At 74.2% G+C, this 55004-nt stretch carries 55 protein-coding genes (2 of these 55 only partly in view); 27 read left to right on the plus strand and 28 right to left on the minus strand.

What is annotated here, in order from left to right; genetic code table 11:
• Positions 1-625, minus strand: partial view of a PucR family transcriptional regulator gene (locus ACLWS4_RS13505; protein WP_241852794.1) — the 5' portion only. Its footprint begins 977 nt before the window's first position; the window shows 625 of its 1602 coding nt (coding positions 1-625); its start codon is at positions 623-625; the stop codon falls past the left edge of the window.
• A 388-nt stretch (positions 626-1013) separates the two neighbouring features.
• Between ACLWS4_RS13505 and pruA the strand changes: the two genes are divergently transcribed.
• Together pruA and ACLWS4_RS13515 are read left to right on the plus strand one after the other, a co-directional pair.
• The gene (gene pruA / locus ACLWS4_RS13510; RefSeq protein WP_049654997.1) at positions 1014-2642 is read left to right on the plus strand and encodes an L-glutamate gamma-semialdehyde dehydrogenase; all 1629 of its coding nucleotides are present in this window, start codon (positions 1014-1016) and stop codon (positions 2640-2642) included.
• Between the two features lie 160 nt (positions 2643-2802).
• The gene (locus ACLWS4_RS13515) at positions 2803-3732 is read left to right on the plus strand and encodes a proline dehydrogenase family protein (protein WP_049654995.1); all 930 of its coding nucleotides are present in this window, start codon (positions 2803-2805) and stop codon (positions 3730-3732) included.
• Positions 3733-3797: 65 nt separating this feature from the next.
• Here the strand turns inward: ACLWS4_RS13515 and ACLWS4_RS13520 are convergent, their stop codons facing one another.
• A complete protein-coding gene (locus ACLWS4_RS13520; protein ID WP_049654993.1) occupies positions 3798-4391 on the minus strand; it encodes a Uma2 family endonuclease in 594 nt (197 codons plus the stop codon).
• A gap of 149 nt (positions 4392-4540) precedes the next feature.
• Here ACLWS4_RS13520 and ACLWS4_RS13525 point away from each other — a divergent pair, with 149 nt between their 5' ends.
• Positions 4541-5233 carry an RraA family protein gene (locus ACLWS4_RS13525; RefSeq protein WP_049654991.1) on the plus strand — a complete coding sequence of 231 codons (693 nt, stop codon included), beginning with the start codon at positions 4541-4543 and terminating at the stop codon, positions 5231-5233.
• Positions 5234-5250: 17 nt separating this feature from the next.
• On the opposite strand, the gene ACLWS4_RS13530 is transcribed toward ACLWS4_RS13525, so the two are convergent.
• From ACLWS4_RS13530 to ACLWS4_RS13545, 4 genes are all read right to left on the minus strand, one after another.
• Complete coding sequence (locus ACLWS4_RS13530; protein WP_416874222.1) at positions 5251-5775, minus strand: GNAT family N-acetyltransferase; 525 nt, start codon at positions 5773-5775, stop codon at positions 5251-5253.
• Positions 5776-5834: 59 nt separating this feature from the next.
• Complete coding sequence (locus ACLWS4_RS13535; protein WP_049654985.1) at positions 5835-6800, minus strand: SGNH/GDSL hydrolase family protein; 966 nt, start codon at positions 6798-6800, stop codon at positions 5835-5837.
• A 124-nt stretch (positions 6801-6924) separates the two neighbouring features.
• On the minus strand, positions 6925-8253 hold the full coding sequence (locus ACLWS4_RS13540) for a TerD family protein (protein WP_416874223.1): 1329 nt from the start codon (positions 8251-8253) through the stop codon (positions 6925-6927).
• 160 nt (positions 8254-8413) lie between these two features.
• Positions 8414-9628, minus strand: a complete 1215-nt coding sequence (locus tag ACLWS4_RS13545; protein ID WP_416874224.1) for a hypothetical protein — start codon at positions 9626-9628, stop codon at positions 8414-8416.
• A gap of 329 nt (positions 9629-9957) precedes the next feature.
• On the opposite strand from ACLWS4_RS13545, the gene ACLWS4_RS13550 reads away from it, so the two are divergent.
• Positions 9958-10458: an SsgA family sporulation/cell division regulator gene (locus ACLWS4_RS13550; protein WP_074001657.1), complete on the plus strand. Its 501-nt coding sequence runs from the start codon at positions 9958-9960 to the stop codon at positions 10456-10458.
• Between the two features lie 53 nt (positions 10459-10511).
• Here the strand turns inward: ACLWS4_RS13550 and ACLWS4_RS13555 are convergent, their stop codons facing one another.
• The 3 genes from ACLWS4_RS13555 to ACLWS4_RS13565 form a co-directional block, all read right to left on the minus strand.
• Positions 10512-11948 carry a helix-turn-helix domain-containing protein gene (locus ACLWS4_RS13555; protein ID WP_220450064.1) on the minus strand — a complete coding sequence of 479 codons (1437 nt, stop codon included), beginning with the start codon at positions 11946-11948 and terminating at the stop codon, positions 10512-10514.
• 169 nt (positions 11949-12117) lie between these two features.
• Positions 12118-13242 (minus strand): M56 family metallopeptidase, encoded by a 1125-nt coding sequence (locus tag ACLWS4_RS13560; protein ID WP_416874225.1) that lies wholly within the window; start codon positions 13240-13242, stop codon positions 12118-12120.
• Positions 13239-13643, minus strand: a complete 405-nt coding sequence (locus tag ACLWS4_RS13565) for a BlaI/MecI/CopY family transcriptional regulator (RefSeq protein WP_049654255.1) — start codon at positions 13641-13643, stop codon at positions 13239-13241. The genes ACLWS4_RS13560 and ACLWS4_RS13565 overlap by 4 nt, the downstream gene beginning before the upstream one ends.
• Positions 13644-13757: 114 nt before the next feature.
• Between ACLWS4_RS13565 and ACLWS4_RS13570 the strand changes: the two genes are divergently transcribed.
• The 5 genes from ACLWS4_RS13570 (at position 13758) to ACLWS4_RS13590 (ending at position 17711) form a co-directional block, all read left to right on the plus strand.
• Positions 13758-14426 carry a DedA family protein gene (locus tag ACLWS4_RS13570; protein ID WP_049654256.1) on the plus strand — a complete coding sequence of 223 codons (669 nt, stop codon included), beginning with the start codon at positions 13758-13760 and terminating at the stop codon, positions 14424-14426.
• Entirely contained in the window at positions 14423-15094 is a 672-nt protein-coding gene (locus ACLWS4_RS13575) for a phosphatase PAP2 family protein (RefSeq protein WP_117490001.1), read from the plus strand. Before ACLWS4_RS13570 ends, ACLWS4_RS13575 begins: the two co-directional genes overlap by 4 nt.
• A gap of 148 nt (positions 15095-15242) precedes the next feature.
• Complete coding sequence (locus ACLWS4_RS13580; protein WP_049654261.1) at positions 15243-15758, plus strand: pyridoxamine 5'-phosphate oxidase family protein; 516 nt, start codon at positions 15243-15245, stop codon at positions 15756-15758.
• Between the two features lie 115 nt (positions 15759-15873).
• Entirely contained in the window at positions 15874-16995 is a 1122-nt protein-coding gene (locus tag ACLWS4_RS13585) for a TIGR03364 family FAD-dependent oxidoreductase (protein WP_049654265.1), read from the plus strand.
• An 11-nt stretch (positions 16996-17006) separates the two neighbouring features.
• Positions 17007-17711: a phosphonatase-like hydrolase gene (locus ACLWS4_RS13590; RefSeq protein ID WP_416874226.1), complete on the plus strand. Its 705-nt coding sequence runs from the start codon at positions 17007-17009 to the stop codon at positions 17709-17711.
• 62 nt (positions 17712-17773) lie between these two features.
• On the opposite strand, the gene ACLWS4_RS13595 is transcribed toward ACLWS4_RS13590, so the two are convergent.
• The 11 genes from ACLWS4_RS13595 to ACLWS4_RS13645 form a co-directional block, all read right to left on the minus strand.
• Positions 17774-18406: a hypothetical protein gene (locus ACLWS4_RS13595; RefSeq protein WP_387825809.1), complete on the minus strand. Its 633-nt coding sequence runs from the start codon at positions 18404-18406 to the stop codon at positions 17774-17776.
• Positions 18403-19074 (minus strand): hypothetical protein, encoded by a 672-nt coding sequence (locus ACLWS4_RS13600; protein ID WP_416874227.1) that lies wholly within the window; start codon positions 19072-19074, stop codon positions 18403-18405. The genes ACLWS4_RS13595 and ACLWS4_RS13600 overlap by 4 nt, the downstream gene beginning before the upstream one ends.
• Positions 19067-20386 (minus strand): putative T7SS-secreted protein, encoded by a 1320-nt coding sequence (locus ACLWS4_RS13605; protein ID WP_074001652.1) that lies wholly within the window; start codon positions 20384-20386, stop codon positions 19067-19069. Before ACLWS4_RS13605 ends, ACLWS4_RS13600 begins: the two co-directional genes overlap by 8 nt.
• Positions 20383-20679: a hypothetical protein gene (locus ACLWS4_RS13610; protein WP_049654274.1), complete on the minus strand. Its 297-nt coding sequence runs from the start codon at positions 20677-20679 to the stop codon at positions 20383-20385. Before ACLWS4_RS13610 ends, ACLWS4_RS13605 begins: the two co-directional genes overlap by 4 nt.
• Positions 20680-20848: 169 nt before the next feature.
• Entirely contained in the window at positions 20849-21340 is a 492-nt protein-coding gene (locus tag ACLWS4_RS13615) for a hypothetical protein (protein ID WP_074001651.1), read from the minus strand.
• 125 nt (positions 21341-21465) lie between these two features.
• Positions 21466-21789, minus strand: coding sequence for a DMT family transporter (locus ACLWS4_RS13620; RefSeq protein ID WP_117490004.1), 324 nt, complete (start codon positions 21787-21789; stop codon positions 21466-21468).
• A gap of 1 nt (position 21790) precedes the next feature.
• Positions 21791-22489 carry an HAD family hydrolase gene (locus tag ACLWS4_RS13625; protein WP_416874228.1) on the minus strand — a complete coding sequence of 233 codons (699 nt, stop codon included), beginning with the start codon at positions 22487-22489 and terminating at the stop codon, positions 21791-21793.
• 93 nt (positions 22490-22582) lie between these two features.
• Complete coding sequence (locus tag ACLWS4_RS13630; protein WP_074001650.1) at positions 22583-23668, minus strand: ABC transporter ATP-binding protein; 1086 nt, start codon at positions 23666-23668, stop codon at positions 22583-22585.
• Between the two features lie 21 nt (positions 23669-23689).
• Positions 23690-24535 carry an ABC transporter permease gene (locus ACLWS4_RS13635; RefSeq protein ID WP_049654281.1) on the minus strand — a complete coding sequence of 282 codons (846 nt, stop codon included), beginning with the start codon at positions 24533-24535 and terminating at the stop codon, positions 23690-23692.
• Positions 24523-25503, minus strand: coding sequence for an ABC transporter permease (locus ACLWS4_RS13640; protein ID WP_074001649.1), 981 nt, complete (start codon positions 25501-25503; stop codon positions 24523-24525). The genes ACLWS4_RS13635 and ACLWS4_RS13640 overlap by 13 nt, the downstream gene beginning before the upstream one ends.
• A 43-nt stretch (positions 25504-25546) precedes the next feature.
• Complete coding sequence (locus ACLWS4_RS13645; protein ID WP_074001648.1) at positions 25547-26716, minus strand: ABC transporter substrate-binding protein; 1170 nt, start codon at positions 26714-26716, stop codon at positions 25547-25549.
• Positions 26717-27127: 411 nt separating this feature from the next.
• Between ACLWS4_RS13645 and ACLWS4_RS13650 the strand changes: the two genes are divergently transcribed.
• The gene (locus tag ACLWS4_RS13650; protein ID WP_234348617.1) at positions 27128-27970 is read left to right on the plus strand and encodes a GntR family transcriptional regulator; all 843 of its coding nucleotides are present in this window, start codon (positions 27128-27130) and stop codon (positions 27968-27970) included.
• Between the two features lie 10 nt (positions 27971-27980).
• Here the strand turns inward: ACLWS4_RS13650 and ACLWS4_RS13655 are convergent, their stop codons facing one another.
• Positions 27981-29555, minus strand: a complete 1575-nt coding sequence (locus ACLWS4_RS13655; protein WP_416874229.1) for a phosphonate degradation HD-domain oxygenase — start codon at positions 29553-29555, stop codon at positions 27981-27983.
• Positions 29556-29814: 259 nt separating this feature from the next.
• On the opposite strand from ACLWS4_RS13655, the gene ACLWS4_RS13660 reads away from it, so the two are divergent.
• On the plus strand, positions 29815-31452 hold the full coding sequence (locus ACLWS4_RS13660) for an APC family permease (RefSeq protein ID WP_049657940.1): 1638 nt from the start codon (positions 29815-29817) through the stop codon (positions 31450-31452).
• Between the two features lie 113 nt (positions 31453-31565).
• Here the strand turns inward: ACLWS4_RS13660 and ACLWS4_RS13665 are convergent, their stop codons facing one another.
• Positions 31566-32651, minus strand: a complete 1086-nt coding sequence (locus tag ACLWS4_RS13665) for a pyridoxal-phosphate-dependent aminotransferase family protein (protein ID WP_416874230.1) — start codon at positions 32649-32651, stop codon at positions 31566-31568.
• Positions 32652-32777: 126 nt separating this feature from the next.
• On the opposite strand from ACLWS4_RS13665, the gene ACLWS4_RS13670 reads away from it, so the two are divergent.
• From ACLWS4_RS13670 to ACLWS4_RS13705, 8 genes are all read left to right on the plus strand, one after another.
• Positions 32778-33869 carry an amidohydrolase family protein gene (locus ACLWS4_RS13670; RefSeq protein ID WP_416874231.1) on the plus strand — a complete coding sequence of 364 codons (1092 nt, stop codon included), beginning with the start codon at positions 32778-32780 and terminating at the stop codon, positions 33867-33869.
• Between the two features lie 92 nt (positions 33870-33961).
• Positions 33962-34639, plus strand: coding sequence for a uracil-DNA glycosylase (locus ACLWS4_RS13675; RefSeq protein ID WP_049659571.1), 678 nt, complete (start codon positions 33962-33964; stop codon positions 34637-34639).
• Between the two features lie 362 nt (positions 34640-35001).
• Positions 35002-36027, plus strand: a complete 1026-nt coding sequence (locus ACLWS4_RS13680) for an SCO1860 family LAETG-anchored protein (RefSeq protein WP_416874232.1) — start codon at positions 35002-35004, stop codon at positions 36025-36027.
• A 287-nt stretch (positions 36028-36314) separates the two neighbouring features.
• Positions 36315-37337: a glutamine synthetase gene (gene glnII / locus ACLWS4_RS13685; protein ID WP_074001642.1), complete on the plus strand. Its 1023-nt coding sequence runs from the start codon at positions 36315-36317 to the stop codon at positions 37335-37337.
• 220 nt (positions 37338-37557) lie between these two features.
• A complete protein-coding gene (locus ACLWS4_RS13690; protein WP_416874233.1) occupies positions 37558-38166 on the plus strand; it encodes a hypothetical protein in 609 nt (202 codons plus the stop codon).
• 193 nt (positions 38167-38359) lie between these two features.
• Complete coding sequence (locus ACLWS4_RS13695) at positions 38360-39457, plus strand: LLM class flavin-dependent oxidoreductase (RefSeq protein WP_117490022.1); 1098 nt, start codon at positions 38360-38362, stop codon at positions 39455-39457.
• A 71-nt stretch (positions 39458-39528) separates the two neighbouring features.
• Positions 39529-40122 carry a hypothetical protein gene (locus tag ACLWS4_RS13700; protein ID WP_049656658.1) on the plus strand — a complete coding sequence of 198 codons (594 nt, stop codon included), beginning with the start codon at positions 39529-39531 and terminating at the stop codon, positions 40120-40122.
• A gap of 96 nt (positions 40123-40218) precedes the next feature.
• Positions 40219-41286, plus strand: coding sequence for a cobalamin-independent methionine synthase II family protein (locus ACLWS4_RS13705; protein ID WP_049656656.1), 1068 nt, complete (start codon positions 40219-40221; stop codon positions 41284-41286).
• 114 nt (positions 41287-41400) lie between these two features.
• Here ACLWS4_RS13705 and cobC read toward each other — a convergent pair whose 3' ends face one another.
• Together cobC and ACLWS4_RS13715 are read right to left on the minus strand one after the other, a co-directional pair.
• Positions 41401-42447 (minus strand): Rv2231c family pyridoxal phosphate-dependent protein CobC, encoded by a 1047-nt coding sequence (gene cobC, locus ACLWS4_RS13710; RefSeq protein WP_416874234.1) that lies wholly within the window; start codon positions 42445-42447, stop codon positions 41401-41403.
• 69 nt (positions 42448-42516) lie between these two features.
• Entirely contained in the window at positions 42517-42984 is a 468-nt protein-coding gene (locus ACLWS4_RS13715) for a cobalamin biosynthesis protein (protein ID WP_388045963.1), read from the minus strand.
• A gap of 272 nt (positions 42985-43256) precedes the next feature.
• On the opposite strand from ACLWS4_RS13715, the gene ACLWS4_RS13720 reads away from it, so the two are divergent.
• The 4 genes from ACLWS4_RS13720 to ACLWS4_RS13735 all read left to right on the plus strand — a co-directional run bounded on the left by ACLWS4_RS13720 (position 43257) and on the right by ACLWS4_RS13735 (position 47561).
• Positions 43257-44222, plus strand: a complete 966-nt coding sequence (locus tag ACLWS4_RS13720; RefSeq protein ID WP_380737306.1) for an alkaline phosphatase family protein — start codon at positions 43257-43259, stop codon at positions 44220-44222.
• A gap of 5 nt (positions 44223-44227) precedes the next feature.
• Positions 44228-45622, plus strand: coding sequence for an MFS transporter (locus ACLWS4_RS13725; protein WP_416874235.1), 1395 nt, complete (start codon positions 44228-44230; stop codon positions 45620-45622).
• Complete coding sequence (locus tag ACLWS4_RS13730; RefSeq protein ID WP_387969837.1) at positions 45619-46650, plus strand: TolB family protein; 1032 nt, start codon at positions 45619-45621, stop codon at positions 46648-46650. Before ACLWS4_RS13725 ends, ACLWS4_RS13730 begins: the two co-directional genes overlap by 4 nt.
• Before the next feature lie 122 nt (positions 46651-46772).
• Complete coding sequence (locus tag ACLWS4_RS13735) at positions 46773-47561, plus strand: hypothetical protein (RefSeq protein ID WP_416874236.1); 789 nt, start codon at positions 46773-46775, stop codon at positions 47559-47561.
• 109 nt (positions 47562-47670) lie between these two features.
• Here ACLWS4_RS13735 and ACLWS4_RS13740 read toward each other — a convergent pair whose 3' ends face one another.
• Positions 47671-48633 (minus strand): EamA family transporter, encoded by a 963-nt coding sequence (locus ACLWS4_RS13740; RefSeq protein WP_416874237.1) that lies wholly within the window; start codon positions 48631-48633, stop codon positions 47671-47673.
• A 153-nt stretch (positions 48634-48786) separates the two neighbouring features.
• Between ACLWS4_RS13740 and ACLWS4_RS13745 the strand changes: the two genes are divergently transcribed.
• Together ACLWS4_RS13745 and ACLWS4_RS13750 are read left to right on the plus strand one after the other, a co-directional pair.
• Positions 48787-49296, plus strand: a complete 510-nt coding sequence (locus tag ACLWS4_RS13745) for a MarR family winged helix-turn-helix transcriptional regulator (protein ID WP_375873277.1) — start codon at positions 48787-48789, stop codon at positions 49294-49296.
• Positions 49297-49393: 97 nt separating this feature from the next.
• A complete protein-coding gene (locus ACLWS4_RS13750; protein WP_049655346.1) occupies positions 49394-49846 on the plus strand; it encodes a hypothetical protein in 453 nt (150 codons plus the stop codon).
• Between the two features lie 48 nt (positions 49847-49894).
• On the opposite strand, the gene ACLWS4_RS13755 is transcribed toward ACLWS4_RS13750, so the two are convergent.
• The 3 genes from ACLWS4_RS13755 to ACLWS4_RS13765 all read right to left on the minus strand — a co-directional run bounded on the left by ACLWS4_RS13755 (position 49895) and on the right by ACLWS4_RS13765 (position 52565).
• Positions 49895-50566, minus strand: coding sequence for a class I SAM-dependent methyltransferase (locus tag ACLWS4_RS13755; protein WP_416874238.1), 672 nt, complete (start codon positions 50564-50566; stop codon positions 49895-49897).
• A gap of 27 nt (positions 50567-50593) precedes the next feature.
• Complete coding sequence (locus tag ACLWS4_RS13760; protein WP_416874239.1) at positions 50594-51070, minus strand: hypothetical protein; 477 nt, start codon at positions 51068-51070, stop codon at positions 50594-50596.
• A 313-nt stretch (positions 51071-51383) separates the two neighbouring features.
• The gene (locus tag ACLWS4_RS13765) at positions 51384-52565 is read right to left on the minus strand and encodes an FAD-dependent monooxygenase (protein ID WP_416874240.1); all 1182 of its coding nucleotides are present in this window, start codon (positions 52563-52565) and stop codon (positions 51384-51386) included.
• 141 nt (positions 52566-52706) lie between these two features.
• Here ACLWS4_RS13765 and ACLWS4_RS13770 point away from each other — a divergent pair, with 141 nt between their 5' ends.
• Together ACLWS4_RS13770 and ACLWS4_RS13775 are read left to right on the plus strand one after the other, a co-directional pair.
• Positions 52707-53294: a TetR/AcrR family transcriptional regulator gene (locus tag ACLWS4_RS13770; RefSeq protein ID WP_416874241.1), complete on the plus strand. Its 588-nt coding sequence runs from the start codon at positions 52707-52709 to the stop codon at positions 53292-53294.
• Between the two features lie 88 nt (positions 53295-53382).
• Positions 53383-55004: the 5' portion of a serine/threonine-protein kinase gene (locus ACLWS4_RS13775; protein WP_416874242.1), read on the plus strand. Its footprint extends 106 nt past the window's final position; 1622 of the gene's 1728 nt are visible here — the first part of the coding sequence; its start codon is at positions 53383-53385; its stop codon lies off the right edge, out of view.

A 55004-nucleotide genomic window follows, 5' to 3' on the forward strand; every position in this document is an offset into this window, starting at 1 on the left:
TGCGCAGGTGCTGGAAGATGCCCCACTCGCGGAGCTTGGACAGGTACGGCTCCGGGCCCTGCCAGCCGAGGATGGACAGCCGGCGCAGGTCGTCGACCTCGTCGGAGTCGGAGGAGCGGGAGTAGGCCAGCACCCGGCTGGAGGTGTCCTCGATCGAGACGATGCCGTTGGTGAGGACGGCGACGGTCTGGGCGAGGGAGAAGAGGTCGCCCGCGTTGGGCTCGGGGGCGCCGGGGGCGTCCGGGGCGTCAGGGCCGGCGATGATCGCCCGGGCCAGCGAGTCGAGGTGCTCCCAGCGGGTCTCGCGGCGCACCGAGAGCAGGGCGACGCCCGCGTCGGTGGCGGCCTCGCGCAGCGCGTCGGCCTGGCCGGGGCCGTCCAGCTTCACCGCGACGGCGGCGGCCCCGGCCCGGCCGGCCGCGCGCAGGGCGGGCAGGGCGGCGCGGCCGCGGGCGCCGATCGCGAGCACCAGCTCGCCGGGGGCGGCGGTCGGCGGGTCCTCCGGGTCGAGGATCGCGACGTCGCGCACCGGGACGTCCAGGCCCAGCGGGGCGGCCTGCAGCTCGACCAGCGGTTCGCCGAGGGACATCAGGAGTTGACGGAGCGGCAGGCCGGGGGTGGTCACGCCGGTCCTCCTTCATCCGCTCGGACAACGTTTCGCGGTCGATTTTAGCCGGACGGACAGAGATTCGGCGTGGCCGCCGGACCGCGGCCCGGCGCGCGGGCGCGCCGGGGCCTGCCGACGGGCACCGGCGTGCGAGCCGCCTTCGCGGGCCGGGGGCGTGAGCCTGGAGGCGCGAGGTGGCGCGGGGTGGTGTGAAAGGTGGGGCGATCGGGGACGGTTCGTGACCGCGGCGTGACCGACTTCGTCGGGCCGGACAACGCCGTACGGGGGAATTTAGCCGCGCGGCCAATCAAGTCGCCCGGTGGCCAGGAATAGCGTTCGTGCTGTGGTCGGCGTGCAACCCGCGCCGGCAATCCCCCCGCACTGAACGAAGGAGAGCGTGCGCTCTATGGACGCTGTGACCCAGGTCCCCGCGCCGGTGAACGAGCCGGTCCACAGCTACGCCCCCGGGAGCCCGGAACGGGCCCGTCTGGAGGCCAAGCTGAAGGAGCTGGGCGGCCAGGAGCCGGTCCAGCTGACCATGACGATCAACGGTGAGCGCCGGATGGGCGGCGGCACCGAGATCCACGTCGTCCAGCCGCACAACCACGCGGCTCGGCTCGGCACCCTGCGCAACGCCACCCAGGCCGACGCGCAGGAGGCCATCGACACTGCCCTGGCCGCAGCCGAGGCCTGGCAGGCGCTCTCCTTCGACTCCCGCGCCGCGATCTTCCTCAAGGCCGCCGACCTGCTGGCCGGCCCCTGGCGCGAGACCCTGGCCGCCGCCACCATGCTCGGCCAGTCCAAGACCGCGCAGCAGGCCGAGATCGACACCCCCTGCGAGCTGGTCGACTTCCTGCGCTTCAACGTGCACTTCGCCCGCCAGATCATGGCCGAGCAGCCGATCTCCTCGGACGGCGTGTGGAACCGCAGCGACCACCGCCCGCTCGAGGGCTTCGTCTACGCGATCACCCCGTTCAACTTCACCGCGATCGCCGGCAACCTGCCGACCGCGCCCGCGCTGATGGGCAACGTGGTGCTGTGGAAGCCGTCCCCGACCCAGCAGTTCTCCGCGCACCTGCTGATGCAGCTGCTGGAGGAGGCCGGCCTGCCCAAGGGCGTCATCAACATGGTGACCGGCGACGGCCTGGCCGTCTCCGAGGTCGCGCTCAAGCACCCGGCGCTGGCCGGCATCCACTTCACCGGCTCCACCGCCACCTTCCAGCACCTGTGGCGCGAGGTCGGCACCAACATCTCCGGCTACCGCACCTACCCGCGGATCGTCGGCGAGACCGGCGGCAAGGACTTCCTGGTCGCCCACCCGTCCGCCGACCCGAAGGTCCTGAAGACCGCGATGACCCGCGGCGCCTTCGAGTTCCAGGGCCAGAAGTGCTCGGCGCTGTCGCGGGCCTACGTCCCGGCCTCGCTCTGGGCCGGCCTCAAGGACGAGTTCGCCGCCGAGGTCGACGGCCTCACCATGGGCGACGTCAGCGACCTGTCCAACTTCATGTCGGCCGTCATCGACGAGCGCTCCTTCGCCAAGAACAAGGCCGCGATCGACCGGGCCCAGGCCGACCCGCAGGTCGAGGTCCTCGCCGGCGGCACCTACGACGACTCGGTCGGCTACTTCGTCCGCCCGACCGTCCTGGTCTGCCAGGACCCGGCCGCCGAGTACTTCAAGGACGAGTACTTCGGCCCGATCCTGGCCGTGTACGTCTACGAGGACGAGAAGTACGAGGAGATGCTGACCCAGATGGAGTCGGTGTCCCCGTACGGCCTGACCGGCTCGATCATCTCCCAGGACCGCGCCGCGGCCCAGGACGCGATGCACAAGCTGCGCTTCGCCGCCGGCAACTTCTACATCAACGACAAGCCGACCGGCGCCGTCGTCGGCCAGCAGCCCTTCGGCGGCGGCCGGGCCTCGGGCACCAACGACAAGGCCGGCGCCAAGCAGAACCTGGCGCGCTGGACCTCGACCCGCTCGGTCAAGGAGACCTTCGTCCCGCCGACGGACTACCGCTACCCGCACATGGGCTGACCAGCCCCCTGACCAGCCGGCTCGTCCCGTAGCCACCGGTCACCCGCGACGCCCGGTCCCGCAGCCGGGCGCCGCCTCCCGGGGCGGCGGTGCCCCATCCCCGCACCGCCGCCCCGGCCCTTTCTGCCATCCTTAAGAAGCACCAGCTCCAGGAGTCACGATGCTCCGTTCCGCCCTTCTCGCGGCCTCCCGGTCCCCGCAGGTCCGCACCGTGGTCGAGAAGTTCCCGCCGACCCACGCGATAGTCGAGCGCTTCGTCGCCGGTGACGTCCTCGACGACGCCGTCACCGCCACCGACGACCTGATCGCCACCGGTCGCAAGGTCACCCTCGACCACCTCGGCGAGGACACCCAGGACGCCGCCCAGGCCGCCGGCACCGCCGAGGCCTACGAGCACCTGCTCAAGGCCCTCAAGGACACCGGCCTCGCGGCCGGCGCCGAGGTGTCGGTCAAGCTGTCGGCCGTCGGCCAGTTCCTCCCGGTGGACGGCGAGAAGATCGCGCTGGAGAACGCCCGCCGCATCTGCGAGGCCGCCGCCGAGGCCGGCACCACGGTGACCCTCGACATGGAGGACCACACCACCACCGACTCCACCCTCGCCATCGCGCGGGAGCTGCGGGCGGACTTCCCGTGGCTGGGCGTCGTGCTCCAGGCCTACCTGCGCCGCACCGAGGCCGACTGCCGCGACTTCTCCGGCGCCGGCTCGCGCGTGCGCCTGTGCAAGGGCGCCTACAAGGAGCCCGAGTCGGTCGCCTTCCAGGGCAAGCACGAGGTCGACCTCGCGTACGTCCGGGCCCTGAAGGTCCTGATGGCGGGCGAGGGCTACCCGATGATCGCCTCGCACGACCCCAACATGATCAAGATCGCCGGCCAGCTGGCCCAGTGGAACGGCCGCAAGCGGGACTCCTTCGAGTACCAGATGCTGTTCGGCATCCGCCCCGAGGAGCAGCTGCGCCTCGCCGCCGAGGGCAACACCATGCGGGTCTACCTCCCGTACGGCCAGGAGTGGTACGGCTACTTCATGCGCCGCCTCGCCGAGCGCCCCGCCAACCTGACCTTCTTCCTGCGCGCCATGGCCACCCGCGGCTGACCCGGCGCCCCAGGCCACGGCCCGCACCCCTGACGGGGGGTGCGGGCCGTCGCGCGTTGTCGACGTCAGAGGAACGGCTTCGTGTCGAGGTCGAAGTCGAACGGGGCAGGGAGCGCGAGCGGTTCGCCGAAGGCGGCGAGGTGCACCTCGGTGTACTCGTCGCGGTGCGGCTTGGCGAACAGACTGACCTGGGACTTCTCGCGGTCGATGAGGAGGTAGAGCGGGATGCCGGCCCGGGCGTAGCAGTGGCGCTTGGCGATGCGGTCCTGGTCGGGCTTGGCGGAGGTCACTTCCGCGACCATGGCGACGCCGTCCGGTTCCATCCAGGACGGTGCGCCCCGGAAGAGGCGGAGTTCCTCGGGAGCGAATGTGACGTCCGGGATGACGTGGTTCTTCGGACAGAGACCGCCGCTCACGAGGCGGAGGCCCTTGCCTCCGGAAACGCTCATATCGGTCTTGGAGCGCCGGATCACCTGCTTGAGCAGGTGGTTGATGTAGTCCTCGTGATCGCCGTCCGGCGGTGGTGCCACGATGATCTCTCCCTCGACGAGCTCGGCCCGGAAGCCTTCGGGGGAGTGCAGGCTCAGGAAGCTCTCCAGCAGGATGTCCGCCTGCGATGGGGAGCCCGTGATCGGTTGCTCATGCGCCACAGCACTCATGATGCCCCTCCTTCAGGTGGCCGTCACGCTACTGCGGTCCCGGAACGGGTTATGCCGCATATGGCATGGTTTCACCCGATGGTGTGAGTTTAAGTAGGACCTAGGATCTTCCTGCTGGTGAACTGGCTTTTCGAGTGGAGGAGTTGGGGATGCTGAAGGCTTTCGCGGAGCTGTCCACGCCGTTGGTGGCGGATGCCTGTGTGCGGCTCGGGGTGGGGGTGCGGGTGGCGCCGGCGGGGGTGGGGGCGGTGGTGGCCGGGGCCCGGGTGGCGGGGCGGGTGCTGCCGGTGCGGCACTACGGGAGCGTGGACGTGTTCCTGGAGGCGTACGGGGCGGCCCGGGACGGGGACGTGCTGGTGGTCGACAACGGCGGGCGGACCGACGAGGCCTGCATCGGGGACCTCGCGGTGCTGGAGGCGCGGGCCGCCGGGGTGGCCGGGATCGTGGTGTGGGGGCTGCACCGGGACACCCCCGAGCTGCGGGAGATCGGGCTGCCGGTGTTCAGTTACGGGGCGCTGCCGCTCGGCCCGGTGCGGTTGGACGACCGGGAGCCGGCGGCGCTGCTGACGGCCAAGTTCGGGCCGCACCCGGTGAGCGCGGAGGACGTGGTGTTCGCCGACCCGGACGGGGTGCTGTTCGTGCCCGGCGACCGGGTCGCGGAGGTGCTGGAGACGGCCGGCGGGATCGCCCGGACCGAGCGCGCGCAGGCCGCCCGGATCGCCTCCGGGGACACGCTGCGCCGGCAGACCTCCTTCGAGGAGTACCTGGAGCGGCGCGCCGCCGACCCGGCGTACAGCTTCCGGCGGCACCTACGGCGGATCGGCGGGGCGATCGAGGAGTAGGAGCAGGGGTAACGGCGTTACAGCTTCCGGTACATGACGTGCAGGCCGACGTAGCCGTCCACGGGGTGGTCGAAGGCCTCGGGGACGGTGCCGACGACCTCGAAGCCGAGCGACTCGTAGAGCCGCACGGCGTGATGGTTGGTGGCGACCACGGCGTTGAACTGCATGGCGCGGAAGCCGGAGCGGCGGGCCCAGTCGAGGGTGTACTCGACCAGGGCCCGCCCGATCCCCCGGCCGTGGTGGGCCGGGTCGACCAGGTAGCTGGCGCTGGCCACGTGCGAGCCGTTGCCGGGGCGGTTGCGGCTCATGGTGGCGGTGCCGAGGATCCGCCCGTCCCCGTCCACCGCGACCACCGTGCGGTTCGGGGCGGCGAGCATCCACCACTCCCGGCCCAGCTCGGAGGACATGTCCAGGGGGTAGGGGAAGGTCTCGCCGGCGGCGACGACGGTGTGGAAGAACGGCCAGATGTCCGGCCAGTCCTCGGGGACGGCTTCGCGGATGCGGACGGGAGCGGGCACGGGCGCGGGCGTGGGCAGGGGCATCGGACCAGGATGATGCTCGAGGGGTGGGCGGGCCAGCGGTTTTCGGTCGGAGCGGCCGGTCAGCCGCCGAGGACGGCCTTCTCGACCAGGGCGGCGGTGTGCGCCTGGCCGGTGGCGTTGGGGTGCACCACGGCGTACTCGAGGGGGAGGACGCTGGTCAGCACGCCGTCCAGCCAGTGGTCGGCGTCGCAGACGCTGTGGCCGGCGCTGGCGGGGTAGAGGTCCACGAAGGTGTCGCCGTGGGCGGCGGTGCTCCGGGCGACGAGCGCGTTGAGCGGTTCCACGATCGCGGTGCGGGCCCAGACGAGGTCGCCGCCGGTGAAGGTGCCGAACTGCAGGAGGTTTCCGAACTGGCAGAGCCCGGCGTTCTCGGGGACGAGGTGCGGGTAGCCGACGGTGAGGATCCTGGCGGACGGGGCCTTGGCGTGCAGAGCGGTCAGCATCCGGTCGTAGCCGTTGCGCAGCCGGGCGAAGCGGTCGGGCAGGCCCGCGTCGAACTTGTCCTTGCAGGGCGTGCCCCGGCCGAGCTGGACGGCGCCGAGTTCGATGCAGCTCTTGAGGATCTCGGCGAAGCCGAGGTCGTTGCCGCCGATCCCGACGGTGACCAGCCCGGTGGCCGGGTCGACGGCGTCGATCTGCGGCGGGACGGGCGGGTAGGGGCCGTTCGGGTCGGTGCCGAGCGGCGGGAGCGGGCGGCCGAGCGGGGCCTGCGCGGTCACGTCGACGCCGTCGGTGGTGGCGCCGCTGCAGCTGACGTTCCGCAGGTCGGCCAGGGAGCCGAGGTCGCGGCGGATGATCTCGGGGTAGGAGTCGACGGTCCGGGCGCAGCCGTCGCGGGGCGCGGTCTCGTCGCCGGTGGCCTCGATGACCCCGGCGGTGTAGGAGTCGCCGAGGGCCGTCCAGCTCAGTGCGCCGGCGCGGGTGCCCGGCCGGGCGGCGGCCTGGGAGGTGGTCGGGGTGATCAGCCCGGCGGCGAGCACGGTGGCGGTGCCGGCGACGGCGAGGCGGGACAGGAAGCGTGGCACGGCTCTCCTCCTGGGGATAGGGGGAGAGTGCGGTTTCACCCTCCTGAGAGTCAATCGAGTCGCTCTGTGGACGACTTGATGCCTCGGGAGGGTGAAACCACGGGCAGGACGGTGACGCCGGGTGTCAGAGCGTCGCGGCGGCGGGCTCGATCATCGCCCGCGCGGTCTTGCCGTCGACGTACTCGCCGAGTGCCGTCATCTCCCACTCGCCGCCCGGGCGGCGGACCAGCTTGCACATCATCACACCGGTGTGGGGCTCGGAGTTGGTGAGGTCGAAGCGGACCAGCTCCTCCTCCGTCCGGGCGTCCAGCAGGCGGCAGTAGGCGTCGCGCACCTCGGTGAACCGCTGGCCGGAGAAGGAGTTCACGACGAAGACCAGCGCGTGGACCTCGGCCGGCAGGCCCTCCAGGTGGACGGTGATCGCCTCGTCGTCGCCGCCCTCGCCGCCGACCAGGTTGTCGCCGGAGTGGGAGATCGCGCCGTTGAAGATGCTCAGCTTCATGAACCAGGCCGTCTCCAGTCGCTTGTGGCGGGCGTCGAAGGCGAGGCAGGAGGCGTCCAGGTCGATGTCGCGGCCGCGGGCGGCGGACTTCCAGCCGAGGGCCATCCGGACGGAGGAGAGGAAGGGGCGGCCGTTCTTGACCAGGGAGACCGAGCTGCCCTTGACCAGGTTGACCCGGCCCTTGTCCAGGGTGACCTTGCCGGGGGCGGCCGGGGCCGGGGGCGCGGCGGGCGCCGGGGGAGCCGCGGGCGGGGCCGGGACGGCGGTCTGGCCGGTGGCGAGGGCGATCCGCGGGTCGATCGGGGAGGCCGCCGGTGCGGGCGGCACGGGCGGGGCGGCCGGCGGAGCGGTCGGCGGGGTCGGGAGCTGGATGGTCCGGTCCATCGGGGCCGGTGGGGCCGGTGGTGCGGCCGCTGCCACCGGGTCGGCGGGCGCGGGGGCCGGGGAGTCGTCGACGGTGACGCCGAAGTCGGTGGCGATGCCCGCGAGGCCGTCGGCGTAGCCCTGGCCGACCGCGCGCACCTTCCAGGCGCCGCCCCGCTGGTAGACCTCGACCACGATGAGCGCGGTCTCCAGGCCCAGCCGGGGCGGGGTGAAGGTGACCAGCACCTCGCCGGTGTCGGTGTCGCGGACGGTGGCGGTGGGCTCCGTCCCGGCGAAGGTGGAGACCTGGTCGGCGGGGCTCGCGGTGACCACGATCTTGGTGATGCCGGCCGGGACGGCCCGGGTGTCGACGGTGATCGCGTCGGGGGTGCCGGCGGAGGCCGGGCGGTGGCTGACGCCGGGGCCGTTCGGGGCGTTGAAGAAGACGAAGTCGTCGTCCGAGCGGACCTTTCCGGCATCGGTCAGCAGCAGGCCGGAGACGTCCAGCGCCTTGGGCGCGGTGACCTCGACGGTCACTCGCGCGGCGGTCAGCGGTGCGTTGCCGCCTTGGGTCAGGACGGTGGGCACGGACTCCTCCTCGGGTGCGGAACGGCGGCCCGGCCGGGGCCGTTGGGGGCGCCGGGCCGGGTGCTGCCCACAGTAACGAACGAGGGTGCGGGGATGCGCCCGTCCGGCGGGCCCGGCTGTCGGATCGTCGGACGATCGTCCGCTGCGGGCCGTCGGCGGCTCAGCGGGCCGCGGCGGTCGGGGTCGCGGCCGGGGTGGGCGCCGGAGCGGCGAGCGGCGTGGCGGCCGGGGTGCCGGGCGCGTACGGCTCGGCGTACGGCGGCGGCGGCGGAGGCGGGCCGAAGGAACCGAGCGCCGTGACCGCGCGGGGGCGGTCGAGGGCGAAGGCGGAGACGCTCCAGCTCTCCGCCGGGGCCGACTTGCGCACCACGGCGGACGGGTCGGCCGCCGGACGGGCGCCGCGGACGCCGAAGGTGTAGCGGCCGGGCCGGACGTCGGTGCCGGGCGGCGTGGTGAAGCGGTAGACGAGGGTGCCGCGCTCCTGCTGGACGGTCACCACGGCGCCCGGCAGGTCGGTCCAGGCGGAGCCGGGGCCGGGGGCCGACTCGCCCGGGACGAGCCGGAACTCGGCCTGGAACGCGGTGACCGGCTCGGTGGCCGCGAGGGTGAGCTGGTGGCGCAGGCCGTCGCGGCCCAGCGGGGAGACCCGGGCGGCGCCGGTCAGCGCGTGGTCGGTGTCCGCGCTGTCGTCGGTGCCATCGGTGCCGTCGGTGTCCGGGGTGCCGCCGGTGTCCGCCGCGTCGTCGGTGTCGGGGACGGGCAGAGCGGGCGGCGGCGCCGGGCGGCCGGGGGTGGGCGGGCCGAAGCCGGGCTGCTTGGCGCCCGGGGCCGGGACGGAGACGGAAGGGGAGGGCGAGGGGCCGGCCGGGGCCGTGGCGCCGAGCAGCCCGGCCTCGGTGCCCGCGAGCTGGGTGCCTGAGGCGGGTGCGTCCTGCCCGGCCGAGGCCTGGCCGCCGGTCTGGGGTGCGCCCGGGACCGTCGCGCGGGGCGCGGGCGGGGAGGCGGCGACCGGGGGGTCCACCGAGCGGTGCGTGGACGGGTGCGTCGAGGGCCGGTTCGCGGCGGGGGAGGACGACGGGCCGTCGGTCGGGGTCTGCGCCGAGACCGCCTCGGCCTCCTCGGTGGCGCCCGGCGTGGGCGGCGGGGTGCTGCCGACCCGGGCGACGCCGGCCCGGCGGCCGATCCCCTGCTGTTCGTTGAGCAGCAGGGTGGTCGCGATGCTGATGCCGACCACGGTGGACATCGCCATCGCGGCGCCGGAGAAGCGCAGGGTGGGCAGCCGGAACAGGCCGCCGAACGGGCGCGGCCGCCCGTGCCGGCCCTGCCGTGCGGGCTCGTGCTGCACGTCCCGCGCGGTGTCCTCGCGCACAGCCACCGGACCCCTCCCTCCCCGAAGCCGCCGTCGCGTCGCCGTATTCTCCCACGCGCCGCCGCCGGGCCCGGCTCCGGCCGCGGAGGGCCGGTTCCACGCGGGCCCGCGTGGGGAGAGGGGAGAGCGTACCAGCGGACGGCCGCGGCCCGGTCGCACCCCCTCCACTTCGCGGACATCCGTGCGCCACACGGAAGTTGACGCTCCGTCTGATAAGCGCCGGCAAGGGAAGGAAGGCCCGGCCGGGGGTTATTGCAACCCCCTTGCAACCCTTGCCCGCCGTACCGGGCGTGACGCAGGCTGAGGGCATCCCACGCCGTCCCGGAGAGACCGTCATGCCGTCCGACCCGCTGTCCGCAGCCTCCAGTGCACCCCTCGCCGCCACCCCCACGGGCGGCGATGGGGAGGTCTCCACCGCCGCTCCGGCGGCGGTGGAGGAGGTGCTGATCCTGCGGATCTCGCTGGGCGAGGAGGTGGTCGGCGAGGTGCGCACCCGGTTCCGGTTCACCGCCGCGCGCCCGTACGAGGTGCTGCTGACCTTCCACCTGGGGCGGCCGGACGAGGCGGACTGGGTGTTCTCGCGCGAACTGCTGCGCGACGGCCTGCGCGCGCTGAGCGGCCAGGGCGACGTCAAACTGTGGCCGGCGTACTGCCCGTGCCACGGCTCGACGCTGCACCTGGCGCTCGAATCCCCGCACGGCAGCGCGCTGCTGGAGGCCTCCAAGCCCCGGGTGCAGGCCTGGCTGGACCGCACCTACGCGCTGGTCTCCGAGCACCAGGAGCGCCACTGCGGCCCCACCGACGCCGAGCTGGCCGCGCTGCTCGCCGAGGGCTGAGGCCGGCCGCCGACGCCAGGCCGCCGAGAACAGGCCGCCGGGCAACAGGGCCGTCAGCGGCGCTCCGGCGGCCCGGCGGCGCACGGCGGCGCGAGGGGCGGCGCGCCGGGCAACCGGGCCGTCCCCGCCGCCAGCGCGGCCCGCAGCCGCCGGACGGCCGGGGCCGAGGAGGCGGGCAGCAGGTCGTACGGGTCGTCCGGCCCGTCCACGCTGACCAGCACCGACTCGGCGATCCGGTACGGCCGGTGGGCCAGCAGCCCGCCCAGGTAGCGGCGCAGCCGGGACAGCTCGGCGCGGACCGTCACCGTCCGGCCCGCGTCGCCGAACAGCGCCTCGGCGAGCTGGGCGGCGGTGCTGCCCTCGCGTCCGGTGGCGAGCAGGAGCAGCAGTTCGGCGTGGCGCGGGCTGAGCGGGTGCGACCAGCTGTCGGCCGCGCCCCGGACGGACAGCTCGGGGCGGTCCGGGCGGCGCAGGTCGAGCCGCAGGTGGGCGCCCTCGGCCTGTTCGGCGGTCACCGTGCCGGAGCCGTCCTCCTCGGGCGGCCGGACCGGGCGCACCAGCCAGCCGTCGGCGAGCGGCTCCAGCGCGCACTCGCCGAGGCCGGGCACCCAGTGCACGGTGGCCGGGGTCCAGCCCTCGCTGGGCACCCGCAGCCGGCTGGGCGGCGGCAGCCCGGCCGCGGCGGCGGTCCAGCCGGCCGCGTCGACCACCAGCGCCGGGCCGCCGACCCGGGCGAGCAGCGGGGCGGCCAGGGCGCGCAGCTGGTGCAGCGCCTCCAGCCGGTGGGCGCGCAGCTCGGCCTCGGCGAGCCGGGCGGCGGTGGCGGTGAGCTGGATCAGGAACGGGCGGACGCTGTGCGCCGGGCCGCTCAGGTTGATGGCGCCGACCAGCCGCCCGGTCCCGGGGTCGCGCACCGGCGCGGCCACGCAGGTCCAGGCGTGGTGGCTGCGCAGGTAGTGCTCGGCGGAGTGGACGTGCATCGGGCGCCGGGCGCGCAGCGCGACCGCGATGCCGTTGGTGCCGACGCTCTCCTCGATCCAGCGGGCGCCGGTGATGAAGCCGATCCGGTCGGCGCTGCGGCGCAGGCCGCGCTCGCCCTCCTGCCAGAGCACGTGGCCCTCGGCGTCGGCGACGGCCAGCAGCAGCGGGGCCGCCCCGCCCACCTCCAGCAGGGTCTCGCGCAGCACCGGCAGGACGGCGTCGAGTCCGCTGGTGCGGCGGCGCTGTTCGATTTCGCCGGGGCCCAGCAGGACGGCGGCGGCGCCGGTGTCGGGGTCGAGGCCGAGGCGGCGCAGCCGGGCCCAGGAGTCGCCGATCTCGGGGCGGGGTTCGAGCAGGCCGGGGCCGCCGGTCTCCTCGGTGAGGGCGGGAACGGCCAGTTCCCGGGCGGCGGCGTCGGCGAGGGTGCGGTCGTGGACCTTGGCCAGCTCCGACGCGGTCGGCGGGGTGCGGCGCTCGGGTCGTCGGGACTGCCGTCCGGTCTGCCGCACTCGCTTCGCTCCTCGCCGCCGTTCGAGGACGCGTCGGGGCCGACGCGCTGACGAAAGCGTACGGGGGCGGTGGGCCGCTGGGGACGGGGTCGGGCAAGTCGGCATACCGGGCGGTACGGAACGCGGGCCCGCGCTCCGTACCGCCGTACCGCCTGACGGCCGGACGGGGTCAGCGCTGCGCGCCGGAGCCCTGCTGGGCCGCCTCCACGGTGTGGTGCAGGTCGGCGCCGGCCTCCAGGGCGGCGCCGGTGCTCAGCGCCAGGCAGGCGGCCAGGGCCACGGCGGCGGCCCGCAGCCAGGTGCCGGGGGCGGTGGCCGGGCGGGGCTGGAGCAGTGCGGCGACCCGGCGCGGGACCGGGCCGGAGTGGGCGGCGGCGACCAGCCGGGGGCGGGCCGGCCAGGGGGAGCGGCTCGCGGCCAGGGCGGCCCGGCCGACCGCGCGGGCGGTGACGGCGCGGTCGCCGACCCGGGCGGCGGCCACCTCGTCGGCCCAGCGCTCCAGGTGGTAGCCGAGGGGCGCGCGCAGCGGGCGGAGAGCCGGGTGGACGTCGGCGGCGTGCTCGGCGAGGGCGAGGAAGAGGTGGTGGCGGGCGGTCAGGTGGGCCCGTTCGTGGGCGAGCAGGGCGGAGCGCTCGGGGCCGCTGAGGGCGCGCAGCATGCCGGAGGTGACCACGATCCGGCCGGGCTCGCCCGGTCGGCCGGGGCGGCCCAGGCGGCCGGGCAGGGCGAAGGCGTCGGCGCACTCGTCGTCGAGGACGGTGAGCGGGTGGTCGGCGGGCCGCAGCAGGGCGGCGGGCCGGAGGAGCGCGGCCGGCCATGCCGGGGGGCGTGACCGGCGCACGGAGGCGCGCGGGGGGCGCGTGTCCGGATGCTGGGCGGGGGAAGGTCCACGGTCCGGACGGGGGCTGTCGGAGGGCTCCGCGCGGTGCGCGTCGGCCGGGAGCGCGGCCCGGGCGGCGCGCAGCTCCCGCAGCCGTCGGCGGGCGGTGCGCACCGCGAGGGCGCCGAGCGCGAGGAGGGCCAGGGCGGCCAGCGCGGCCGGGAACGGCGCGTCGGGCGCGGCCGCGGTGAGCCAGGGCAGCGAGAGGTGGCCGAGGGCGGCGACCGGCGGGAGCTGGAGCAGTCCGGCGGCGGCCAGCAGGCCGAGCGAGCAGAGGGTGCCGCCGGCCAGGACGGCGGCGCTGCCGGCCAGCATCCAGGCGGCGGCCCGCGGCGGCAGCGCATCGGCGAGGCGGCGGGCCAGCGGGGCGGCCAGGAAGGGCAGCAGCAGGGGGACCCAGACGGCGAGCATCATCGGCCCGCCGTTCCCGGTGTCTGAGCCCCGGGGTTGCCGTCGCCGAGGAGGTCGCGCAGCAGCTGCTCGTCCTCGGCGGAGAGGTCGGAGACGAAGCGGGCCAGCACGGTGGAGCGGTCGGTCTCGCGGCCGAGCTCGGTGTGCATCCGGCGGGCGGCGAGCCCGGCGGTGTCCTGGACGGTCGGGGTGTAGGCGTAGGCGCGGCCGGCCCGGGTGCGCTCGACCGTCCCCTTGTCGAACAGCCGGGCCAGGATCGTCGCGATGGTGGTGCGGGCGAGGTCCCCGCCGAGCGCGGCCTGGACGTCCTGCGGCGTCATCGGCTGCCGGGCGGACCAGAGGGCGGCCAGCACCTCGGCCTCCAGCTCCCCGGCGGGCCGGCGGGCGGACGGTACGTCGGGCATGGCGGCGCTTCCTCCAAGTATCGTCTACAGTCGTGTAGACCGTCTACGCAACTGTAGACGGTCCGGGCGGGTTCGGTGCGAACCGCCCTCCAACGTACGGGAGGTCCGTCGGCCTTGCTCCAGTTCCTCGCCGATCCGGCCGTTCACCTCGCGGTGAACCCGCTGGACGCGTCCTCACTGCTCGCCGCCTTCGGCGCGCTCGGCATCGCCGTCGTGCTGTTCGCCGAGACCGGGCTGCTGGTGGGCTTCTTCCTGCCCGGCGACTCGCTGCTGTTCACCGCGGGGCTGCTCTGCGTGCCCGGCGCCACCAAGGGCCCGCAGCTGCACCTGTGGCAGGTGCTGCCCGCCGCCCTGGTCGGCGCGCTCGTCGGCGCCCAGGTCGGCTACCTGATCGGCCGGCGCGGCGGCCGGGCGCTGCTCGGCCGGACCAGGCGCAAGAGCCTGCTGGAGGGCGTGGCGCGGGCCGAGGAGCTGCTCGCCAAGTACGGCCACGGCAAGGCGATCGTGCTCGCCCGGTTCATTCCGGTGGTCCGAACGGTGCTGAATCCGCTCTGCGGCGTGCTCGACGTGCCGGTCCGCTCGTTCACCCTGTGGCAGGTGGCCGGAGGCGTGGTCTGGACGGTCGGCGTGGTGTTCGCCGGGTACGGGCTGGGCTCGTCCATCCCCGGTATCGACCAGTACCTGCTGCCGATCATCGGTCTGGTAGTAGTTGTCTCCGTGCTCCCTATTGTTCTCGAACTGTTCCGCGCCCGTAAGGCGCGACGTCACGGAGGTGACATGTGACGCCCTCCAGGGCGCTCGCCGTGTACGACGGCAGCGGAATCGACGGCGGCCTGTACACCCGGGTCAACGGCTGGGCGCAGTCGGCGCCGCACTGGCTGGACGAGCTGATCAAGGTCTGGTCGGCGCTCGGCCTCGGGCTGTTCGCGGTCTTCATGCTCTACGCCTGGTGGCGGGCGCGCGGCGCGGACTCGGCCGTGATGGCCAGGGTGCTCGCCTCGCCGGTGATCGTGGTCGTCGCCTACGGCGTCAACTCGGTGTTCAAGGGCGCGGTCGAGGAACTCCGGCCGTGCGCGCAGATCCCCGGCAGCGTCTCGCTGGAGACCTGCCCGGGCACCGGGGACTGGTCCTTCCCGAGCAACCACTCGGTGATCGCCTTCGCCGCCGCGACCGCGCTCTGGTTCGTCAACCGGCGGCTCGGCCTGGTGGCCGGCCTGTTCGCGGTGCTGATGGCCGCCTCCCGGGTCTGGGTCGGCGTGCACTACCCGCACGACGTGGCGGTGGGCGCGCTGGTCGGGCTGCTGGCCGCGGCGGTGCTGGCGCCGCTCGCCGGGCGCTGCGGTCCGCTGGTGGACCGGATGCGGGCGGGCGCGCTGCGGCCGCTGCTCGGACCGGGGCAGCCGCCGGTCGTGGCCCGCGGGTACGCGTCGTACGGGTCCCGGCAGCGCTGAGCCGGACTTCCGCCCCTGCCCCTTGTCCGGTCTCGGACGGCGGGTGGAGCATGTGAGCCGGGCGTGGAGCCTCCTTCGGGGGCGCCCGCCCGGCTCAGTCGTGCTCGGGCGCGCGGGCGCCGGGGCGTGCCAGCGGAGGGAGTGCCGAATGCCGTACCGACTCGACATCACGCAGGGGGACTGGCCGGGCGACCTGCTGCACAAGGGCGTCGAGGGGCTGTTGGCCGAGGCCATGGTGCTCACCCTCGCCACCGCGGGCCACGAGCACGGCCCGCACGCCAACCTGGCCTTCTTCGCGTACGACGACGACCTCGTCCTCTACTTCGTCAGCGAGCGCTCCACCCGGCACAGCCACCACCTGGCCGAGGAGGCCCGGGCCGCCGCCACCGTCTTCCTGCCGCCGCCGGTCTTCGGCGAGCAGCTGCGCGGCCTCCAGCTGACCGGCAGCGCGAGCGAGGCCTGGGGGCGGCAGGCCGAGGCGGCGCTGGCCGCCTACCAGGGGCGCTACCCGGTCTTCGCGCGGGACGAGGAGGTCCGGCGGCAGTTCCTGACCGGGGGCGGGGCGGCGGCGCTGTACCGGTTCCAGGTGGAGGAGCTGACAGCGGTGGACGAGCCGAACTTCGGGCGGCGCAACTACCTGCGGGCCCGGGTGGTGCGGTCGTAGCCGCCGCGGCAGCCTCGGGGTGGCCGACGGGTTGTCTGTACAACTTCCCAGGTGGTTCATCTGCGGGACGGCGTCCCGACGCCCCTCGGACACCCGGGCGCACCAGCCTGGACGCATGAGAGTCATCGTCGTAGGAGCAGGCGTCCTGGGCAGCATGCACGCCTGGCAGGCCGTCGAACGCGGCCACGAGGTCGTCCACCTGGAGCGCGAGACCGAGGCGCGCGGCGCCTCGGTGCGCAACTTCGGCCTGGTCTGGGTCAGCGGCCGCGCGCAGGGCGAGGAACTGGACACCGCGCTGCGCGCCCGCGAACTGTGGGAGTCCATCGGCGCCCGCGTCCCGGACCTCGGCTTCCGGGCCAACGGATCGCTCACCGCGATCCGCACCGAGGCCGAACTCGCCGTCGCCGAACAGGCCCTGGCCCTGCCGGACGCCGCCGCCCGCGGCTACCGGCTGCTCGACCCGGACGAGACCCGCGCCGCCAACCCGGCCCTGCGCGGCAAGCTGCTCGGCGCCCTGTGGTGCGGGCGCGACGCCGCCGTCGAACCCCGCACCGCCCAGCCCGCGCTGCGCGCCGCCCTGGAGGCCACCGGCCGGTACACCTTCCTGCCCGGGCGCGAGGTGCGCGAGGTGGTCGGCGAGAACGCCGTCCGCGACGACCACGGCGACGTCCACACCGGCGACCTGGTGGTCCTCTGCACCGGCGCCTGGCTCGGCGGCCTGGTCCGCGAACTCGCCCCCGCCCTGCCGGTCCGCCGGGTGCGGCTCCAGATGATGCAGACCGACCCGCTCGGCGAGACCCTCACCACCTCCGTCGCCGACGGCGACAGCTTCCGCTACTACCCCGCCTTCGCCGGCACCGCCCTGGACCGGCTGCGCGAGACCCAGCCGCAGCCGCCCGTCGCCGCCGAGCACCGGATGCAGCTGCTGATGGTCCAGCGCCGCGACGGCGGCCTGACCATCGGCGACACCCACGAGTACGACCAGCCGTTCGGCTTCGACGTCGTCGAGGACCCGTACGACCACCTGGTCGGCGTCGTCGAGGACCTGCTCGGCCGCCCGATGCCGCGGATCCGCCGCCGCTGGGCCGGGGTGTACGCGCAGTGCGTCGACACCACCCGGGTCGTCCACCGCGAGCGCGTGCGCGACGGCGTCTGGCTGGTCACCGGCCCCGGCGGCCGCGGCATGACCTGCTCGCCCGCCATCGCCGAGACCACCGCCGACCTCGCCAACCTGTAAGGAGCGCCGCTGTGAGCAACACCGCTGTGACCGATACCGCTGTGACCGCAGACATCCGCCTGGTCGTGCTCGACATGGCCGGCACCACCGTGGCCGACGACGGCCTCGTCGAGCAGGCCTTCACCGCGGCCGCCGCGGCGCTCGGCGTCGAAGCCGGCAGCCCGGAGTTCGACCCGATGCTGGCCCACGTCCGGGCCACCATGGGCGAGTCCAAGATCTCCGTCTTCCGGCACCTGTTCGGCGCGGAGGAGAAGGCCCAGCGGGCCAACACCGCCTTCGAGGCCGCCTACCACGACCTGGTCGACGCCGGGCACTGCGCCGCCCTGCCCGGCGCCGCCGAGGCCATCGCCGAACTGCGCGGCCAGGGCCGCAAGGTGGTCCTCACCACCGGCTTCTCCCGGGCCACCCAGGACCGCATCCTGGACGCCCTCGGCTGGCGGTCCGTCGCCGACCTGACCCTCTGCCCCGCCGAGGCCGGCCGCGGCCGCCCGTACCCCGACCTCGCGCTCACCGCCCTGCTGCGCACCGGCACCGACTCGGTCCGCCAGATCGCCGTCGCCGGCGACACCGGCTACGACATGCTGACCGGCACCCGGGCCGGCGCCCCGGTCGTCGCGGGCGTCCTCACCGGCGCCCACAACGAGGCCCGGCTGCGGGCCGACGGCGCCACCCACGTCCTCGGCTCGATCGCCGAACTGCCCGCGCTGCTGGGCTGATGCGGCGTTCCGCCCCGGGCGGCGGCCCGGGGCGGAACGGTGGGCTCAGGCGACCGGCCGGCTCAGGCGGACGACTCCTTCGGCCGGCGCACCGACCAGAGCAGGGTGCCGTCGATCAGGACGTTGCAGCCGAGGAACGCCAGCAGGTAGGCGGAGGAGTCGGCCTCGCCGGGGAGCTTGGGGGCGACCCGCCCGGCCGGGTCCATCCGGACGGTGATCACCTGGCCGCGCTTGAACCGGGGGGAGCTCTCCGTGAGCGGGCCGCCCGGCACGTCGTCGTTCAGCTCCGTGGAGGCCAGGCTGTAGGCGCGCCCGGTGCCGTGGAGCGCGTCGGTGACCTTCTCGTCGACGACCACGGCCTGCACGGTCCGCCCCGAACCCAGGATCAGGTTCGCCCAGGCCTCGGTACCGGCCAGGTAGGCGACGAAGCCGACGACGGAGATGCCCAGGCCCCAGGCGACCATGTTCTTCTGGAACCGGGGGTTGCTGTCGGCGTCGCGGCGCACGGCGAACGCGTACAGCACGATCAGCGGGTAGGCGAGCCCCACCACCGCGGCGAGGAACGAGTTGACGTAGACGTCCAGCGCGATGACGCCGACGAGCACCGCCGTGGTGACGGCGATGAGGGCCAGGGCCCCGCCGAGTCGGCGGGGCCCGCTCCGGGTGGTGCCCTGGTCGGGCTGGGTGATCGTCACCCGAAGGCCTTCCGGATGTTGTCCTGCCGCTCGGGCGGCAGGGCGTTCGACGTCTCGTTCAGCGGGGGGTAGAAGGAGATCCCGCTGATGGCGGCGCCCACCAGGACCGACCAGCCGTCCCAGTAGTCCAGGTGCTGGGTGGAGAAGACGACGGCGAGCACGTGGGGGCTCCACGGGTGCGCGAACAGGGCCTCCAGCTGGCGGACGGTGGTGACGCCCGACCCCGGCAGGCCGTAGGCCGTCCCGGAGACGGGCACGGCCAGGTCGCGGACGGTCACGGCGGCCCGGCCGAGCGGGAAGTCGAGGACCTCGATGTCGGCGTCCGGCCAGGCGGTCGCGAGCTCCCGGGCGACGCGCTGGGGGTAGCCGCCCGGGGCGCCCTGCTCCTGCTCGCGCAGGTACAGACTGAACACGCCCTGGACGATCTCGCCCTCCTCGGTCTGCACCAGGCAGTTGGAGACGTGCACCGCACCCTCGCGCAGCTGCGCCTGGAGGGCGAGCTCGGCGGAGACGGCGATGCCGAGCTTCTGCTCCGGACCGGCGTCGGTGAGCCCGTCGAGCCCGTCCACGATCCGGCTCATCCGGTCGCCCGCGTCCTCGGCCAGGTCGATGTCCGTGAACCCCTCGGGCAGGGAGAGCCAGAAGGACGGCATGGTCGTATCAGTCATGTCCCACTCCCCAGACACCGGTGACGATCGCGCTGCCGCCGCCGAGCAGGGCGGGCAGGATCCGGCCCTTGCCGCTGCCGCCGATGGCGCCGCCGGCGCCGTTGAGCGCGGTGCCGCCGCCGGTGGTGTAGTTGATCGCGGCGCCCAGCCCCGGGCTCGGGCTGTCGGTGAAGAGGCCGGCCGCGGTGGGGGCCGTCAGCGCGACCCCGCTGGCCGCCTGCACGCCGTCGGAGACGTTCATCGCGGCGGCCTTGGAGAGCCCGAGCTTCATGGCGGGCTTCTCGATCGCGGTGGTGAAGATCGGGCTGGCCGGGTCCATCGCCCGGGCGGCGACGCGGATCTCCTTGGCGCCGGCGCTCACGGCCTTGGCCCCGCCCTCGGCGGCGCGGGCGCCCCGGAACGCGGTGACCCCGCCCTTGAGGAGGGCGCCTCCGGGCAGGGCCCCGAGGAGGTCGCCGGCCAGGGTGAGGTCGTTGCCGAGGTTGTCCCAGCTGGTCGGCATCAGGCCCTTGATGCCGTACTGCTTGGCGTGCAGGCCCGCCGCGCCGACGCTCAGCAGGATGGCGGGCAGGGCGAACGCGGGGCAGAAGATGGCCGCGACGCCGCAGATGCCGGAGGCCACCGTCAGCAGGTCCCCGCCGTGCTTGCTGAACCAGTCGCCGATCTTGCTGAGCATGCCCGGCTCCGGCGGGGCCTTGCTGTCGGCGGCCTTGCGGACGGCCTCGGCCGTCTTCTGGGCGTCCGACTTGTGGGTCCCGGCGAGCTCGTGGGCCTGCTTCTGGAGGCCGGCCAGCTCGTTGGAGGCGCTGGTGAGCAGACCGGCGGCGGAGTCCAGGTGGTTCTTCGCCGTGTTGTAGCGCTGCTCCGCGGCGGCGAGGCTGGCGTCGTCGGGGTAGGAGCGGCCGGCCAGTTGGAGGTCGGGGGCGGCGGCCGCGGCGCTGTGGGCCTTGTCCGCCTCCTCCTTCTTCTTCTTGGCGGCGACCGCGGAGGCGGCCAACTCGGCGGCCTTGGGCTGGTGTTCGGTCAGCGCCTTGTACCAGACGTCGAGCGCCGTGTAGGCCGAGGTGATCGAGTCGGCGGCGTCCTGGAGGTAGCCGGGGAGCTTGCCGAACTGCTCGGAGAACTTCTTGGCGGCCTCACCCGTCCACTGGCCCTCGTTGTTGGAGATCTGGGAGAGCGTGGTGTGCACACCGCTCAGGTGCTGGCCGACCCGGCGCAGGCTGGTGCTGAGCGCGGTGACGGCGGCGGAGTCGCCGGGCGTGGGGTTGAAGCCGAGGCCGGACCAGTCGGGCGCCGGCGTGGGGGCGCTCACGACTGCCCCGCCGGGGCGAGGACCTTGACGATGCTCTGCTCGGTGCCGTCGTAGTTCTTCTGCACCTGCTCAAGGCCCTCGTCCAGGGCCTTGACGCACTCGCGGACCTTCTTCAGGCCGAACTGCCACTTGTCCTTGAAGTGCCCGCAGGCCTCGTCCAGGAAGTCGAAGCCGGTGCCGGTGTGGCCGGCCGCCTCGAAGGCCTTGAGGCCCTGGTCGAGTTCGTCGGCACAGCCTTTGAGGTCTTGGGCCAGTTTTGCGAGGAATTCGGTACTGACTTTGAAGTCGGACACTTTCGCCCCCCGATGCGTCGATTGTCGGACCGGGCGAGCATAGCTCCAGCCGACCGGGGAGAGATCGTCACGGTCGTAACCGGAGGCGGTCGTTACGGGACCTTTACGGGCCGTCGACGCCTTCTTGACGTCGGCGGCCCAGCTTCGAGGTGTATACGTACGGTCGGTCTCAGCGGCGCCAGAAGCCGCGCTTCTTCGGGGTGACGAGCCGCACCACGGCCGTGACGAACAGCTCGGCGACGGGGGAGGGCCCCGGGCCGTGGTTGAGGTGGCTCTCGGCGGTCCACTCGCCGAGGACGGTGCCGGGGCTGCCGTCGAAGGGGCTGAACGCGTGCTCCAGGGTCACGTAGCGGACGGTCCTGGCGCCGCCCGGCTGGACGGCGGCGACGAAGTGGGCCTCGGTGGCGCCGACCGGGGCGGGCAGGGTGACCAGCAGCATGTGGTGGCCGTCGACCGACAGGTGGCGGCAGTCGAGGCCGTGGTCGGGCAGGCGGTCCTCGGGCGGCAGGGTGCTGCCGAGGTCGTCCCAGATCTGGGTGACGACGGGCAGCAGGCTGCCGCCGTCCGGGGTCGGGGTGGCCACGCGCGGGCCGAACTCCAGCACCTGGCGGGCCAGCTCGCGGTGGACGAAGCGGTAGTGGTGTGGGCGGGGGTCCGTCATGGGGGACACCGTAGCGAAGCGTCCGGGGCGGGTCGTCGGCACGTCCGACGTCCCGCCCCGGCAGGGGAGTTGACCAGCGAATTCAGAGTTGACGGAGCGTCAGAAAGAGCTTTGGAAACGGGGCGTCAGGAGTGCCCGCCCCTGAGGTTGAGCACGACCACCCCGACGATCACCAGCGCGATCCCCAGCCACTGGAGCCGCCCGAGCGACTCGCCGAAGGCGACCACCCCGATCCCGGCGACCGCCGCGGTGCCGGCCCCGGACCAGACCGCGTAGGCGACCGAGACCGGTATGTGCTTGAGCGCGCGGCCGAGCAGCAGGAAGGAGAGCGCGTAGCCGACACCGACGCCGAGGCTCGGCCAGAGCCGGGTGAACCCCTCGGTGAGCTTGAGGCAGCTGGTGGCGCAGACCTCGCTGATGATGGCCAGGGCGAGCAGGAGATAGGGCATGTCAGGGTCGAACCGCGCCGGCGCCGGCGAGCTTCCCGAGCAGGGCGAGGTCGGCCTGCTCCAGGCTGGCGAGCAGGGTGATCCGCTCGCCCCGCGGCATCGGCACCGGGGTGGACGGCACGGCGAGCACGGCGCAGCCGGCCGCGGTGGCGGAGGCGACCCCGGTCGGGGTGTCCTCGACGGCGAGGCAGTCGGCCGGGTCCAGGCCGAGCCGTTCGGCGGCGGCGAGGTACGGGTCGGGCGCGGGCTTGGTGCGCGCGGTGTCCTCGGCGGCCAGGGTGACGGCGAACCAGTCCCGGCCGATGGCGGACAGCACCAGGTCCACCACCCGGCGCGGGGAGGCGGAGACCAGCGCGGTCGGCACCCCCGCGTCGCGCAGCGCGGCCAGCAGGGCGAGCGCGCCGGGGCGCGGCACCGTCTCGGCGGCGACCTTGGCGGCGAAGGACTCGCCGAGCCGGGCGGCGAGTTCGGCCTCGCTCAGGGCGGTGCCGCTGACCGCGTGCAGGTGGGCGGCGGTGTGCTCGACGGCCTGGCCGAGCACCTCGGGGGCGTCCTGGTCGGTGAGCGGGTGGCGCAGCTCCTCGGCGATCTCGGCGGCGGTCTGCCACCACAGCTGCTCGGTGTCGACCAGGGTGCCGTCCATGTCGAACAGGACGGCGGCGGGCAGCGCGTTGGACGCGGGCATGGCGGTGTCAGGCATGGCGGTACCTTCGGTGGTTCTCCGGCGCTTCGTCGGCGCTTCTTCGGTGCTCCGCCGGTACGTCGTCGGGCGGAGCGGGGAGGTACGAGGCTCTCAGGCGGCGCGGCGGTCCACCAGCACCGGGCGCTCCGGCAGGGTGAGCGCGGCCCGGGCGCCGGCCGGCAGTGCGGCGGCGGCCTCGGTGGGCAGGTCGGCCTTGACCTCGGTGCCGTCGTCCAGGCGGACGGTGAGCCGGGTGACGGCGCCCAGGAAGGAGGCGGTGACCACCAGCGCGGGGCCGTCCTCGGCCGGGGTCAGGGCGACGTTCTCCGGGCGGACCAGCACCTGGAGCTCGCCGTCGGCCGGGACCTCGCCGTCCACCGCGTGCCGGCGGCCGAGCACCTCGACGCCGTCCGAGGTACGGGTGCACGGGATGCGGCTCATGGTGCCGACGAACTCGGCGACGAAGGCGGTGGCCGGCCGGCCGTACAGCTCGGACGGGGCGGCGCACTGCTCCAGCCGTCCGGCCCGCAGCACCGCGACCCGGTCGGCCATCGACAGCGCCTCCTCCTGGTCGTGGGTGACGAACAGGGTGGTGATGCCCAGCTCCTGCTGGAGGCGGCGGATCTCCTCGCGCAGCTGGAGGCGGACCTTGGCGTCCAGCGCGGACAGCGGCTCGTCCAGCAGCAGGACGCGCGGCTGGAGGGCGAGCGCGCGGGCGAGCGCGATGCGCTGCTGCTGGCCGCCGGACATCTGGTGCGGGTAGTGGTCGGCGCGGTGCGGCAGGCCGACCAGCTCCAGCAGCTCCAGGGCCCGCTTGCGGCGCTCGGCCTTGCCGGTGCCGCGCATCCGCAGCCCGAAGGCGACGTTGTCCAGCGCGGTCAGGTGCGGGAAGAGGCTGTAGGACTGGAACACCATGCCCGCGTCGCGCTTGTGCGCGGGGATCGCGGTGATGTCCTGGCCGTCGACCAGCACCTCGCCGGAGTCGTGCTGCTCGAAGCCGGCCAGGATGCGCAGCGCGGTGGTCTTGCCGCAGCCGGACGGGCCGAGCAGGGCGAGCAGCTCGCCCGGGCGGACGGTCAGGTCCAGGCCGTCGAGGGCGGTGGTGGCGCCGAACGCGCGGCGCAGGGAACGGAATTCGACGGTGGCGCTGCCGGAGGCGAGCGGGGCGTCGGCGGCGATGGCGGTGGCCGTGGTCATGACTGGTGACTCCGGGGGGTTTCAGGAGGTGGCGGTCTTGGCGCGGCGCTCGCGCCCGGCGGTGGCCAGCAGGAGCAGCAGCAGCCAGGTGAGCAGCAGGCTCAGGATGGAGACCGCGACCGACATGTGGGCCTGGCTGTTGCCGACCGAGTAGATCCAGACCGGGAAGGGCTGGAAGCCGAGGATCGAGGCGGTGGTGAACTCGCCGAGCACCAGGGCCAGGGTGAGGAAGGAGGCGTTCAGCAGCGCCCCGCGCAGGTTGGGCAGGACGACGGTGAACACCGCGCGCGGCCAGCTCGCGCCGCAGTTGCGGGCGGCCTCGACCAGGGTGCGCACGTCCATCGAGCGCAGGCCGGCGTCCAGGGCGCGGTAGGCGAGCGGCAGGGCCATCAGCACGTAGGCGATGACCAGCACCAGCGGGAAGTCCGGGTCCTGGATGAACACGAAGGTCTGGAAGAACGGGGTGTCCATCAGGTAGTCCGGGCCCCAGCGGAGCACGCCGATCAGGCCGGCGGTCAGCGCGACCGGCGGGACGACCAGCGGCAGGGTGCAGAGCACGTCGAGCACCGGGCGCAGCTTCGGCGAGCCGAGCCGCACGGAGATCAGCGCCGGGACGAGTAGGAGCAGCAGCACCACGACGGTGACGACGGCGAGGCCGAGGGTCAGCCAGAGGCTGTCCAGGAAGCCGGGGGCGGAGAGCAGCCCGGTGTAGGCCGCGAAGGAGATGCCCTGGGGGTCGTCGATCGAGAACCAGAAGGAGGCCGCGAGCGGGACGACGAAGTAGACGCCGGCGAGCAGCAGCACGGCTCCGCGCCACCAGCGGACGGTGCGTCGGCCGGGGCGGGCGGGGGTGGTCAGCTGAGCCATCGGGCGCTCCGGCGCTGGAGGGGGAGGTACACGGCCATCACCAGGACGGCCACGAAGATCATGTTGAGGCTGAGGGCGAGGGCGAGGTTGCCCTGGCCGACCAGCACGTTGCCGGAGAGCGCGTCCGCGATCGAGCGGCTGACCAGCGGGACGGTCGCGCCGACCATGGCGGCGGCCGTCGCGTAGGCGGCGAAGGCGCTGCCGAAGAGCAGCACGAAGCCGCCGAGCAGGGAGGGCAGCAGGATCGGCAGGGCGACGTGGAGCCAGTACTGGACGGTGGTGGCCCGGTTGTTCTGGGCCGCCTCGCGCCACTGGGTCCGCAGGCCGTCCAGGGCCGGGGTGATGGTGAGCACCATCAGCGGGACGAGGAAGTACAGGTAGACGACGGTCAGGCCGGTGAACGAGTACAGCGACCAGCCGTGGTCGGTGAGGTGCAGCAGCTTGGTGATCTCGCCGGCGTTGCCGAGGGTGGCGACGAACGCGAAGGCGAGCGGCAGGCCGCCGAAGTTGGCGAGCACGCCGGAGGCGGTGAGCACCGCCTGGCGCAGCCAGCCGCGCCGGGAGGTGACGACGGCCTGGGCGAGCGGCAGGCCGAGGACGGTGGCGAGCAGCGCGGTCAGCGCGGAGAGCTTGAGGCTGCTCAGCATGGCCGTCTGGTAGCCGCCCTGGACGGAGGCCGTCAGGTTGTCGAAGGTGAACTGCCCGGCACCGGACTCCGCGTCGCTGGAGGTGGTGAACGCGCCGATCACGATGGCGACGGCGGGAAGGCCGAAGCCGATCAGGAAGAACAGCAGCAGCGGCACGGCCGCCAGCCAGGACGCGCCGCCGAGGCGGGCGAGCGGCCGGCGCCGCGGGCCGGGCGCGGTGGTGGTGGGGGAGGTGGTCGTGGCGGTGGCGGACGCCCCCGCGCCGCCACCGGGGGAGGTGGCGGCGGGGGTGGTCGGCACCGGGGTGGGAGCCGTGGTCATGAGTGCCTTTTCTCAGCCCGAAGTGCGGTACGTGGCCTGGGTGTCAGCCCGCGATCGCCTTGGTCCAGTTCTCGGTGACGACCTTCTTGGCCGCGTTGATCTGGTCGACGGTCGGGAAGGTGGTGAACGGCTTCTCGACGGCGGGCAGCTTGGCGGCGCCGGCGGCGTCCAGGGTGCCGTCCTTCTTCAGGGCCTCGAAGGTGGACGGGGTGGCGTAGCCGCCGAGGAAGAGGTTCTGGCCCTCGGTGCTGAACAGGTACTCCTGCCACAGGCGGGCGGCCGCCGGGTGCGGGGCCCACTTGTTGACGGCCTGGTTGTAGAACTGGGCGTAGGAGCCGTCGGTCGGGATGGAGACCTTCCAGTCGACGCCCTTGTCCTTGAACTCGTCGGTGTAGCCGGCGTTCAGGTAGGACCAGTCGATCGAGATCGGGGTCTCGCCCTTCTCGACGGTGGCCGGGGTCGACTCGACCGGGTTGAAGTTGCCGGACTGCTTCAGCTTGCCGAAGAAGTCGATGCCGGGCTGGATGTTGTCCAGCGAACCGCCGTTGGCGAGCGCGGCCGCGTAGACGCCGCCGAAGGCGGAGCCGGACTTGGTCGGGTTGCCGTTGAGGGCGACCTGGCCCTTGTACTCCGGCTTGAGCAGGTCGGCGAAGGTCTTCGGGCAGTTGGCGATCTTCTTGGCGTCGCAGCCGATGGAGACGTAGCCGCCGTAGTCGTTGACGGCGGCGCCGTTCGCGTCCTTCATGGTGTCCGGCACCTTGTCGAAGGTGGCGACCTTGTAGGGGGCGAGGATGCCGTCCTTGACCGCTTGGAGGGCGAAGGCGCTGCCCAGGTCGACCACGTCGGGGGCGCGGTCCTGGCCCTTGCGGGAGTTGATCGCGTTGATCTCGTCCTGGCTGGAGCCGTCCGGGTTCTCCTCCTCGACCTCGATGCCGTACTTGGCCTTGAAGCTGTCGATGATCTTGCCGTAGTTCGCCCAGTCCCGGGGCAGCGTGATGACGTGCAGCTTGCCCTCCTTCTTGGCGGCGGCGATCAGGCCGTCCATGCCGCCGAAGTCGGCGGCGGAGGTGGCCGTCTTGGCGTCCTTGGCGCCGCCCTGGGCGGTGTCGCCGGACTTGGCGCTCGAACCGGCGGAGCCGCAGGCGGTGAGGGAGAGCGCGGCGGCGGTCAGGACGGCCGCGAAGGCGGCGGCGCGGGCGCGGTGCACGGTCACGGGGAAGTCTCCTGTTAAGGGGGCGTACTGCGAGGGCGCTCGCGGGGGGTTCCGCGGGCTGGCGTCTCGCGAAGGATCGCGAAGGCCTGGGACGGCCTGCGAAGGTTCGTGAAGCCTTGCGAAGGTTCGCGAGGCCTTGCGGAGGGCGGCGGGCCGACCGGGGTGAGCGATCGATCGACGTCGTCCGAGTTGACTAGCCAACTTCGCTGACGGCAGTAAGTACGCCGGAGTCCGGTGACGGGAAGGTGAACGGACGGCCCAGCGCCGGGGTCGGGTGCGGGAACGGTGGAATCCGGCCATCGGAGCGTGATCCGTTCGGTGCGATGCTTCGAAGGCGCAGCGGAGTAAGGTCGGGCTGTCCGCGCCGGTACGGCTGCGCAGGACACCGCCCCAGGAGGGACATTGACTGACGTGGCAACTGAGCCCCAGCGCCCCGAGGGCCCCCCGGCCGCGGACGGGAGCCCGGCGGCCGGAGCCCCCTCGGCGGCCGGGGAACCCCCGGCGGAGCGCCCCGGCGCGCTGTACCGGAAGGTGGCCGCCGACCTGCGCGAGGCGATCACCACCGGCGCGTACGGCGAGGCCGGCCGGCTGCCCGCCGAGGGCGCGCTGGCCGAGCAGTACGGCGTCTCCCGCGGCACCGTCCGCCAGGCGCTCGCGGTGCTGCGCTCCGACGGACTGGTCACCTCCCGCCGCGGCACCCGCCGGGTGGTCCTCGGCGGCGCCCGGGTGCAGAGCTTCTCCGAACTGCTCAGCTTCACGCACTGGGCGTACTCGATGGGCGAGGAGCCCGGCGGCATCCTCGACTCGCTGGTGCGCCGCCCGGCCGACGCCGCCGAACGCGAGCAACTGCGCCTGGAGCAGGGCGCCGAGGTGTACGTCATCGTCCGGCTGCGGACGCTGTCCGGCACGCCGGTGATGGTCGAGCGCACCGTCTACCCGCCGCGGGTCGGCGAGATCGTCGCCGAGCTGCCGCCGGACGTCGTCTCGCACACCGAAGTGCTGCGCGAGCACGGCATCCTGTTCACCGACGCCGACCACACCATCGACATCGTCCCGGCCAACGGTGAGGACGCCCGGCTGCTCGGCTGCCGCCGGGGCGGTCCGCTGCTGCGCGAGCGGCGCCGCACGACCGACCCGACGGGCACGCCGGTGGAGTGGTCCCAGGACCGCTACCTGCCCGGGACGGTGGCGTTCAGCGTGCACAACTCCCTGGCCACGTCGGCGCTTTCGCGACACGCGCGGGAGCTGGACTGAGCCCCGCCGGCTACCGCATGAGCGCGGCGAGCAGCGGGCGGTAGTGCGCGAAGCCGGGCGTCGGGGCGCCGGCCTCCTTCGCCTGCTCGTCCCAGCGCCGCACCGCCACCGCGTCCCGCGCGCCCGGGAGTTCGGCGAAGGCGGCGGCCTGCTGCTCGTCCATCGGGCCGCCCTGGACGGTCAGGGTGTACTCGGAGGCCGCGGAGAGCTTTTCCCGGTAGCCGGGCTCGACCGCGCACAGGTAGCGCTTGGCGGCCACGTGCAGCCGGACCGGCTCGGTGACCTCCGGGCCGAACCAGCCCGCCAGCCAGTCGGCCCCGGAGTCGCTGTGGCGGTTGTCCTGACCCTGCATCAGATCCGTTCCGTGCAGGGCCCCGTGGAAGTGGCCGACGTCGTGCAGCAGCGCGGCGGCGACCAGGTGGTCGGGTGCCCCGGCCGCCTCGGCGGCAGCGGCGGCCTGGAGCATGTGCTCGGCCATGGTGACCTCCTCGCCCAGGTACTCCGCGGCGCCCTCGCCGGCGAACAGCGCGGCGATCGTGTCCAGGGCGGCGGCCCGGCGGCGCAGCACGGCGAGGGTGGAGGAGAGCGAGTCGAGGTCGGCGTAGCAGCCCTGGAGGTGCCGGTGGCCGTCCTGCTGGAAGGCCGTCCGGGCGTGCAGCAGGCGGGTGTTGTCGAAGACCAGGCAGTCGCCGGGGCCGAGGCGGAAGGTGAGCTGGAGCTCGGGGCGCAGGGTGATCTCGGCGAAGCGGCGGTAGGCGGCGTAGAAGGCGTCCAGGCCCGATCCGCGCAGGGTGCCGGTCGAGCGGTTGTTGAACCGGACCTCGCGGATCCGCCCCTTCGGGTCCAGGTCGATCAGCGGGCGGTCGGCCCGGAGCTCGGTGCGGCGGTCGCGGAAGACGAACGGGACGGGCGTGCGGGTGAGGACCTCGAAGGCCTCCGGCGCCTCGTCCCGGAGGACCGCCGCGGCCTTGAAGCCGTCCACCAGTCCGGAGTCGCCGCCGGTCGCCGAGTTCTCCAGGCAGTGCAGCAGCTGGAGGGTCGGCACCGGGTCCCGGTACGGGTTGTCGGTGTGCGGGGCGATGGCGACGCTGGTGAAGGCGAGGTTGTTGGGAGACGGTTCGACCCGGACGTCGAACAGCTCCCCGTAGTTGGTGACCCGCACGTACCCGAAGCTCTCCGCCACCCGCAGCACCTGCCGCTCGACGGTCGGCACCCCGCGCAGCACGGCGAAGCCGCTGTCCCGTACGGCGGCCAGCACCGCGGCCTGCTCGGCCGGGTCGGTCAGGTAGGCCTCCCACGACGCCCCGGGGAGGCCGGGCGCGAAGTCCGCCGCCGTCCAGAGCTGCTTGCCCCGCTCGGTGCGCCCGTCGCCCTCGTCCGTCCCGTCCAGCCACTCCCGCGGGTACCGCGACCGGTGCCCGTCCGACCAGAGCACCTCCAGGTGCCCGTCGGCCTCCGTGCTCGCGGCGACCGCCAGGTCCGGCGGCAGCTCGTGGATCTGGAACAGCTTCTGTCCGTTGCGCGGGTCCCGGCACTCGGCGCACGGGCAGTTGTCGCGCAGCCAGTACGGCGGCAGCTCGGTCATCGGTCTTCTCCTCGGCGGCACTACGGCTGTCGTGTCGGCCAAAGTTGTATAGCCAACTTCAGCCCTGCCGGGAGCCTGCCCGCCCTCGGTGAGTTCCACGTGCCCGGCGGGTGAACGCCACGGGAACTGTGCCCGGTGGGCCGTCCCGGCGGGCTGTTCGGGTGAGGGGGTGCGGGGCGCCGCGCGTTTCGGTGGGGGAGGGGTGGGGGCTGCGGCACTGTCGGGGTGGATTTGTCCCGATATATGAGAGGTGCGAGCAATGGCCCATTCCTCCTCCAATCCGCCCGGCTCGGGGCACACCGCGCTGCGGCGCGAGGTCGGCGTCATCGGACTGCTCTGGGCCTCGGTCGGGGCGATCATCGGCTCCGGCTGGCTGTTCGGGGCGCAGAAGGCGGCGGTGGCGGCCGGGCCGGCGGCGCTGGTGTCCTGGGGCGTCGGCGCGGTGGCGATCATCCTGCTGGCGCTGGTGCACGCCGAACTGGGCGGGCTGTTCCCGGTGGCGGGCGGCACGGCGCGCTACCCGCACTACGCCTTCGGCGGGTTCGCCGGGATGTCCTTCGGCTGGTTCACCTGGCTGCAGGCCGCGACCATCGCGCCGATCGAGGTGCAGGCGATGATCAACTACGCCCAGCACTGGAGCTGGGCGGACGGCCTGCTGAACAAGGACCTGACGCTGACCGGCTGGGGGTTCGTCGTCGCGGCCCTGCTGCTCGGGGTCTTCGTCGCGGTCAACTTCCTCGGCGTGCGGCTGCTCGCGCACACCAACAGCGCGGCGACCGTGTGGAAGGTCGCCATCCCGGTGCTGACCATCATCACGCTCGGCCTCACCGAGTTCCACGGCTCCAACTTCACCGTCCACGGCTTCGCCCCGGACGGGGCCAAGGGCGTGCTCGCCGCGATCAGCAGCAGCGGGGTGATCTTCGCGCTGCTCGGCTTCGAGCAGGCCATCCAGTGGGCGGGCGAGAGCCGCAACCCGCGCCGGGACATCCCGCGCGCCGTGCTCGGCTCGGTGGTGATCGGCACGGTCGTCTACGTGATGCTCCAGGTGGTGTTCATCGGCGCGCTGCCGCCGGAGACCTTCGCCAAGGGCTGGACCACGCTCGACTACCCCGGGATCAGCGGACCGTTCGCCGGCCTGGCGACCCTGATCGGCCTGGGCTGGCTGGCCACCGTGCTGTTCATCGACGCGGTCGTCTCACCGGCCGGCACCGGGCTGGTCTACATCACCTCCAGCTCGCGGGTCACCTACGGCCTGAGCCGCAACGGCTACGCCCCGCAGGCGCTGCAGTCCACCGACAAGCGTGCGGTGCCCTGGCTCGGCCTGCTCATCGCCTGGGTGGCCGGGGTGATCTGCTTCCTGCCCTTCCCGAGCTGGCAGCGGCTGGTCGGCTTCATCACCTCGGCGGTGGTGCTGATGTACGCGGGCGCCCCGCTGGCCTTCGGGGTGCTGCGCAAGCGGCTGCCGGGGATGGAGCGCTCGTACCACCTGCCCGGCGGCTCGGTGGTCTCGCCGCTGGCCTTCGTGGTGGCGAGCCTGGTCATCTACTGGTCCGGCTGGGACACCCTGTGGCGGCTCGGCCTGGCGATCGTGATCGGCTACCTGCTGCTCGGCGGGTACTCCTGGTACGCGCGCTCGAAGGGGATGCCGAACGCGCCCCGGATGGACTTCCGGGCCGGGCAGTGGCTGCCGGTCTACCTGCTCGGCATGGGCGTGGTCTCCTGGCAGGGCACCTTCGGCGCGGGCGCGCAGGGGAACCTGCCGCTGTGGTGGGACATCGCCGTCGTGGTGGTGTTCTCGCTGGTCGTCTACTACTGGGCGCTGGCGATCGCGCTGCCGGCGGAGGAGATCGAGCGGAACATCCGCGGCGTCGAGGTGGTGGACGTCAACGGGCACTGACGGCCGGGTACGGCGGCGGCCCCGGGAGCTGTTCCCGGGGCCGCCGCCGTGCGTGCGTCGGGCCGCGACGGTCGCCGTGCGCGGGTCGGGCGGTGACGGTCGCCGTGCGCGCGTCAGCCCGCGACGGTCGCGTTCCAGGCGGCCTCGGCGGCGGCCAGGGCGGGCGCCGGGTCGGCCGAGGTGGCGGCGGCGAGGCCGGTGAGGCAGGCGCGGACGGTGTCCAGCGAGGCGGCCCGCCCGTAGTGGTTGACCCGCAGCATCGAACCGGCCAGCGCGCCGCCGCCCGGCTGGACCGGCAGGGCCGGGTCGAGGCGGGCGGCGAGGGCGGTCGCGTCGACGCCGTCCGGGGTGCGCAGGGTGGTGGCGACCGGGGCCGCGTGGGCGTCCTCGACGACGTACGGGGCCAGGGTGCCGAGCGCGCGGACGCCGGCCCGGGTGGCGGCCGAGGCGGCGCGGTGCCGGGCGATCACGGCGGGCAGGCCGTCGGCGGCGATCCGGTCCAGGCAGGCGCCGAGCGCGAGCATCTCCAACTGGGCCGGGGCGTGCGGTAGTACGGCGCGGCCGGCGTCGGTCCAGCGCTCCTTCCAGTCCAGCAGCGAGAGGTAGGAGCGGCGCGGGGCGGCCGGGTTGGCGGCGATCCGCGCCCAGGCGCGCTCGGAGACGGACACGGCGGAGACGCCGGCCGGGCCGCCCATCGCCTTCTGGCCGCCGATGACGCACAGGTCGACGCCCCACTCGTCGGTGAGCACGGGCTCGGCGGCGACGGAGGCCACCGCGTCGAGCATCAGCAGCGCACCGTGCTCGCGGACCACGGCGCCGATCTCGGCGACCGGGTTGGTGTTGCCGGTGGCGGCCTCGGCGTGCACCAGGGAGACGAAGTCGATCTCCGGGTTCGCCTCCAGGGCCGCGGCGACCTGCTCGGCGCTCACCGCGCTGTCGAAGGGCACGGCCAGGTCGACGACCTTCGCCCCGCAGGAGCGCAGCCAGTTGCCGAAGGTCTGCCCGTACGGGCCGGTGACGACGTTGAGGGCGGTCGAGCCGGGGTGCGCGGCGCCGCGGATCGCGGCCTCCAGGGGCAGCAGCGCCTCGCCCTGGGTGACGATCACGTCGGCCCCGGTGTGCAGCAGGGCGGCCACCTGGTCCTCGATCGCCGCGAACTCGGCGGCGCTGAGCGGGGGCAGGTCGAGGAAGGGGCTCACGTCGGTATCGCCTTTCGCGGGAGTCGCGCGGGGGCCGCACGGGGGTCGTACGGGGTGGGGGTGCGGAAACGAGTCTGCCGCATTGTGACTGCTTACACGGAACCCGCCCGTCGGTAGAGTGCGGCCATGAGCGATGGCGCGGTGCTGCACGTGCGGGGTCGGGTGCTGGTCGGTCCGCAGGACGTCCGGGACGAACTCTGGGTGGTGGACGGCCGGGTGAGCTTCACCCGCCCGCCGACCGCCGGGGACGTCCGGACGGTGACCGGCTGGGTGCTGCCCGGCCTGGTGGACGCGCACTGCCACGTCGGCCTGGACGCGCACGGCGCGGTGGACGCCGAGACCAGCGAGAAGCAGGCGCTCACCGACCGGGACGCCGGCACCCTGCTGATCCGCGACGCCGGCTCGGCCGCCGACACCCGGTGGATCGACGACCGCGAGGACCTGCCCCAGATCATCCGGGCCGGGCGGCACATCGCCCGCACCCGCCGCTACATCCGCAACTACGCGCACGAGATCGAGCCCGGCGACCTGGCCGCCTACGTCCGGGCCGAGGCCCGGCGCGGGGACGGCTGGGTGAAGCTGGTCGGCGACTGGATCGACCGCGACCGCGGCGACCTCGCCGCCTGCTGGCCCGGCGACGCGCTGGCCGAGGCGATCGCGGCGGCGCACGAGGAGGGCGCCCGGGTCACCGCGCACTGCTTCTCCGCCGAGTCGCTGCCGGACCTGCTGGCGGCCGGGATCGACTGCGTCGAGCACGCCACCGGCCTGACCGAGGAGCTGATCCCGGTCTTCGCCGAGCGCGGGGTGGCGATCGTGCCGACCCTGGTCAACATCGCGACCTTCCCGGACCTCGCGGCCGGCGGCGAGGCCAAGTTCCCGGCCTGGTCGGCGCACATGCGGCGGCTGCACGAGCGCCGGTACGCCACGGTGGGCGCCGCGCACGACGCGGGCATCCCGGTGTTCGTCGGCACCGACGCGGGCGGCTCGCTGGCGCACGGGCTGGTCGCGGAGGAGGTGGCGGAGCTGGTGAAGGCGGGGCTGAGCCCGGCCGAGGCGCTGTCGGCGGCGAGCTGGGGAGCGCGCGCGTGGCTGGGGCGGCCGGGGCTGGAGGAGGGCGCGCCGGCGGACTTCGTGGTGTACGCGCAGGACCCGCGGGCGGACGTCCGGGTGCTCGCGGACCCGCGGCTGGTGGTGCTGCGGGGGCGGCCGGTCGGGTAGCCGCGCCGGGGTTCCGCCGGCCCGCCTGGCCCTCTCGATCACATGATCATCCGCTGAAAGCCGTGTCGGTGTAGGCCGATAGGGTGGCGACCATGGCACCGCGTCCACTGAACGAGATCGTCGAGCCCGGCTGGGCCACCGCCCTGGAACCCGTCGCCGGACGGGTCGCCGCGATGGGCGACTTCCTGCGCTCCGAGCTGACCGCAGGCCGTACCTACCTGCCCTCCGGCCCGAACGTGCTGCGCGCCTTCCAGCAGCCCTTCGCCGACGTGCGGGTGCTGATCGTCGGGCAGGACCCGTACCCGACCCCCGGCCACGCCGTCGGGCTCAGCTTCTCGGTGGCGCCGGAGGTGCGGCCGATCCCGGCCAGCCTGATCAACATCTACCGGGAGTACGGCACCGACCTGGGCCTGCCGGAGCCGTCCAACGGGGACCTCACCCCGTGGACGAACCAGGGCGTGCTGCTGCTCAACCGGGTGCTCACCGTCCAGCCGCGCAAGAGCGGCGGGCACCGGGGCAAGGGCTGGGAGGCGGTCACCGAGCAGGCGATCCGGGCGCTGGTGGCGCGCGGCGGCCCGCTGGTGGCGATCCTGTGGGGGAGCGACGCCCGCAACCTGCGGCCGCTGCTGGGCAACGTCCCGTCGGTGGAGTCGGTCCACCCCAGCCCGATGTCGGCCGACCGCGGCTTCTTCGGCTCGCGGCCGTTCAGCCGGGCCAACGAGCTGCTGGTGCGGCAGGGGGCGCAGCCGGTGGACTGGCGGCTGCCCTAGGGCCTGTCGTCGAACTCGCGTCTGCGGGGCGCCGCTCCCCCAGCCTTCGGCCGGGAGGTACCCCCAGGGCACAAGCGCACCTCGCCGCGTTGTCGTCGGTCGCCAATGGCCCCCAGCCTTCGGCCGGGAGGTGCCCCCACCGCAGTGGCTCCCTCCTCCGCCTTGCGATGCACGCACCCCAACGCCGCCCCGCCCGCCCTCCGGGCGGACGACGGGAGTTCGACGACAGGCCCTAGCAGAGATGGGTCAGCGCAGAACGCCAATCTCACTCCAACGGGTGAAATGACGTTCTGTGTTACTCATGTGACGGATTGTTCGAGAAGACTGGCGGCTCATCGTTTCATCTGTGTGGGGGTACCGCCTTGTCTTCTCGCCCGTCTTCGGCCTCGTCTTCGCGCCCGTCCGCTTGCCCGTCCGCTCGCCGAATCGTTTCCGCCGCCGCGGCCACCGCCGTGGTGGCGAGCTCACTGCTCACCGCCGCGCCCGTCCAGGCGGCCGAGCCCGCCCCGTCGTCGCCCGGTAAGGCGCGCGCCGTCACCGCCGAACTCGACCTGGACGTCAGCCTGTTGAACAAGGCGGTGGACGTCCCGGTGAACATCGCGCTGAACAAGGTGGAGTCGCCGGCGCAGCGCGACGGCTCGATCCTGACCGCCACGGTGGCCGGGGTGGACCAGACGGGCCCCGTCACCCTGGTCAAGGCGGACGTCGGCAAGTCGGTCACCCGCGTCGACGCCAAGGGCGCCACCGCCTCCGTCAAGCTGGTCAACGCCGACGTGCACGCCCCCGGCCTGCCCGCCACCGCGCTGCTCGGCCTGGAGGCGATGAGCGCCGAGGCCAGCTGTCCGGTGGACGGGCAGCCCACCGCCGACGTGGTCGCGCCGCTCAAGCTCAGCGTGCTCGGCAAGCCGATCACCGTCGGCCTGTACGGGCCGACCAAGGTGGACGTGCCGCTGGTCGGCAGCGTCTCGGTGGAGTTCTCCAAGAAGACCGTCACCACGACCACCGCCGCCGCCTCCGCCCTGGAGGTGCAGGTGGAGGTGAACCCGCTCAACCTGAACGTCGCAAAGGTCACCGGGAAGGTCACCGTCGCCTCGGTGAGCTGTGAGAAGCCCTCCGGGCCGGCGGCCACCCCGTCCGGCCCGGCCACCCAGAGCGCCGCGCCCACCAGCGCGCCCGCCGTCGAGCCGGTCGCCGACACCACCGCCTCGCGCACCCCCGTTCCGCAGGCCGCGGTGGAGAAGCCGGAGAAGTCGGAGAAGCTGGCCGCCACCGGCGGCAGCAGCGCCACCGGCCCGCTGGCCGCGGGGGCCGCCGCCCTGGTCGCGGGCGGGGCGGCCGCGCTGTGGGCCACCCGGCGCCGTCGCGCCGCGCACGCCCGCCGGCACTGACCGGGCGGCGGTACTGACCGCCCGCCGGTACTGACCGTCCGCCGGTACTGACCGTGTGGCTCCGCTGACCACGGGGTGGCGCTGATCATGCGTCGTCACTGAAAGTACCGGCATCGTCACTCATGGCACCCGGGATGGCGGGAGTGTCGCCCCCGGCACTCCCGCACCGTGACCGTGCCAATGCGGACGGTTGGTTCACCTGCGCGTTACACAAGAGGAACAACCGGGAAACGGCGGCTTGCGACGCTACGCGGGCACCCACCACCCAGCAATGCGAGGGACACGCAGTGGCAATCAAGGCCGAGTACATCTGGATCGACGGCACCAAGCCGACCGCGAAGCTCCGTTCCAAGACTCGCGTCCTGCCCAACGCCGACAAGATCCCGACCTGGGGCTTCGACGGTTCCTCGACCAGCCAGGCCGAGGGCCACGCCTCGGACCGCGTGCTGGACCCGGTGCGGGTGACGCCGGACCCGATCCGCGGCGGCGACAACATCCTGGTCCTCTGCGAGGTCCTGGAGACGGACGGCACCCCGCACGTCTCCAACACCCGCGCCCTGCTGCGCGAGGTCGCCGAGAAGTACGCCTCGCAGGAGTCGATCTTCGGCATCGAGCAGGAGTACACCTTCTTCAAGGGCTCCCGCCCGCTCGGCTTCCCGGAGGGCGGCTTCCCGGCCCCGCAGGGCGGCTACTACTGCGGCGTCGGCGCCGAGGAGGTCTTCGGCCGCGAGATCGTCGAGCTGCACCTGGACCGCTGCATCGACGCCGGCCTGGCCATCTGCGGCATCAACGCCGAGGTCATGCCCGGCCAGTGGGAGTTCCAGATCGGCCCGGTCGACGCGCTGACCGTCTCGGACGACATGTGGATCGCCCGCTACCTGCTGTACCGCACCGCCGAGGAGTTCGGCATCGACGCCACCCTCGACGCCAAGCCGGCCCGCGGTGACTGGAACGGTGCGGGCGCCCACACCAACTTCTCCACCAAGGCGATGCGCGAGGGCTACGACGCCATCATCACCGCCTGCGAGTCGCTCGGCACCTCGCAGGAGAAGGTGCTGGAGCACGTCAACCAGTACGGCCACGACATCCAGTCGCGCCTCACGGGCAAGCACGAGACCGCCCCGTGGAACGTCTACAGCTACGGCGTCTCCGACCGCGGCGCCTCGGTGCGCATCCCGTGGCAGGTCGAGGTGGACAAGAAGGGCTACATCGAGGACCGTCGCCCGAACGCCAACGTCGACCCCTACGTCGTCACCCGGCTCCTGATCAACACCTGCTGCGAGGCCCTGGAGAAGGCCGGCCAGGTCTGATCCGCCGCGTCTCCTGAGCAGTCCGCCGGGCCTCCCCTCCACGCGAGGGGAGGCCCGGCGGCGTTCCGGTCGGCTCCGCGAAATCGGCGGACCAGCCGTTGAACTCGGCCGAGCGGGGCTCCCGTTGCTACCGGAGAGGGCCCGACGGGCGGGCGCCGGGAAGCGCTCGCGCGCCGACCGGTCGCCGCCCGCGGCCCGAACCGTTCACTCAGGAGCGTTCATGAAGAAGATCCAGGCGGCCCTCGTCTCCGCCGCCGCCCTCGCGGGCATCGGGCTGGCCGCGGCTGCGGCTCCCGCCTCGGCCGCCGGCGGGACCACCGCCACCACGCCGGGCGTGCCGATCACGGTGCCGGGCGTTCCCTCGCCGGGTGCGCCGACCACGGTGCCGGGCGCTCCCAGGCCGGGCGTGCCGATCACGCCGGGCAAGCCGGCCGGGCCGGGTGTGGCGCAGGGCCTCGCCGTCGAGCCGGCCGGTTCCGGGAGCACCCCCGTGCCGGGTGTCACGACCTGCAGCGACCGACTGTTCGGCGGCACGTTCTACTGCGGCGGCAGCTACGGCAGCGGGGCGACCTTCTTCGACTTCCGGGACGGCACCCGCCTGATCCTGGTGATCGGCACCAACCACGCGGTGTACACGCGGTCGACCATCGCCAACTCCACCAAGCTGACCGACTGGAAGTCCCTCGGCGGCAGCATGGCCGGCAAGGTCGAGATCACCGCGGCGACCATGGGCGGCGCCTTCCGCATCGACGTGCCCGGCGCCGACGGCCGGACCTGGTCCCGGGCCCGGGACGCCAACGGCAGCTGGACCGGCTGGACGGCGCGGTAGCGAGCCGGTTCCGGCCGGGTCTTGATCGGGGTGGGGCGGTCCCGGAGAATCGGGCCATGACTGCTCCGGACCGCCCCCTCCTCGTGCGCCGTCTGCACGTGGACCTGGGGCGGGTGTGGGCGGACGGGTGTCGCGGTCGGCGGGTTCCGTCAACCGACCGCAGGCAGTACCGGCCCCAGGAGTGTGTCCGTCCATGGCTCTCACCTTCCACTGGTTCCTCCCCACCAACGGCGACAGCCGGCTGATCGTCGGCGGCGGGCACGGCTCCACGCCCGGCACGGCCGGCTCGGACCGGCCGCCGAGCGTCGGCTACCTCGGCCAGATCGCCCGCAGCGCCGAGCAGTTGGGCTTCGAGGGGGTGCTGACGCCGACCGGGGCCTGGTGCGAGGACGCCTGGCTGACCACCGCGATGCTCAGCCAGGTGACCGAGCGGCTGAAGTACCTGGTGGCGTTCCGGCCCGGGCAGATCAGCCCGACGCTGGCCGCGCAGATGGCCGCCACCTACCAGCGGCAGTCCGGCGGGCGGCTGCTGCTCAACGTGGTGACCGGCGGGGAGTCCGCCGAGCAGCGCGCCTACGGGGACTTCCTGGACAAGGACGCCCGGTACGCGCGGACCGGGGAGTTCCTGGGCATCACCCGGCGGCTCTGGGCGGGGGAGACGGTCGACCACCACGGGCCGCACCTGCGGGTCGAGGGGGCGCGGCTGAACCGGCTGCCGGACCCGGTCCCGGCGGTGTACTTCGGCGGCTCCTCCCCGGCCGCCGGCGACGTCGCCGCCGAGCACGCGGACGTCTACCTGACCTGGGGCGAACCGCCCGCCCAGGTCCGGGAGAAGATCCGCTGGATCCGCGGCCTGGCCGCCGCCCGGGGCCGGACCGTACGGTTCGGCATCCGGCTGCACGTGATCACCCGGGACACCGCCGCCCAGGCCTGGGCGGAGACCGAACGGCTGCTCGCCGCGATGGACCCGGAGCGGGTGCGGGAGACCCAGCGGGCGCTCGCCCGGAGCGAGTCGGAGGGCCAGCGGCGGATGCTCGCGCTGCACGGCGGCTCGGCGCAGCGGCTGGAGGTGTACCCCGGACTGTGGGCCGGCATCGGGCTGCTGCGCGGCGGCGCCGGCACGGCGCTGGTGGGCAGCCACCGGGAGGTCGCGGACCTGATCTGCGAGTACCACGGGCTGGGCGTCGACGAGTTCGTGCTGAGCGGGATGCCGCACCTGGAGGAGGCGTACTGGTTCGGCGAGGGCGTGCTCCCGCTGCTCGCCGCCCGCAACCTGTGGTCCCGCCCGTAGCGGGCGCCCGCTCCGCGCGTCGACCCGCAAACCGCTGGTCAAGCGCCCCCGCCGGACCGAGAATTCATGGCATGACCCAGCAGCCCCTGCTCCTCCTCGACGTGGACGGACCGCTCAACCCCTACGCCGCGCCGAAGCGGAGGCCCGAGGGCTACGCCACCCACCGGCTGCGCCCCTCCTGGTGGGTGGCGAAGCAGGAGCACCTGGCGGCGGTCCAGGCCCGGCAGGCGACCCGCGCCAGGCACGCCAAGCCCCCCGCCGTCCGGGTCAAGCCGCTGCGGGTCTGGCTCAACCCCTCGCACGGCGCGGAACTGCTGGCACTGCCCTACGAACTGGTGTGGGCCACCGGCTGGATGGGCGACGCGAACACCCACATAGGCCCGCACCTGGGCCTGCCCGAACTCCCGTACATCAGCTGGTCCGACCTGTTCGGCGAGGCGCGGGACGGGCTGCACTGGAAGACCAGGGACGTGGTCGCCTGGGCCGCCGGGCGCCCGTTCGTCTGGGTCGACGACGAACTCGGCCCGCGGGACGAGGAGTGGATCGAGGCGAACCACCCCGGCCCGGCGCTCGCCCTGCACGTCAACCCCCGACTCGGCCTGCTCGCCGACGACTTCGCCACGCTACGGGATTGGGCGGAGGGGTGTGCTGTTCCAGGGGCGTGAACGGAGAAGAGTGGGGCGCGCGAGGTGTGAACGGTCGAGCGGAGTGCGCCGAGCGCCCCGTTGTGCTCGGGGCGCCGCCCTTTCTACCGTCCCGTCATGACCATTCTCACGGAGCCCATCGGCAGCATCCCCCGGCCGAGCACTCTGCTGAACGCCCTGACCGAACACGCCGAGGGGCGGCTGTCCGACGCCGACCTGAAGAAGCTGCAGGACGAGGCCACCGCCGACACCCTGGCCAGGCTGGCGGAGCTCGGCTGCCCCGTCCTGGTGGACGGCGAGCAGGCGAAGCCGAGCTTCGTCACGTACCCCCTCGCCGGGCTGACCTCCCTCGCCGGGGACGGCGCCGTCATCCCCTTCGCCGACGGACACACCCGGCAGCTGCCGCGGCTGACCGCCGGACCCTTCCGGTACCGGGTCCGTGCCGAGACCTATCTGCGCGACGCCCTGCGGCACACCTCGCAGCCCGTCAAGCAGGCCGTCATCGCACCCTCCGCGCTCAGCCTGCTCTACCCCGCCGACGGCATCGACGGGTACTCGCGCGAGAACTTCCTGGAGGACCTGGCCGACGAGGCCGAGGCCGACATTCGCGGCTGCCTGGACGCGGGCGCCCACGTCGTCCAACTCGACTTCACCGAGGCCCGGTTGTCGCTCAAGCTGGACCCGTCGGGCAGTCTGCTGGACGACTTCGTGGCCCTCAACAACCAGGTGCTCGACCGGTTCGCCGAGGAGGAGCGGGCCCGCCTCGGCGTGCACACCTGCCCGGGCGGGGACCAGGACTCCACCCACAGCCTGGACGTCGACTACGCCGAGCTGTTGCCGAAGCTCTTCCGGCTCAGGGTCGGCAACTTCTACGTGCAGCTGGCGAGCGAGGCCGACCCCGACCGCGTGCTCGCCGTCATCGCGGATCAACTCCGCCCCGGAATCCGGGTGTTCGTCGGAGTGACCGACCCGATCGACCCCAGGGTGGAGACCCCGGAGGAGGTGCGGGACCGGGTGCTGGCCGCAGCCCGGCACATCCCGGTCGACCAGCTCGGCACGACCGACGACTGTGGATTCTCACCGTTCGCAGACGACGCCTCCACCTCGCGGGACACCGCCTTCGCCAAGATCGCGGCCCGCGTGAAGGGCACCGCCCTGGCGGCGGAGGCGCTCGGGCTCCAGTAGCGCTCGCTGGGTCGGCCGGGGGTGGGCTGTTGTGCGTCCGTCCGCCTGCCCGTCCGCCCGTCCTGACGGGTGGGTGGACGGACGGCGGCCGGGGGTGGGCTGCTGTTGCGCCGGTCAGGCCGAACCGAGCACGGCCTCAAGGGCGTTGAGGAACCGGTCGGTGGTCGCCTCGTCCCGGACGGCGATCCGCAGCCACTCCTCGCCCAGCCCCGGGAAGGTGTCCCCGCGCCGGACGGCGAAGCCGTGCTCGCGCAGCCGCCGCCGGACCGCCGCCGCGTCGGGCAGCCGTACCAGGACGAAGGAGGCGGCCGGTTCGCCGTACAGTCGCACCGACGGGAAGGCGGCCAGGCCCTTCACCAAGTGCTCGCGCCAGAGCGCCAGTTCGGCCGCCGCCAGCTCCGCCTCGGCGAGCGCCGCCGGGCCGCTGCACGCCTCGGCGGCGGCCAGTGCCGGGGTGGAGACCGGCCAGAGCGGCTGGGCGGCGCCGAGGTCGGCGATCAGCGGTGCGGGTCCGAGCGCGTAGCCGATCCGCAGTCCGGCCAGCCCCCAGGTCTTGGTGAGGCTGCGCAGCACGACGACCCGGCCGGGCAGGTCCCGGGCGGAGGCGAGGGACTCCCGCTCGCCCGGGACGGTGTCCATGAACGCCTCGTCCACCACCAGGGTGCGCCCCGGCCGGGCCAGTGCGGCGACGGCCTCGGCGGGGTGCAGCACGGAGGTCGGGTTGGTCGGGTTGCCGAGGACGACCAGGTCCGCCTCCTCGGGGACGGCGCCCAGCCGGAAGCCGTCCCCGGGGGAGAGCAGTACCCGGTGCACCCGGTGCCCGGCGTCCCGCAGGGCCGCCTCCGGCTCGGTGAACTGGGGGTGCACCACGACGATGTGACGTGGCGTCAGTACCCGCGCCAGCAGGACGAAGGCCTCCGCCGCCCCCGAGGTGAGCAGCACCTCCTCGACCGGGCGGGCGTGCCGAGCGGCCACGGCGGCGCGTGCGGCGCTCTGGTCGGGGTAGGCGGCGAGGTCGCCGAGGGTGGCCGCGAGGTGCTCGCGCAGCCAGGCGGGGGGAGTGCCGGTGCGGACGTTGACGGCGAGGTCGACCAGGCCGAGCCCGTCGGCGCGCACCTCGGCGTCGCCGTGGTGGCGCAGGTCGGGTTCGGGGGCGGTCACGCGGGGTCTCCTCGCTGGGTGGTGCGGCTGGTTCGGGTGGTCGCGACTGGTGGTGGACGTGATGCGGTTCTACGGGCCGGGTGGTGCGGCGGGCCGCGGGTCGTCGCCGAGGTCGAGCGGTGCGAGCCGTCCGTGCGCCGCCGCCCGGGCGATCGCGACCGTGGCCCGCGCCGACTTCCGCTTGGTGACCACGAGCCGGCCCCCCGGCGCGCTCGCCAGCGCTGCGGCCTCGGCCACGCTCGCGGTGCCGACGGCCGTACCGACGGCGGCGGAGGGGTTCGGCACCGGCACGCCCGCGAGCGCCTCGGGCGGGTGCTCGTCCACGGGTACGCCGGTGAGGTGGTCGGCTGCCCAGCGCACCGCCGGGTGGTCCGCCTTGCCCGCCACGGTGGCCAGCCGGGCCACCTCGGAGCGGTCCAGCCCGGCCTCCCGGAGGGTGTCCGTCAGCAGCCGCAGCACCTCGGTCCGCTCGGCGCCGCTGCTCGCGCCGATCCCGACCACCAGGGTGCGGGGGACGACGGCGACCAGTCCGCTCACGTGCCGCACCCTTTCGTCCCAAACTCCGGTGATCCCACCACGCCCGGGCGGAACGGGTCAATCGCGGCGGGTGTGAGATCCGACGCCGGTGCCGTCGCCGCTCCCGACGCCCCTCCCGATGTCCTTCCCGATGCTCTTCCCGACGCCGCCGGTCCGCCGGGGCGCGGCAGCTGTTCGCCTGTTCTTCACTTGTCTTGTGCGGTACACGTCACCGCGGCACTCCTACTGTTCTCGGCGCTCCCGCCAGGAAGCCCCGACATCCGGAGGACCCCATGGCCTTCGCACGACTGCGCACCCCCGGCACCCCCTCTTCCGCCGTCGCCCCCCTCCCGCGCCCCGGCCGCCGCCGGCCGCGCCCGCTCCGCCCGCTCACCGCGCTGGCCGCCGGCCTCGGCCTGGTCGCCGGCTCGCTCGGCCTCTGGGCCGCCGGCGGCAGCGCGGCCGCCGACACCGCCGCGGGCGCCGCCGCCGGCCTGCCCGCGCCCGACCACGTGGTCGTCGTCGTCCTGGAGAACCACGCCTACTCCCAGGTGATCGGCAGCTCCAAGGCCCCGTACATCAACACCACCCTGGTGGCCGGCGGCGCGACGCTGACCCAGTCCTACGCGCTCACCCACCCCAGCCAGCCCAACTACTACATGCTGTTCTCCGGCAGCTCCCAGGGCATCGTGGACGACGGCTGCGTGGACGTCGGCGCCCTGCAGCAGCCCAACCTCGCGTCCGAGCTGATCGGCGCCGGCCAGACCTGGGCCAGCTACAACGAGGGCCTGCCCGGCCCCGGCGCCACCGATTGCAGCAGCGGCAACTACGCCCAGAAGCACAACCCGTGGTTCGGCTTCGGCAACGTGCCCACCTCCAGCGCGTACGGCATGGACGCGTTCCCGAGCGACTACAGCACCCTGCCGAAGGTCTCCTTCGTCGTCCCGGACCTCTGCGACGACATGCACGACTGCTCCGTCGGCACCGGCGACTCCTGGCTCCAGGCCAACCTCGACGGGTACGCGCAGTGGGCGAAGAGCCACAACAGCCTGCTCCTGCTCACCTTCGACGAGGACAACAAGCTGTCCGGCAACCGCATCCCGACCCTCGTCTACGGCGCCCACGTCGCCCCCGGCAGCAGCACCGCCACCACGTACAACCACTACGACGTGCTGCACACCCTGGAGGACCTGGCCGGGGTCAACGCCCACGCGGGCAACTCGGCCGGCGCCGCCGACATCACCGGAATCTGGAACTGACGCCCGTGTACGTCGCGGACTCCCGCAGCTCGAAGGCCCCCGCCGCCCCGACCGCCGCCGACGCGGCCCCCCTCGGGGCGGCCCCCGCGCCGGCCGCCGGTCGGGCGCGGCGGGGCGCCGTGCCGGGGGCGGTCCTCGCCCTCGGCACGGTCAGCCTGGTCACCGACATCTCCTCCGAGATGGTCACCGCCGTCCTCCCGCTCTACCTGCTCACCGGGCTCGGCCTCTCCCCGCTCGGCTTCGGCCTGCTCGACGGCATCCAGAACGGCTTCAGCGCGCTGGTCCGGCTGGTCGGCGGCCACCTCTCGGACCGCCGCGGCCGCGACGGCGCCGCCCGCCACAAGGCCGTCGCGGCCGTCGGGTACGGGCTGTCCGCGCTGTGCCGGCCGCTGCTGCTGTTCGTCCACACCGTGCCGCTGATCGGCGCCGTGATCGCCGTCGACCGCACCGGCAAGGGCCTGCGCACCGCGCCCCGGGACGCGATGATCTCGCTCGCCACCGAACCCGCCCACCGCGGCCGGGCGTTCGGGGTGCACCGGGCGATGGACACGGCCGGGGCCCTGCTCGGCCCGCTCACCGCCTTCCTGGTGCTGCGGCTGGCCGGCGGCCCGCTGCTCGCCGACGGCGGCGAACGGCACGGCTACGACGCGGTGTTCACGGTCAGCTCGTGCGTCGCGGCGCTCGGCGTGCTGATCCTGCTGCTGTTCGTGCCGAACCGGCAGCAGGGCGACGACGCCTCGGCGCCCGCCCCCTCGCTGCGCGCTAGCCTCACCCTGCTGCGGCTGCCGGGGCTGCGCCGGCTGACGCTCTGCGCCGTCCTGCTCGGCCTCACCACCGTCAGCGACTCCTTCCTCTACCTGCTGGTCCAGCGCCGACTGGACCTGCCCGTCGACCTGTTCCCGCTGCTGCCGCTGGGCACCGCCGCGGCTTTCCTGCTGCTCGCCGTCCCGCTCGGCGCGCTCGCCGACCGGATCGGCCGCCACCGGCTCTTCCTCGCCGGGCACGGGGTGCTGCTGCTCGCGTACGGGCTGCTGCTCTCGCCGCTGCGGGGGCTGCCGGCGGTGCTCTGCGTGCTGGCGCTGCACGGCACCTTCTACGCGGCCACCGACGGCGTGCTCGCCGCGGCGGCCGCCGACGCCGTACCCGCCGAGCAGCGCGGCGCCGGGCTGGCCCTGGTCGGCACCGGGCAGGCGCTGGCCCGGTTCGCCTGCTCGCTGCTGTTCGGCGCGCTGTGGGGCGCGGTCGGCGGCTCGGCGGCGCTGGGCTGGTCGGCGGGGGCGCTGGCGCTGTGCGTGCTCGGCGCGGCGGCGGTGCTGCGCCGGTCCGAGCCCTCCGCCGCGGCGGTGCCGCACCTGTCCGAACCCGTCGTCGTGAAGCCCCCGGAGGAGAAGAACCGATGAACCTGCGGAACCGGACCAGGGTGATCATCCTGCTGGTCGCCGTCGTGCTGCTCGGCGCGGTCGGCACCGGGGCCGTCCTCTACGCCGCCGACCGCACCGCCCGCCGGGACCAGGCCCAGCCCGGCGGGCCGTCCGTCGCGTCCGGCCCGGTGTCACTACAGGTGCAGTCCGGCGGACGACAGCTGTTGTTCCGCAACATGGCCTGGGGCCCGCACCGGGACGAGATCACCACCGTCGCCGCCGACCACCCGGACGGCCCGCGCACCGCCTCGGGCGTCCAGTGCCTGCGCTTCCACGCCGCCGCCGGCACCGGCATCTGCCTCCAGGCCCAGCACGGCGCGCTGGAGGACACCTACCGCGCCGTCGTCCTGGACGACCACCTGCGCGAGCTCCGCTCGTTCCCGGCGGCCGGCATCCCCACCCGCTCCCGGGTCTCGCCGTCCGGGCACCTCGCCGCCTGGACGGTCTTCGTCAGCGGCGACTCGTACGCGGGCAGCGACTTCTCCACCCGCACCTCGATCGTGGACGTCCGGGACTGGAACCTGCGGGAGAACCTGGAGGACTTCGCGGTCGTCCTGGACGGCCGCCCGTACCAGGCGCACGACATCAACATCTGGGGCGTCACCTTCGCCGACGACACCACCTTCTACGCCACCCTCGCCAGCGCCGGGCAGACCCACCTCGTCCGCGGCGACCTCACCGCCCGCACCCTCACCGCCCTGCACGACAACGTCGAGTGCCCCTCGCTCTCCCCGGACGGCACCCGCGTCGCGTACAAGAAGCGCGTCCCCGGCCTGCCCGCCGACGCCCCGTGGCGGCTGTACGTGCTCGACCTCGCCACCATGACCGAGACCGCCACCGCCGAGCAGCGCAACATCGACGACCAGGCGCTCTGGTCCGGCGACGGCACCCTGGTCTACGCCCTGCCCGGCGACTACGGCGCCGACCTGTGGACCGTCCCGGCGGACGGTTCGGGCCGCGCGGAGCCGGTCACCAAGGCCGCGGTCGCCCCCGCCTACCTGGGCTGAGGAACTCTCGGCTACCGTCCCACGTCGAGCAGAGTGTGACGTCCCGATCAGGCACCTCGAACAAATGTCCTGATCAGACGTCCTGATCGAGCGTTCTGACCGAACGGGGGAGCAAGACAACCGTGGACGGCATCCCACCCGAGCGCACGGTGACCGACTCGTGGCCTGCCCTGCACGGCCGCCCGGTCCTGCGGCGCACCGTCGCCGTCGGGCTGGTGCTGTGCGTGTCCGTCGCCGCCGCCCTCGTGGTGCGCGGCGTCAACGCGCTCACCGCCGGCGGCACCGGCCGCGAGACCGACCGCGACCGCGCCGAACGCCTGGCCGGGCTCCACCCCTCCCAGCACCCCGGCGTCGGCCGCTTCTACGTCCCCGTCGGCGCCGTCTACACCCACACCTCCGACGGCGCCCCGGTCGCCTACCTGCACTACCGCCTCGGCGGCGGCCGGGCCCCCGGCCTCGGCGACTTCCTCAGCGCCTACGACCTCCCCGCGCCCGGCCCGGTCGCCCCGCTGCCCGCCGACCTGCTCGCCGCCCTCGGCGGCGACGAGCCGGCCGAGGCTCCGGAACTCCCCGACTCCCCGCCGCCGCCCGTCGCCACCCCCTCCCCCTCGGCCACCCCCGCTCCCGCCGAGAGCCCGTCCCCGGAGGCCACCCCCGCCCCGGAGTCCGACGACCCCCTCGCCGAGCCCGCCGACCCCGCCGACCCGGCCCCCGTGGTCGCCCCCGCCCCGGACCCGGTCCCGGACGAGCCCGCCGCCCCGGACGAGCCCACCCCGAGCCCCACCTGGACCCCCACCCCCAGCCCCACCGCCCTCCCCACCCACACCCCCACCGCCCGCCGCATCTACGTCGCCACCATCTCCGGCGGCCTCCCCGGCGCCGCCGACATCTACATCCGCGCCACCGGCTGACCCTGGCCGTCCACGCTCACCCGCCGCTCCGCGCCGGCCTCCGGACGCGCCTGCGCCCCGCCAGGAGGGACTCGGCGGGGCGCAGGCGCGGGCGTTCGGGAGGGGCTGGTCAGCGGGCGGCGGTGGCCGGTTCGGGGCGGGGGGTGGGGGGCTCGGTTGCGGCTGTGGAGGGGGTGATGGTCGGGGTCGGGGCCGGGGTCGGGGTGCGGCGGGTGGGGGCCTGGCCGACGAGCATGGCGGCGAGGGCGAGGAGGAGGCCGAGGACCTGCCAGGGGGTGAGGGTCTGGCCGAGGACGAGGAGGCCGCCGAGGGTGGCGACGACCGGGTTGATCAGGCCGAGGAAGGAGGCCGGGCCGGCGCCGAGGTGCTCGATGCCGCGGAACCAGAGGGAGTAGGCGAGCGCGGTGCCGAACAGGCCGAGGTAGGCGAAGCCGGCCAGGTTGGCGGCGCTCAGGGCGGGCGGTGCGCCCTCGACCAGGGCGGCGAGCGGGACGAGGAAGACCGAGCCGGCCAGGAGCTGCCAGCCGGTGAGGTCGAGCAGGGTGGCGCCCTCGGGGCGGCCCCAGCGGCGGGTGAGGACGGTGCCCATGGCCATCAGCGAGATCCCGGCGACCATCGAGGCGATGCCGACGCCGTCCAGCCGGGCGCCGCTCTTGAGCACCAGCAGGGCCACTCCGCCGACCCCGACCAGTCCGGCGATCACCGCCCGCCGTCCGGGTCGCACCCGCAGCACGCCGATCGAGAACCCGGCGACGAGCAGCGGCTGGATCGCCCCGATGGTGGCGGCGACGCCGCCGGGCAGGCGGTAGGCGCCGACGAACATCAGCGGGAAGAACAGCCCGATGTTGAGCATCCCGAGCACGGCTGCGCGCCCCCACCAGCGCCCCTTGGGAAGTCGGCGGCCGATCAGCAGCAGGAGCAGTCCGGCCGGGAGTGCGCGGAGCGCGGCGAGCAGCAGCGGGCGGCCGTCGGGCAGCAGCTGGGTGGTGACGAGGTAGGTGGTGCCCCACGCGGCCGGGGCGAGTGCGGCGGTGGCGGCGATCCCCGCGCGCTTGCGGTCCATGACGGCCATGACGTCCCCCTGAACGTTGATTATCTGAACGTTGAGATAATTTCTACGCCGGGGATCCGCGAACGTCAAGTATGTGAATGTTAAGATATCTACGTCGGGTGGGCAGCGGACACCGGACGGCTACGGACAGACGGCTCCGGAAGGGCGGCGGGCATGCAGCAGCGCGACACCGTGGACGACATCGTCGAGCAGTGGGCCCGGGCCCGCCCCGAGCTGGACGCCGGGCCGATGGCTCTGATCGGCCGGCTGCGACGGCTCAACGTCCGGGTCGACAACGCCCTGCGCGAGTACTTCACCGCCTGCGGCCTGGACTCCTCCGAGTTCGACGTGCTGGCCACCCTGCGCCGCTCCGGCGAGCCGTACGAGCTCAACGCCCGCGCGCTGCTCAAGTCCGCGATGGTCACCTCCGGGGCCATCACCAACCGGGTCGACCGGCTGTCCGCCAAGGGACTGGTCGAGCGCAACCCCTGCCCGACCGACCGCCGGGCCGTCCTGGTCCGCCTCACCCCGGCCGGCAAGGAACTGATCGACGGGGCCCTGGCCGGTCACGTCCGCAACGAGGAGCGCATCCTCTCGGCCCTCGACGCGGACGAGCGCAACCGGCTCGACGCCCTGCTGCGCAAGCTCCTCATCGCGCACGGGGACACCGAGCCGCTCCTCTGAGCCGGGCCGGTGCCTCCAAGGGCGGGCGCGGGCGGCGTGTCCAGCGGTGTCCCGGCGGCGTTATCCCCTGCGGAAGCCCACCGGAGGAGAGGCCCCGATGAAAGAGAAGACGCCCAGGGACATCGCCGTCGGCGACCAGCTGCGGGCCGCCGGCACCGAGGGTGCCCAGTGGCTGACCGCCTCCGGGTGGGGGCCGCCGGTCAAGGTGCCGCTGCAGGAGGCGGCGAAATGGCAGCAGGAGACCCGCGCCCGGATGCTGGCGTCGCAGCGGGACGAGTCCTGCACCTGGTGCGACCACCTGCTGTACGGCGGGCCGCAGCCCGTCGTCGTGCACGCGGAACACCCGACCCACCTGATCTGCCGCGCCTGCTCGATCGCCGCCCGCCCCCGCCGGGTCTGCCTGGACTGCGGGGAACCCGCCGCCTCCACGTCTCCGGCCGACGGGCGCGAGGACGTCTTCATGGGCGCGGTGGCGATCTACACCCGGCTGCGCTGCGCCGCCTGCCACCACTCCGACCCGCTCACCGGCACCTTCGGCCAGCCCGTCTGACCGGGGCGTCTGGTCGGGAGGTCCGATCGGGCCGCCCGACCGGGCCGCTCAACGGCGTGCGACCAGCGCGTACCGCTCGTCGTCCACTGGCCCGCCCCACAGCTCGGCCTCCCCGCCGAGCGGCTCGACCCGCAGCTCGGAGACCAACGGCCGTACGGCCGCCGCGAGTTCCTCCGCCCCGACCCCGCCGCCCCACGGCAGCGGCCCTGCCCCGGCCGGGTACGGCGAGACGGTGGCCTGCCCGGTCTCCCGCCACCGGCCCTCGACCAGGACCAGCCGGCCGCCCGGCCGCAGCAGCCGCACCCAAGCGCGCAGCGCCCGCTCGGGCTCGGGGAGCGTCCAGACCAGGTGCCGTGACAGCAGGACGTCGAAGCTCTCGTCCCCGAGCGGCGGCGCGCCCGCGTCACCCACCAGGAACCGCGCCGTCAGGCCCGCCGCGACCAGCTTCGCCCTGGCCCGCCCGACCATCCGCGGCGCCAGGTCCACGCCCGTCACCCGGCGCCCGTCCGCCGCGAGCAGCAGCGACAGCGAGCCGGTGCCGCACCCGACGTCCAGCACGTCCGCCGCCCCGCCCGGCACCCACCCCCGCACCCGCCGAAGCCACGCCGCCCGCACCGGCCCCGCCCGCAACCCGTGGTCGGGCTCCTCGTCGAAGGCCGCGGCGGCCGCGTCCCAGTACTCGGCAATGGCGCGGCGGCCGGAGTCATCCATGGCGCGCATCATCGCAACCGCCACCGACACGGGCCGCTACCCGCCGATGGGGAAGGGGATCCCGTGCCGGTCCCCGCTCACCGACCGCCGAATGACGTTGACCAGCCTGACCTGTGCCGCAGTCGTCGACCGCCGAGCCTGCTCGAACTCGTCCGGAGGCAGCGGATCGGTTCGTGGGTCGCGGCTACGAGCCACCTGATCGAGGAAGGTCTCGACGGCACGGCCGAACTCGTCGATCTCGGCGGCGACTTCCCTGGGTGCGATCAGGCTCGCGTGCATCAGGGCTGCACTCCATGCGCCCCAGTCGTAGTCCCAGCCACGCCGTGCGCCGTGTGCGCGCCTGAGTTCCATTGTGAATCCGGCGTAGTGGCCCAGTAGTTCCCGGTATGCGGCGAGCTGCTGGTCCCGGGACCAGTGCCGGTCCTGGGCGCGGCGCGTGACGATGCCGCCGACCAGTACACCTGCCGTGGCTGAAAGCGCCCCGGCCGCCGTCGTCACCAGTGTGTCCAACATGGAGCCTCCTCGCCAGCGCTGACGAACGGCGGCACGAGACCAGGGCCCGGGTACGTTGCGGGGAAGTGCCCGAAGCTGCCCCAAGGTGGCACGGTGCCGGAACCCGCCGACCGTACCGGCTGACCCCACCACACCCCGGGGAGCTTGCCAACTGTGTTGGGCGGGTGGGAGGTTGGCGCTTGCGGATCGAATTCGACAGCCTCTCCCGAGCTGTCATTCGCCCAGGGGTCTTGTGGACCGTTGGCTCCAGGCGGAGCCAACGGCTCTCTGTGTGTCGCCTGCGCCCGCCCCGCAGTCGGGGCGGCAGATCCCCTCATCCCGCTCGGCCCAGGGTCGGCGGCTGCCAGTCGAAGGTCGCGGCCGAGCGGTTCAGCAGGGTGCGGGCGGGGAGGAGGCCGGTGAGGGTGAGGGCGGTGTCGCGCAGGAGGGTGGCGGCGGGGGGCCGGAGGGCGACGAGGTCGCCGATGCGGCGGGAGGCGGCGACGACGGCGGTGGTGCGGGGGAGCCGGGCGGCGGTGTAGGCGGGCAGGGCGGCGGCCGGGTCGGCGGCGGGGGTGAGCAGGGAGGCGAGGACGACGGCGTCCTCGATGGCCTGGCAGGCGCCCTGGCCCTGGAAGGGGCACATCGCGTGGGCGGCGTCGCCGAGGAGGGCGACCCGGCCGTGGTGGTGGGCGGGCAGCGGGTCGGCGAGGTCCCAGACGTCGTGGCGCAGGACGCGTTCGGGCTCGGCCAGGGCGAACAGCTGCGGTACGGGGGCGCACCAGTCGCCGAACCGGCGCAGGAGTTCGGCCCGCTCGTCCCCGTCGGCGGCCCGCTCGCCGGCCGGGGCGAGGGCGGCGCCGTAGACGTAGACCCGGCCGTCGGCGAGCGGGACGACTCCGGCGAGCCGGCCGCGGCCCCACACCTCGCCGACGGCGGCCGGGCGGCGGTCGGGGGTGACGACGGCGCGCCAGGTGGTGAAGCCGCTGTAGCGGGGGCCGGGGTGGCGGGGGAAGAGCAGGGCCCGGGTCGCGGAGCGGATGCCGTCGGCGGCGACGACCAGGTCGGCGGTCTCCTCCCCGTCGGCGGTGCGCAGGACGGCGGGCTCGGTGGCGCTGCCGGGGGTGACGAGGGCGGCGGGCGAGCCGGTGCGGACGGTGTCCTCCGGGAGCGCGTCGACCAGGGCGGCGATGACGTCGGCGCGGGCGACGGCGGCGATGGTGTCGCCGAAGCGGGCCTCGAAGGCCGTGGTGTCGAGGCGGGCGAGCCAGCGGCCGGAGGGGTGGCGCAGGCCGACGGCGGGGTGCGGGGCGGCGAGGGCGCGCAGGCGCGCGCCGACGCCGAGCCGGTCGAGGGAGCGCAGGGCGTTGGGGGCGAGGGCGAGCCCGGCGCCGACGGGTTCGAGGGATTCGGCGCGCTCGTGGACACGTACGGGGATGCCCTGCCGGTGGAGGGCGAGGGCGGCGGTGAGGCCGCCGATGCCGCCGCCGATGACGATCGCCTGGTGCAGGCCCATGAGGGGGCTCCTCTTCTCGCGCGACCCGGTCACTACAGGTGTAGTGTCCGATGTCCGGCACGCTACTACATGTGTAGTGAGCCGTAAACTACGGCTGTAGTGAGTTGGGGGAGCCCGACTGGAAAGGCCATGATCGGACCCATGACACCCCCGCGCCCGACCCTGATCGCCGACGCCGCCATCGACCTGATCGCCGACGCCGGCCTGCGCGGGCTCACCCACCGCGCCGTGGACGACGCGTCCGGCCTGCCCGCCGGCTCGACCTCCAACCTCGCCCGGACCAGGGCCGCCCTGCTGGAGCTCGTGCTCACCCGGATCGTCGAGCGGGAGACCGCCGACTTCCCGGTCCTCGCCGAGGGCGAACTGCCGCAGGCCGCCGTCCCGCCGCGCGACCTGCTGGCCGAGGTCGGCGCCGAGGTGCTCTTCCGGGCGCTCACGGAGGGCCGCCGACTCACCCTGGCCCGCCTGGAACTCGCCCTGGAGGCCACCCGCAGGCCCGAACTGCGCACCCTCTACGACCGCCTGGGCGCGCGCTTCGCCCAGCGCGCCGCCGAGCTGCTCGCCGCCTCCGGCTCGGGCGACCCCACGGGGGACGCCCGCCGGTTGATCCGCTGGTGCGACGGCGTGCTGTTCAACGCCACGGCCGGCAGCGGGCACTGGCACGTGCCGATGCCGGAGGAACTGCGCGAGGAGATCGACCGCTACCTCGCCGTGCTGCTCGACCGGTAGGAGCCGGTAGGACCGGTGGGACCCGGTCGGGCCGGGGCCCGGGGGTGCCCGCCTATACTCCCTCTGCCCGATCAGGCAGGGGGAAGAAATGCTGAACACGCTCGACGTCGCGGTACTGGTGGTGGTCGGGGTGGCGCTGCTGGTGCGGCTGGCGACGCTGCCGGTGCTGGTCCGTGCCCAAGCGGCAACGCGCTGCCGGGCGTTGGCGGCCGCCGGCGCGGACCCGGCCGGAGGCGCGCGGGGCGGCACCGGCGCGACGATCGGCGAACTGACAGTGGGTCTGCTGACCGCCGTGGGAGTGCTGGCCGTCCTGCGCGCCTGGAGCAGCGTCCTCTTCGAGGGGCTGGGGCGGTCGTTCGACGTCTACAACGCGCGGTACCTCACGATCGTCTCGCACCTGCCCCTCCACTCGGCGCGGACCTGGTACATCACCTCCTTCGTCGTCTGCCTGCTGCTCTGGTTGCTGCTCTGGTGCCTGACCCAGCGCAACCTGTGGACCGTCGGCATGCCGCCTCGGCTGTGGCGGGCCGGTCGGACCCGGGCCCAGATCGCCGGCCTGCTCGCCCTCCGCGCGGTGCTCGCCGTGTTCCTCCTGCCGGTCGGGCTGATCGTCGCCGCGCTGGTGTTCCAGGCCGTCGCGATGGCGGCGAGCCGCCGGGCCAGGCCGGTCGGCGCGGAGGCGGTGCGCGCCGAAGAGGCCCGAGTGGCCCAGGCCGCCCAGGCGGCCCAAGCGGCCCAGGCGTTCCCGGCGTCGCCGAACCCGTACGTGCCCACCGCGCCGGCGCGGGCGCCGTACGTCCCGCCGCAGACGCCGTACGCCCCGCCTCAGGCCCCGTACGTCCCCACGCAGTTCGCGCAGCCCGCTCCTCCGGTGCCGACTGCCCCGGCCGCCCCGCCGGTGCTGCCGAGGCCGCCCGTCGGCAGCCCCCTCGGTGCTCACGAGCCCCGTACGATCGGCGGCTACCAGCTCCTCGGCCGGATCGGCTCCGGCGGCATGGGTACGGTCTACCTCGCCCAGCGGCAGGGCTCCGCCACCCAGGTCGCGCTCAAGACCATCAACCTCGAACTCCTCGACGACGCCGACCTGTTGCGCCGCTTCCAGCGTGAGTCCGAGGTGCTGGCGATGGTCCCCGGCGCCTACACCGCCCGGGTGCTCGACACCGGTGTGGACTCCGGACGCCCGTACCTGGCCATGGAGTTGCTGGACGGCCGCCCGCTGGACGCCCACCTGCGCGAGCAGGGGCCGATCCGCTCCGCCGAGGCGCTGCGCGCCCTCGCGCTGGCGCTGGCCGTGGCGCTGTCCGGGGTGCACCGCCTGGGGCTCGTCCACCGGGACCTCAAGCCCGCCAACATCATGCTGACCACGGCCGGTCCGCGCCTGCTGGACTTCGGCATCGCGGCGATCGTGGACGGCACCCGGCTGACCGCCACCGGCGGCGGGCCGGGCACCCTGACGTACATGGCGCCGGAGCAGTTCGGCGAGGAGCGGGTCGGTACGGCGGCCGACGTGTGGGCCTGGGCGTGCTGCGTTGTGTGCGCGGCGCACGGCGCCAGCCCGTTCGCGGCGACCAACACGGGAGCGGTGATCCGCCGGATCGTGGAGACCGGGCCCGAACCCGCGGCGCTGGCGGCGGTCCAGGCCCTCGACCCGGCGCTCGCCGCCGTCGTCACCCGCGCGCTGGCCATGGCCCCCGAGCAGCGCCCGGCGGA

The organism is Kitasatospora sp. SC0581, assembly GCF_048159585.1.
Taxonomy (GTDB): domain Bacteria; phylum Actinomycetota; class Actinomycetes; order Streptomycetales; family Streptomycetaceae; genus Kitasatospora.

Coding starts and splice junctions, on each gene's coding strand:
- pruA (WP_049654997.1), top strand. CDS start 1,014: ATGGACGCTGTGACCCAGGTCCCCGCGCCGGTGAACGAGCCGGTCCAC.
- ACLWS4_RS13660 (WP_049657940.1), top strand. CDS start 29,815: ATGGCCCATTCCTCCTCCAATCCGCCCGGCTCGGGGCACACCGCGCTG.
- ACLWS4_RS13755 (WP_416874238.1), bottom strand. CDS start 50,566: ATGCGCGCCATGGATGACTCCGGCCGCCGCGCCATTGCCGAGTACTGG.
- ACLWS4_RS13520 (WP_049654993.1), bottom strand. CDS start 4,391: ATGAGTGCTGTGGCGCATGAGCAACCGATCACGGGCTCCCCATCGCAG.
- ACLWS4_RS13765 (WP_416874240.1), bottom strand. CDS start 52,565: ATGGGCCTGCACCAGGCGATCGTCATCGGCGGCGGCATCGGCGGCCTC.
- ACLWS4_RS13655 (WP_416874229.1), bottom strand. CDS start 29,555: ATGACCGAGCTGCCGCCGTACTGGCTGCGCGACAACTGCCCGTGCGCC.
- ACLWS4_RS13615 (WP_074001651.1), bottom strand. CDS start 21,340: ATGACGGACCCCCGCCCACACCACTACCGCTTCGTCCACCGCGAGCTG.
- ACLWS4_RS13695 (WP_117490022.1), top strand. CDS start 38,360: ATGGCTCTCACCTTCCACTGGTTCCTCCCCACCAACGGCGACAGCCGG.
- ACLWS4_RS13675 (WP_049659571.1), top strand. CDS start 33,962: ATGGCACCGCGTCCACTGAACGAGATCGTCGAGCCCGGCTGGGCCACC.
- ACLWS4_RS13585 (WP_049654265.1), top strand. CDS start 15,874: ATGAGAGTCATCGTCGTAGGAGCAGGCGTCCTGGGCAGCATGCACGCC.
- ACLWS4_RS13515 (WP_049654995.1), top strand. CDS start 2,803: ATGCTCCGTTCCGCCCTTCTCGCGGCCTCCCGGTCCCCGCAGGTCCGC.
- ACLWS4_RS13770 (WP_416874241.1), top strand. CDS start 52,707: ATGACACCCCCGCGCCCGACCCTGATCGCCGACGCCGCCATCGACCTG.
- ACLWS4_RS13560 (WP_416874225.1), bottom strand. CDS start 13,242: ATGATGCTCGCCGTCTGGGTCCCCCTGCTGCTGCCCTTCCTGGCCGCC.
- ACLWS4_RS13630 (WP_074001650.1), bottom strand. CDS start 23,668: ATGACCACGGCCACCGCCATCGCCGCCGACGCCCCGCTCGCCTCCGGC.
- ACLWS4_RS13565 (WP_049654255.1), bottom strand. CDS start 13,643: ATGCCCGACGTACCGTCCGCCCGCCGGCCCGCCGGGGAGCTGGAGGCC.
- ACLWS4_RS13550 (WP_074001657.1), top strand. CDS start 9,958: ATGCCGTCCGACCCGCTGTCCGCAGCCTCCAGTGCACCCCTCGCCGCC.
- ACLWS4_RS13690 (WP_416874233.1), top strand. CDS start 37,558: ATGAAGAAGATCCAGGCGGCCCTCGTCTCCGCCGCCGCCCTCGCGGGC.
- ACLWS4_RS13760 (WP_416874239.1), bottom strand. CDS start 51,070: ATGTTGGACACACTGGTGACGACGGCGGCCGGGGCGCTTTCAGCCACG.
- ACLWS4_RS13705 (WP_049656656.1), top strand. CDS start 40,219: ATGACCATTCTCACGGAGCCCATCGGCAGCATCCCCCGGCCGAGCACT.
- ACLWS4_RS13580 (WP_049654261.1), top strand. CDS start 15,243: ATGCCGTACCGACTCGACATCACGCAGGGGGACTGGCCGGGCGACCTG.
- ACLWS4_RS13635 (WP_049654281.1), bottom strand. CDS start 24,535: ATGGCTCAGCTGACCACCCCCGCCCGCCCCGGCCGACGCACCGTCCGC.
- ACLWS4_RS13740 (WP_416874237.1), bottom strand. CDS start 48,633: ATGGCCGTCATGGACCGCAAGCGCGCGGGGATCGCCGCCACCGCCGCA.
- ACLWS4_RS13670 (WP_416874231.1), top strand. CDS start 32,778: ATGAGCGATGGCGCGGTGCTGCACGTGCGGGGTCGGGTGCTGGTCGGT.
- ACLWS4_RS13530 (WP_416874222.1), bottom strand. CDS start 5,775: ATGCCCCTGCCCACGCCCGCGCCCGTGCCCGCTCCCGTCCGCATCCGC.
- ACLWS4_RS13625 (WP_416874228.1), bottom strand. CDS start 22,489: ATGCCTGACACCGCCATGCCCGCGTCCAACGCGCTGCCCGCCGCCGTC.
- ACLWS4_RS13525 (WP_049654991.1), top strand. CDS start 4,541: ATGCTGAAGGCTTTCGCGGAGCTGTCCACGCCGTTGGTGGCGGATGCC.
- ACLWS4_RS13600 (WP_416874227.1), bottom strand. CDS start 19,074: ATGACTGATACGACCATGCCGTCCTTCTGGCTCTCCCTGCCCGAGGGG.
- ACLWS4_RS13620 (WP_117490004.1), bottom strand. CDS start 21,789: ATGCCCTATCTCCTGCTCGCCCTGGCCATCATCAGCGAGGTCTGCGCC.
- ACLWS4_RS13640 (WP_074001649.1), bottom strand. CDS start 25,503: ATGACCACGGCTCCCACCCCGGTGCCGACCACCCCCGCCGCCACCTCC.
- ACLWS4_RS13730 (WP_387969837.1), top strand. CDS start 45,619: ATGAACCTGCGGAACCGGACCAGGGTGATCATCCTGCTGGTCGCCGTC.
- ACLWS4_RS13745 (WP_375873277.1), top strand. CDS start 48,787: ATGCAGCAGCGCGACACCGTGGACGACATCGTCGAGCAGTGGGCCCGG.
- ACLWS4_RS13720 (WP_380737306.1), top strand. CDS start 43,257: ATGGCCTTCGCACGACTGCGCACCCCCGGCACCCCCTCTTCCGCCGTC.
- ACLWS4_RS13750 (WP_049655346.1), top strand. CDS start 49,394: ATGAAAGAGAAGACGCCCAGGGACATCGCCGTCGGCGACCAGCTGCGG.
- ACLWS4_RS13700 (WP_049656658.1), top strand. CDS start 39,529: ATGACCCAGCAGCCCCTGCTCCTCCTCGACGTGGACGGACCGCTCAAC.